The organism is Microcoleus sp. D3_18_C4, assembly GCF_036702355.1.
Lineage (GTDB): Bacteria > Cyanobacteriota > Cyanobacteriia > Cyanobacteriales > Microcoleaceae > Microcoleus.
In genome coordinates this window covers 160,824-216,010 of record NZ_JAUBTF010000002.1, presented here as the reverse complement: position 1 = coordinate 216,010, position 55,187 = coordinate 160,824, and the positions used below count along the sequence as shown (strand labels likewise).

At 45.7% G+C, this 55,187-nt stretch carries 44 protein-coding genes and 1 pseudogene; 24 read left to right on the top strand and 21 right to left on the bottom strand.

Features of this window, described 5'->3' with window-relative positions; genetic code table 11:
* Positions 1-440: pseudogene (locus QUA90_RS01855) on the bottom strand (photosystem II q(b) protein); the annotation flags it as partial.
* A 218-nt stretch (positions 441-658) separates the two neighbouring features.
* The gene (locus QUA90_RS01850; RefSeq protein ID WP_333443585.1) at positions 659-2,404 is read right to left on the bottom strand and encodes an alpha/beta hydrolase; all 1,746 of its coding nucleotides are present in this window, start codon (positions 2,402-2,404) and stop codon (positions 659-661) included.
* Between the two features lie 286 nt (positions 2,405-2,690).
* On the opposite strand from QUA90_RS01850, the gene QUA90_RS01845 reads away from it, so the two are divergent.
* The gene (locus tag QUA90_RS01845; RefSeq protein ID WP_333443593.1) at positions 2,691-3,671 is read left to right on the top strand and encodes an Npun_R2479 family HD domain-containing metalloprotein; all 981 of its coding nucleotides are present in this window, start codon (positions 2,691-2,693) and stop codon (positions 3,669-3,671) included.
* A 401-nt stretch (positions 3,672-4,072) separates the two neighbouring features.
* Entirely contained in the window at positions 4,073-6,097 is a 2,025-nt protein-coding gene (gene ligA, locus QUA90_RS01840; RefSeq protein WP_333443583.1) for an NAD-dependent DNA ligase LigA, read from the top strand.
* Between the two features lie 118 nt (positions 6,098-6,215).
* Here the strand turns inward: ligA and QUA90_RS01835 are convergent, their stop codons facing one another.
* Positions 6,216-6,377 (bottom strand): hypothetical protein, encoded by a 162-nt coding sequence (locus tag QUA90_RS01835; protein ID WP_333443581.1) that lies wholly within the window; start codon positions 6,375-6,377, stop codon positions 6,216-6,218.
* A 54-nt stretch (positions 6,378-6,431) separates the two neighbouring features.
* Between QUA90_RS01835 and QUA90_RS01830 the strand changes: the two genes are divergently transcribed.
* From QUA90_RS01830 to atpC, 4 genes are all read left to right on the top strand, one after another.
* Positions 6,432-6,845, top strand: coding sequence for a hypothetical protein (locus QUA90_RS01830; protein ID WP_333443579.1), 414 nt, complete (start codon positions 6,432-6,434; stop codon positions 6,843-6,845).
* A gap of 2,182 nt (positions 6,846-9,027) precedes the next feature.
* The gene (locus tag QUA90_RS01825; protein ID WP_333332041.1) at positions 9,028-9,837 is read left to right on the top strand and encodes a PEP-CTERM sorting domain-containing protein; all 810 of its coding nucleotides are present in this window, start codon (positions 9,028-9,030) and stop codon (positions 9,835-9,837) included.
* A 132-nt stretch (positions 9,838-9,969) separates the two neighbouring features.
* Positions 9,970-11,427, top strand: a complete 1,458-nt coding sequence (atpD, locus tag QUA90_RS01820) for a F0F1 ATP synthase subunit beta (protein ID WP_333082925.1) — start codon at positions 9,970-9,972, stop codon at positions 11,425-11,427.
* A 177-nt stretch (positions 11,428-11,604) separates the two neighbouring features.
* Positions 11,605-12,012, top strand: coding sequence for an ATP synthase F1 subunit epsilon (gene atpC, locus QUA90_RS01815; RefSeq protein WP_333058306.1), 408 nt, complete (start codon positions 11,605-11,607; stop codon positions 12,010-12,012).
* 91 nt (positions 12,013-12,103) lie between these two features.
* Here atpC and QUA90_RS01810 read toward each other — a convergent pair whose 3' ends face one another.
* Positions 12,104-12,403, bottom strand: a complete 300-nt coding sequence (locus QUA90_RS01810; protein WP_333443577.1) for a DUF7734 family protein — start codon at positions 12,401-12,403, stop codon at positions 12,104-12,106.
* Positions 12,404-12,809: 406 nt separating this feature from the next.
* Here QUA90_RS01810 and QUA90_RS01805 point away from each other — a divergent pair, with 406 nt between their 5' ends.
* Both QUA90_RS01805 and QUA90_RS01800 read left to right on the top strand, forming a co-directional pair.
* Entirely contained in the window at positions 12,810-13,106 is a 297-nt protein-coding gene (locus tag QUA90_RS01805) for a hypothetical protein (protein ID WP_333443575.1), read from the top strand.
* 286 nt (positions 13,107-13,392) lie between these two features.
* On the top strand, positions 13,393-16,788 hold the full coding sequence (locus QUA90_RS01800) for an ATP-binding protein (RefSeq protein WP_333443573.1): 3,396 nt from the start codon (positions 13,393-13,395) through the stop codon (positions 16,786-16,788).
* A 48-nt stretch (positions 16,789-16,836) separates the two neighbouring features.
* On the opposite strand, the gene QUA90_RS01795 is transcribed toward QUA90_RS01800, so the two are convergent.
* The 5 genes from QUA90_RS01795 to QUA90_RS01775 form a co-directional block, all read right to left on the bottom strand.
* Positions 16,837-17,109 carry a peptidoglycan-binding domain-containing protein gene (locus QUA90_RS01795; protein WP_333443571.1) on the bottom strand — a complete coding sequence of 91 codons (273 nt, stop codon included), beginning with the start codon at positions 17,107-17,109 and terminating at the stop codon, positions 16,837-16,839.
* A 221-nt stretch (positions 17,110-17,330) separates the two neighbouring features.
* On the bottom strand, positions 17,331-17,612 hold the full coding sequence (locus tag QUA90_RS01790; RefSeq protein ID WP_333443569.1) for a peptidoglycan-binding domain-containing protein: 282 nt from the start codon (positions 17,610-17,612) through the stop codon (positions 17,331-17,333).
* Between the two features lie 513 nt (positions 17,613-18,125).
* Complete coding sequence (locus QUA90_RS01785; RefSeq protein ID WP_333332689.1) at positions 18,126-19,580, bottom strand: hypothetical protein; 1,455 nt, start codon at positions 19,578-19,580, stop codon at positions 18,126-18,128.
* A gap of 269 nt (positions 19,581-19,849) precedes the next feature.
* Positions 19,850-20,470, bottom strand: a complete 621-nt coding sequence (locus QUA90_RS01780) for a DUF3177 family protein (protein WP_333045632.1) — start codon at positions 20,468-20,470, stop codon at positions 19,850-19,852.
* A gap of 400 nt (positions 20,471-20,870) precedes the next feature.
* Positions 20,871-21,107 carry a Calvin cycle protein CP12 gene (locus tag QUA90_RS01775; RefSeq protein ID WP_190662788.1) on the bottom strand — a complete coding sequence of 79 codons (237 nt, stop codon included), beginning with the start codon at positions 21,105-21,107 and terminating at the stop codon, positions 20,871-20,873.
* A 743-nt stretch (positions 21,108-21,850) separates the two neighbouring features.
* Here QUA90_RS01775 and QUA90_RS01770 point away from each other — a divergent pair.
* Complete coding sequence (locus QUA90_RS01770; RefSeq protein ID WP_333443567.1) at positions 21,851-23,104, top strand: FIST N-terminal domain-containing protein; 1,254 nt, start codon at positions 21,851-21,853, stop codon at positions 23,102-23,104.
* Positions 23,105-23,211: 107 nt separating this feature from the next.
* Here the strand turns inward: QUA90_RS01770 and QUA90_RS01765 are convergent, their stop codons facing one another.
* Positions 23,212-25,260 (bottom strand): iron uptake porin, encoded by a 2,049-nt coding sequence (locus QUA90_RS01765; protein ID WP_333443565.1) that lies wholly within the window; start codon positions 25,258-25,260, stop codon positions 23,212-23,214.
* 1,196 nt (positions 25,261-26,456) lie between these two features.
* On the opposite strand from QUA90_RS01765, the gene QUA90_RS01760 reads away from it, so the two are divergent.
* Together QUA90_RS01760 and QUA90_RS01755 are read left to right on the top strand one after the other, a co-directional pair.
* Positions 26,457-28,067, top strand: a complete 1,611-nt coding sequence (locus QUA90_RS01760) for a glycosyltransferase family 39 protein (protein WP_333443563.1) — start codon at positions 26,457-26,459, stop codon at positions 28,065-28,067.
* Between the two features lie 9 nt (positions 28,068-28,076).
* A complete protein-coding gene (locus tag QUA90_RS01755; protein WP_333325853.1) occupies positions 28,077-29,024 on the top strand; it encodes a hypothetical protein in 948 nt (315 codons plus the stop codon).
* Between the two features lie 54 nt (positions 29,025-29,078).
* On the opposite strand, the gene QUA90_RS01750 is transcribed toward QUA90_RS01755, so the two are convergent.
* Together QUA90_RS01750 and QUA90_RS01745 are read right to left on the bottom strand one after the other, a co-directional pair.
* The gene (locus QUA90_RS01750; protein WP_333386452.1) at positions 29,079-31,166 is read right to left on the bottom strand and encodes a hypothetical protein; all 2,088 of its coding nucleotides are present in this window, start codon (positions 31,164-31,166) and stop codon (positions 29,079-29,081) included.
* Positions 31,167-31,293: 127 nt separating this feature from the next.
* Entirely contained in the window at positions 31,294-32,817 is a 1,524-nt protein-coding gene (locus QUA90_RS01745) for a CHAT domain-containing protein (protein WP_333325859.1), read from the bottom strand.
* Between the two features lie 296 nt (positions 32,818-33,113).
* Here QUA90_RS01745 and QUA90_RS01740 point away from each other — a divergent pair, with 296 nt between their 5' ends.
* From QUA90_RS01740 to QUA90_RS01720, 5 genes are all read left to right on the top strand, one after another.
* A complete protein-coding gene (locus QUA90_RS01740; RefSeq protein ID WP_333325861.1) occupies positions 33,114-33,260 on the top strand; it encodes a hypothetical protein in 147 nt (48 codons plus the stop codon).
* Between the two features lie 421 nt (positions 33,261-33,681).
* Positions 33,682-35,207, top strand: a protein-coding gene (locus QUA90_RS01735; protein ID WP_445300084.1) for an IS5 family transposase whose coding sequence is annotated in 2 segments (ribosomal slippage) — positions 33,682-34,071 and positions 34,074-35,207 — 1,524 coding nt in all. Because the reading frame shifts where the segments join, the coding sequence is not laid out codon by codon here.
* 214 nt (positions 35,208-35,421) lie between these two features.
* A complete protein-coding gene (locus tag QUA90_RS01730; protein WP_333443591.1) occupies positions 35,422-37,374 on the top strand; it encodes an FAD-dependent oxidoreductase in 1,953 nt (650 codons plus the stop codon).
* Positions 37,375-37,681: 307 nt separating this feature from the next.
* Entirely contained in the window at positions 37,682-38,368 is a 687-nt protein-coding gene (locus QUA90_RS01725) for a methyltransferase domain-containing protein (protein WP_333443559.1), read from the top strand.
* Positions 38,368-39,438 carry an aromatic ring-hydroxylating dioxygenase subunit alpha gene (locus QUA90_RS01720; protein ID WP_333443557.1) on the top strand — a complete coding sequence of 357 codons (1,071 nt, stop codon included), beginning with the start codon at positions 38,368-38,370 and terminating at the stop codon, positions 39,436-39,438. Before QUA90_RS01725 ends, QUA90_RS01720 begins: the two co-directional genes overlap by 1 nt.
* Positions 39,439-39,678: 240 nt before the next feature.
* On the opposite strand, the gene QUA90_RS01715 is transcribed toward QUA90_RS01720, so the two are convergent.
* Positions 39,679-40,152: a hypothetical protein gene (locus tag QUA90_RS01715; protein WP_333325869.1), complete on the bottom strand. Its 474-nt coding sequence runs from the start codon at positions 40,150-40,152 to the stop codon at positions 39,679-39,681.
* Between the two features lie 127 nt (positions 40,153-40,279).
* Here QUA90_RS01715 and QUA90_RS01710 point away from each other — a divergent pair, with 127 nt between their 5' ends.
* Together QUA90_RS01710 and QUA90_RS01705 are read left to right on the top strand one after the other, a co-directional pair.
* Positions 40,280-40,648 carry a type II toxin-antitoxin system RelE/ParE family toxin gene (locus QUA90_RS01710; RefSeq protein WP_333443554.1) on the top strand — a complete coding sequence of 123 codons (369 nt, stop codon included), beginning with the start codon at positions 40,280-40,282 and terminating at the stop codon, positions 40,646-40,648.
* Positions 40,620-41,015, top strand: coding sequence for a transcriptional regulator (locus QUA90_RS01705; protein WP_333325871.1), 396 nt, complete (start codon positions 40,620-40,622; stop codon positions 41,013-41,015). The genes QUA90_RS01710 and QUA90_RS01705 overlap by 29 nt, the downstream gene beginning before the upstream one ends.
* A 15-nt stretch (positions 41,016-41,030) precedes the next feature.
* On the opposite strand, the gene coaBC is transcribed toward QUA90_RS01705, so the two are convergent.
* From coaBC to QUA90_RS01680, 5 genes are all read right to left on the bottom strand, one after another.
* Positions 41,031-42,230, bottom strand: a complete 1,200-nt coding sequence (gene coaBC / locus QUA90_RS01700) for a bifunctional phosphopantothenoylcysteine decarboxylase/phosphopantothenate--cysteine ligase CoaBC (RefSeq protein ID WP_333443552.1) — start codon at positions 42,228-42,230, stop codon at positions 41,031-41,033.
* 283 nt (positions 42,231-42,513) lie between these two features.
* The gene (isiD, locus tag QUA90_RS01695; RefSeq protein WP_006632739.1) at positions 42,514-42,726 is read right to left on the bottom strand and encodes a protein IsiD; all 213 of its coding nucleotides are present in this window, start codon (positions 42,724-42,726) and stop codon (positions 42,514-42,516) included.
* Positions 42,727-42,771: 45 nt separating this feature from the next.
* Positions 42,772-43,395, bottom strand: a complete 624-nt coding sequence (locus QUA90_RS01690) for an alpha/beta hydrolase (protein ID WP_333386439.1) — start codon at positions 43,393-43,395, stop codon at positions 42,772-42,774.
* A gap of 565 nt (positions 43,396-43,960) precedes the next feature.
* A complete protein-coding gene (locus QUA90_RS01685; RefSeq protein WP_333443550.1) occupies positions 43,961-46,048 on the bottom strand; it encodes a CHASE domain-containing protein in 2,088 nt (695 codons plus the stop codon).
* Between the two features lie 375 nt (positions 46,049-46,423).
* Positions 46,424-48,334, bottom strand: coding sequence for an ATP-binding protein (locus QUA90_RS01680; RefSeq protein ID WP_333325882.1), 1,911 nt, complete (start codon positions 48,332-48,334; stop codon positions 46,424-46,426).
* A gap of 381 nt (positions 48,335-48,715) precedes the next feature.
* On the opposite strand from QUA90_RS01680, the gene QUA90_RS01675 reads away from it, so the two are divergent.
* Both QUA90_RS01675 and QUA90_RS01670 read left to right on the top strand, forming a co-directional pair.
* Positions 48,716-48,913: a hypothetical protein gene (locus QUA90_RS01675; RefSeq protein ID WP_015175364.1), complete on the top strand. Its 198-nt coding sequence runs from the start codon at positions 48,716-48,718 to the stop codon at positions 48,911-48,913.
* A 346-nt stretch (positions 48,914-49,259) separates the two neighbouring features.
* On the top strand, positions 49,260-50,105 hold the full coding sequence (locus QUA90_RS01670; RefSeq protein WP_333443548.1) for a cyanophycinase: 846 nt from the start codon (positions 49,260-49,262) through the stop codon (positions 50,103-50,105).
* Positions 50,106-50,266: 161 nt separating this feature from the next.
* Here QUA90_RS01670 and QUA90_RS01665 read toward each other — a convergent pair whose 3' ends face one another.
* Positions 50,267-50,515 carry a hypothetical protein gene (locus QUA90_RS01665; protein WP_333082902.1) on the bottom strand — a complete coding sequence of 83 codons (249 nt, stop codon included), beginning with the start codon at positions 50,513-50,515 and terminating at the stop codon, positions 50,267-50,269.
* Positions 50,516-51,677: 1,162 nt separating this feature from the next.
* Here QUA90_RS01665 and QUA90_RS01660 point away from each other — a divergent pair.
* Positions 51,678-51,896 (top strand): alpha amylase C-terminal domain-containing protein, encoded by a 219-nt coding sequence (locus tag QUA90_RS01660; RefSeq protein WP_333082901.1) that lies wholly within the window; start codon positions 51,678-51,680, stop codon positions 51,894-51,896.
* Positions 51,897-52,020: 124 nt separating this feature from the next.
* Here the strand turns inward: QUA90_RS01660 and QUA90_RS01655 are convergent, their stop codons facing one another.
* Positions 52,021-52,158, bottom strand: coding sequence for a hypothetical protein (locus tag QUA90_RS01655; RefSeq protein ID WP_333325889.1), 138 nt, complete (start codon positions 52,156-52,158; stop codon positions 52,021-52,023).
* A gap of 24 nt (positions 52,159-52,182) precedes the next feature.
* On the opposite strand from QUA90_RS01655, the gene QUA90_RS01650 reads away from it, so the two are divergent.
* Complete coding sequence (locus tag QUA90_RS01650) at positions 52,183-52,560, top strand: BON domain-containing protein (protein ID WP_333082899.1); 378 nt, start codon at positions 52,183-52,185, stop codon at positions 52,558-52,560.
* Positions 52,561-52,664: 104 nt separating this feature from the next.
* Positions 52,665-53,096 carry a DUF2294 domain-containing protein gene (locus tag QUA90_RS01645; RefSeq protein WP_333443546.1) on the top strand — a complete coding sequence of 144 codons (432 nt, stop codon included), beginning with the start codon at positions 52,665-52,667 and terminating at the stop codon, positions 53,094-53,096.
* Here the strand turns inward: QUA90_RS01645 and QUA90_RS01640 are convergent.
* A complete protein-coding gene (locus QUA90_RS01640) occupies positions 53,050-53,508 on the bottom strand; it encodes a response regulator (protein ID WP_333325895.1) in 459 nt (152 codons plus the stop codon). The genes QUA90_RS01645 and QUA90_RS01640 overlap by 47 nt on opposite strands.
* A 544-nt stretch (positions 53,509-54,052) precedes the next feature.
* Between QUA90_RS01640 and QUA90_RS01635 the strand changes: the two genes are divergently transcribed.
* Positions 54,053-54,856, top strand: coding sequence for a DUF2267 domain-containing protein (locus QUA90_RS01635; protein WP_333325898.1), 804 nt, complete (start codon positions 54,053-54,055; stop codon positions 54,854-54,856).
* The last annotated feature ends 331 nt before the right edge of the window (positions 54,857-55,187 follow it).

Here is a 55,187-nt window from a genome sequence, read left to right as displayed (position 1 = left end):
TAAGCGACGCAGATCCAAGGACGCATACCTAAGCGGTAGGACAATTCCCATTCACGACCCATGTAGCAGAAAACGCCGATCAGGAAGTGGAAAATTACCAATTGGTAAGGGCCGCCGTTGTACAACCACTCATCTAAGGAAGCTGCTTCCCAGATTGGGTAGAAGTGCAAGCCAATGGCGTTGGATGAAGGAACAACAGCACCTGTGATGATGTTGTTACCGTACATTAAGGAACCAGCTACTGGTTCGCGGATGCCGTCGATGTCCACTGGAGGGGCAGCGATGAAGGCGATGATGTAGCAGATGGTGGCGCTGAGCAAGGTGGGAATCATCAAGACTCCGAACCAACCTACATAAATGCGGTTGTCGGTTGATGTTACCCACTCACAAAAGCGTTCCCAGACATTGGCGCTTTCGCGCTGCTGTAAGGTTGTTGTCATGGTTTTATGATTGCTGTATTTGGTTGTCAATGTTCGGATGATGTTTATATTATTAACGGTGTTGTTAAGGTTTGTAAAGGGGTTGAGCGACAGTTAAACTGATGAGTGTGATTAGGAAAGCTGATGAAAGAAGAGAGAGGGCCGTAGCTTGCCGGGCCCGACGCCATCGCCCCCGCACGAAAATAGATGCCAGCGTGCACACGCGGCGCACCTCAACCCTAACGAACGGGAGCTATGGGAGGTGGAGAAGGTAGAGGAACAGGAGCGAGGACAGGTGGAGAGACTGGCCTGCGAGCAGGTGGAGAAATCCTGAACTGCTGGAGTTGCTGCAGGGTGAGCGATCGCAAAATTCTCAGTCCGAGAGTGTCTCTGGAGATGCTTAAAGCGTAGGATGGCTCCAAATACGGGCGGAAATTGGATTTATTGTTCAAATAGCTTTCCATGAAAGCTAGGCTGAGTCCGCTGAGATAGCGACGGGCTAAAGCTGGTTCGGGCCCGATGACCTCTGGTGGTGGCAGAAAGAGGCTTTGAGGGGAATCCTCGATCGTTGAGAAGTGAGTCCCGTTGATCATCAATACTAGATATTTGTTGAGCGATGTCAGCCATGTGAACGGTTGAATTTGTTCGAGGAAAGCGGGGGCGACGGTATCGGCGCTGCCTGCGATTACCATGACAGGGATTTTGATGTTGCTGAGGTTAGTTTCTCCCAGAATGCTGCTGGCGATCGGGTTGACGGCGATCGCAGCTTTGATGCGCGGATCGCCAAAATTGTACTGGTTGCGCTCTAGGCCGCGGGCGCGGCACTGCAACAGCAGGGAGAGGTTCCAAGTATCGTTTTCTAGCCGGCAATCATTGTCTAGCTGTGCAAAATTAATCCCCGCCCCGGCTAATGCTAAAGCCGTATAGCCACCGAAAGACTGGCCGATGACGCCGACTCGCTGCAAGTCGAGCTGCCCTTGGTAGGTCGGATCGGTTGTAGAAAGTTTGGTTAAATAATCGAGCAGGTCTTTGATGTCGAGGGGGCGGTTGATAAATTCTGCTGGTTCTGCTACTTCAGTGGCTCTGCCTGTTACTAAGTTTTGGATTTGTTGGGCGTTGCTGCCGGGGTGTTCGGGGACGGCGACGGCAAAGCCGTAGGAGGCTAGGTGTTTGGCTAAATACTCGAAGGAAAGGCGATCGGAACCTAAACCGTGTGAAATTACTACTACTGGGGCCGGTTGCTGACTGCCCTGCGGCAGGTAAATATCCATATCAAACGTGCGAGGGCGATTTGGACTCGTCACAGTTACCGATGATTTTTTCCAAGTATAGGGGCCCGGTAGCTGGGGCTGCTGCATTTGGGCCGGTGGTATGGCGGGTTCCGAGGCTGCTTGTGCTTCGGACAATTGAGCGACTCCGGCGATCGTCTGATTGGAACGGTTGATCAGGGATGTCAGCTCGTTGGCGATACCCAAGGCGCGGGCGATGTCAATCCTGATGCCATAAGTGGGGAATTTCCGCAGCACGTTGAGAATTGTCAGGCCTTCTGGATCTGAGGCTGCTAAAATCAGGGCGGCTCGGATGGCATAAAATCCAGGTTGCCGAGCTTGGGTTTGAATTACTCGGCCTAAGCGTCTCAGCAGCACTTCTCCTTGAGGCGTGTAGAGAAATTGGGCGATCGTCACCTGGCTAATTTCAGCTTTCGCTTGCAGGGCGCTGCGAATCTCAGCTAGCTGAGATTCTTTGATGTACTGAGCGAAGCCGTCCAAGTTCGAGTCTATTTTGCCTTCTTTGGCGAACAGTGCCAGGGACTCGATGGGAACTGATTCTTCTAGCGGCCCGTAAGTTACGTAAATTCGCTCGGCACCCATTGCCGGTGCGGCGGTGCAAACAGCCGTGAAGGCAAACAATCCTAGGTATTTTTGGGCGATCGACCGCCGAGTGCCAAGGGCAGCAGTGGAGAGACTCCGAAACAGACAGTTCATAAGTTTCAAACCTAGGACTTCTAATAATTAGTCAGTGAAACGATGTAAATTGTTTCACTAACATTTAATACCAAAAAATCGATCTGTTGCTTCGGATGCTTCCGAAATTAGGTTATCTTGGGAAGCATAGCCAAAAGAGCAATTTTCTGACCTGACAAGACTAGCTGAAATTAAAAATTCAACGCCGAGGGGTCAAACCTACTGGAATGCCCATTAATTATTTTTTCAGCTATGCAAGATATTTTGGATCAAGTTTGTAACTAAAGCCTGAGTGAGAGAATTTATGATGTTCAATGCAACTGCTATCCTGATTGACGCTTTTGTGCAAGAGTTGCAGGCCGGCTACCGTCGCACCTACGGCAAGTACAAGCCTGACTACCCTGAAATTATCGCCTGGGCAGGGACTATGGCTCTGGAAAATATCGCTAACTGCGATGCTCTATACCACAATGTAGAACACACAATGCTCGTGGCTTTGGTGGGACAAGAGATTCTCCGCGGCAAGCATATTCGCGAAGGGGGAGTGTCGCCCGAAGATTGGCTGCACTACCTAATTTCGCTGCTGTGCCACGATATCGGCTACGTCAAAGGTGTTTGTCGTCAAGACCAAGAAGCTGTGGGACTATATGCTACGGGTATTGACGGGGGCATGGTTTCTGTGCCGATCGGGGCAACTTCTGCCAGTTTAACTCCTTATCATGTCGATCGAGGCAAACTCGTAATTGACGAACGCTTCGGCGGCCACACATTAATTGATGCCGAACAAATCAAGCGCAATATTGAATTGACGCGCTTCCCAGTTCCTGCTAGCGAAACTCATCAAGACCGAAATAATTATTCTGGACTCGCTAGGGCCGCCGATTTGATCGGTCAGTTGAGCGACCCAAATTACCTACGAAAAATAAGTGCTCTGTTCTACGAATTTGAGGAAGTCGGCACTAATAAAATCTTGGGCTACAAGTCTCCGGGAGATTTGCGGCAAAATTACGCCAAGTTTTATTGGAATGGAGTTTTTCCCTACATTCCTGCAGCTTTGAACTACTTGGAATTGACTCAGGGAGGCAAACAAATTATTGCTAACCTCTACGCCAATGTATTTCAGGTAGAACACGCTGAACCGCTCGCTTTCACCAAGCCCAACGCTCAAGAATTCACCAAATCCCGCGCCAATAGCAACTTGAACGGCGAAAAAGAGGGTGAGAATCTTCAACCTTCAATGTCCGGCGAAAACAAGCACTTTGGGGATTTTCCCGACTTGAACTTGTGATTATTTATACCCCGAATTTGGCATAAATAAGGGCGAGTCAGTGGATTTTAAAATTGAGAATTAGGCAGGCGGGACAGGTCTGGCAACGTTCGGCTTTTAATCAGTCGGAGGATTAAAAATTTACTCCATAGATGAATCTGGGAGGTTGAACAAGAGTCGAAAATTTTGGCCGACTGGCGACTCCTGTCGGAAATTAAGTCTCCGTTTTTTGGCAGCGTGATAATTAGGATAAGTTTGGATTTTCTAGTTGCTGAAGCTTTGTTTTAGCTCAAATTGAGATGAATCATCTCAAATCTAAAATTGCTCTGGCAGCAGATAGGTTGCTTGCTCCTTTTTTTTGAGCTAAAATGAAGAGTTATCATCAAAAATTTAACATCGAAAATCGAAAACCTTAAATTGATATGGCAGCAGAAATTCAGCAGCAAATTCAACAGTTGAGGCAGCAGCTACAGGAAGCCAGCTATGCTTACTATGTTCTCGATGCGCCGATCATGCCAGATGAAGTGTACGATCGACTTTATCGCCAGTTGCAAGAATTAGAATCAGGTTATCCTGAATTAATTACTGCGGAAAGTCCGACTCAGCGCGTGGGAGAACAGCCTGCTACTCAATTTTTTAGCGTCAAACACAATATTCCTCTCTACAGTTTGGAAAATGCTTTTAATTTTGAGGAATTTGCTAAATGGCAGGAACGCTGGCAAAGGGTAGCAGGGGATAATCAACAATTAAATGCTGAATATGTTTGCGAGTTAAAAATTGACGGTTCTGCTTTAGCATTAACCTATGAAAATGGGGTTTTAGTTCGCGGTGCGACGCGGGGAGACGGCATTGCGGGAGAGGAAATTACTCAAAATGTCAAAACTATTCGCTCGATTCCTTTAAAGCTCAATTTAGATAATCCGCCGCCTGTTGTGGAAGTGCGGGGAGAGGCTTTTTTGTCTTTAGCTGTGTTTGAGGAAATTAATCGGGAACGGGAAAAAGCTGGGGAACCATTGTTTGCTAATCCTCGCAATGCTGCGGCAGGTACGCTGCGGCAGTTGGATTCTAAAATTGTGGATAAGCGCAGGTTGGATTTCTTTGCTTATACTCTGCATTTAGATAAGGGTAACGAGGGTAACACGCAGTGGGATTCGTTGGAATTGTTGCGAAGGATGGGGTTTAAGGTGAATCCCTATCGCAAAATTTGCTATTCTTTGGATGAAGTTCGCGAATATTACGAATATTGGGATACTGAGCGACGGAATTTGCCTTACATGACGGATGGGGTTGTTGTTAAGATTAATTCTGTTTTGCTGCAAAAACAATTGGGTTTTACTCAGAGGTTTCCGCGTTGGGCGATCGCCCTGAAGTATCCTGCTGCCGAAGTGCCTACAATAGTAGAAGCGGTCACCGTGCAAGTAGGGAGAACCGGGGCTCTGACGCCTGTAGCGGAACTCAAACCGGTGCAATTGGCGGGGACGACGGTTTCCCGCGCTTCTCTCCATAATAGCGATCGACTTTCCGACCTAAATCTCCATATTGGCGATACTGTGATTGTCAGAAAAGCTGGAGAAATTATACCCGAAGTTGTGCGAGTTTTGCCGGAACTTCGCCCCCACAATGCTCAACTTTTCCAACTTCCTAGTTGCTGTCCTGAATGCGAACAGCCTGTAGTTCGGGAAAAGGGGGAGGCCGTTACTCGCTGCATCAATACATCTTGTCCAGCAATTTTGAGGGGTTCGCTGATTCATTTTTGCAGCCGGGATGCTCTGGATATTAACGGTGTTGGCGAAAAGTTGGTGCAGCAGATGGTTGATAGCAATCTGGTGCATTCTGCGGCGGATCTGTACGATTTGACAGCGGAAAGATTGATGAGTTTGGAACGCATGGGTAAGAAGTTAGCAGAAAAGTTGGTAAGTGCGATCGCCCAATCAAAAAATCAACCTTATTCGCGCGTACTTTACGGCTTGGGCATCCGCCACGTCGGCAGCGTGAATGCTCAATTGCTGACAGAAAGGTTTGCAAATGTGGAAGAGTTAGCAGGAGTATCGGCGGCATCGATTGAGGGCGTTTACGGCATCGGGCCGGAAATTGCTCAAGCTGTTTATCAGTGGTTTCGAGTGCCGGCGAATCAAAGTTTAATTGCACGGTTGAAAACTGCAGGCTTACAATTGCAGTCAGAAGTAAAAAATCCCAATTTAGCCAGCACAAATTTACAACTTGCAGGCAAAACTTTTGTGCTTACCGGAACTTTGCCCACTTTGAAACGAGATGAAGCTAAAGATTTGATTCAAAAAGCAGGAGGTAAAGTCACCAGTTCGGTGAGTGCTAAAACTGATTATGTGGTTGTGGGAGAAGATGCGGGTTCTAAGTTGGAAAAGGCTCAATCTTTGGGGGTAGAACTACTTTCGGAAGTTGAGTTATTAGAACTGTTATCGAAACCCTAAATTATTGGTGAAAGTCAATATATCTATCTTTTTTCTTTCTCTGCGCCCTCTGCGCTCTCTGCGGTTTGTAAAAAAGCTGATTCACTTGAGCCGTTTTCCGAGAACATCACCAACTATTTTATTGCGCCAGGTGCAAAATAGCCGATCGCGAATTGGGCAATACCTCAAAAGGCATAGAAATCGCGATCGCACTTGGTGAATATACATACTTCCCCGGCGGTGCTGCCCGAATCTGTTGTCGGTACAGGCTAGTTTTGCTAAAATTTGATAAAGTTTGCAATAGCGATCACAACTGCGAGCTTAGCCAAATCCCAGCAATCATAGGAGATACATTATGTCGGAAATTCCAGCAGAACAAACACAAACAAACTTGACAACTCCAGAAATAACTACCGAAACCTCACTTTCTGGAGTGGAAAACGTGAAAAACAGTGTGGGAAATGTCCTAAATAGTTGGAAGTTGAAAGCAGGATTAGCCGTTGCTGTACTTTTGGGAGTTTTGCTATTTGCTTTCTACTGGCAGCATATGATTGCAGTCGTAGGTATGAAGAGTTGGTCAGCGCGATCGGGAGCTAACCCGATCGAATGTATGGTAAGAGATACTAATAATGACGAGTATGTCAGTTGCAGCGCCCTCCTCGATCAGCAGATTGTCCCTCTTGAGTGCAGTTCGAGTTTGTTCAATATCGGCTGTCGAGTCAATTACGGAACTGCGGCACCAAATCCGAGACAAGTCAACCCTAGATAGAGCATCTGCGGGTTAGAGAGAATTGTTCAAGAAACTGATTTGCTACTTAAAATATGGGACTTACAAAAAAAATCTCATCGTGAAAATACTGCAGCAATAAGGATGAGAAAACTCTTGTTTTTCTCGTTGTAAATTAGCAGGTAATGAAAGTTACCTGCTATTGCCATGAGGTAATCTGTGATAGATGATGTGCGCCAGTATATTAATGTGAAGATTTCACATTTAGCATGGGTATCAAAGCATCCTCAGCTACTATAATAGATCAGTGCGCTCGCCCATCATGATTGCTGACTATCTTTAATAACATTTTCTTCTATCATTGAAACCTGAAAATGATCGAGATTAACGGCTACGAGATTCTCACTCAAATCTACGAAAGTATCAACTCCACCGTTTATCGAGGCATCCGCCAACAGGACAACTAAGCCGTCATCCTTAAATTCCTCAAAGAAGACTATCCTACCCCCCTCTGCAGGGTAAACGCATCTTAACTTTAACCCAACATATGTTACAATTAAATCCGAGTAAATTTTAATGTAGTTTATTGTAGTTTATTGATGCTATCAATAGCCAGAGGTTTTAGTAAAGCTGTAAAATCCCAACAAAAACAAATAGATTCATTGGCTTACCTGAATATTTTAAATGCCAGTTTTTTAGAACATTTTGCCAAGTTGAAGAGCCCAAGAATAGAAAGAAGTAAATAACATTTGCTCAAAGATATTAGATCGATTGCGATTTTAGCTGTCATCAGCGGTGTCGACGGATGGGCAGGAACATAAGTCTATGGTAATGCCAAATATGAATGGTTGAAAAGCTTTCTAGAATTACCCAATGGTATAATCTCATGACAAGTTTAGTCTCCTTATTTGCCCGAATTGAACCGCCGCAGTTTCAAAAATGTTTTTTGAGTTGGGTAAATGCGATAGTCGGGGAAGTCTAACTAGAAGTGATTGCCATTGATGGCAAAACAATAAAACAATCTTATGACCGTAATGACCAGCAAAAAGTGCTAGATATAGTTACTGCCTAGTCTTCATCTCATCAATTATTTTTAGGCAAAAAAGGGGATAAAATTTTTCATGAGCTAACAGCCAATCTTAAGGTTCTGATTTAATCTGCTCAATTCGGGTGAAAATTAAGAATTTTAAGAAGGTTTTTTTAGTGATTTAGTAATGCACAAATTCACGCTTTTGTCAAATTAATTGAGATGTGTTGACCCTGATTATATGATGACTTTTCTCAACTGCTTTTGTAAAGCTTGATTGAGATTCTCTTACCATGAAGATTGTGTTTAAAGTGCGATCGTATTTATTTCTACTATTTTTACTCCTCAAAATTTCTCATGTCAATAGGAGCAGCCTATTTTTGGCGATCGAATAATTAGGACTAAAAAAATGCAATGTATGTTTTTAATTACTATGCTTTACGTAAAAACAGTTTTTTTACTAGGAATCAGGCGCGGGAAATGAAACTTGGTGTCTTTTTTTGACTTTCACTGCTTCCCTGACCCAATTACCTTAAAAAACCGGGTTAAAGCGTCCGGGACTGTGGGTGAAAATATAGCAGCTAACGCGAGGTTTATGGGTTTAAAAAGCTCGGAATATTAGTCAAAAGTACGTAAGTATCGATGTCTGTTCTCCCGCTTGCTTAGAGTGGCAAAAAACTCGCTCAAATCCCTACTCGCGGTCTCCCCCCGCTTCTTTCTGCATCGGCCGAGCATCTTGCAGCGCGCTTTCAGGAGCAACGAACCGAACAGCCGACTTTCTCTCAAAAACTTTATATTTTATAGATGAACTTTACCAAAACTTCATAAAGCTCGATTAAAATTTTTATGTATTTTTGATGAAAGCCAATATTTGCAAGTCCTGCACTCAACTTTAGACCGTTACCGAAACGAAGTAAATGTAGTAGTTTGGAAGTCTAGGCAGGATGAAAATCTTGCTCTGACAGATTAAACTGTGGCAATGTGGTGTCAGTGAAAACTCTTAGAAGAAGCACTCATTTACTCTAAAACACCCTTAAGTGATATCTGTATGTAGATTCACTGGTGTGGAGCCTCTTCTTTAGGTTTGACGATCGCCCTCAATATAGCAGGCTCGCGATCGTCTATTCGCGTCACGGCAACATGGCATTTAGGGCATTTTCCGCCTTACTACCTAACAATACTGGAGGAATCAGGGTTATGACTACCTTAACGCTAGTCAAAAAAACATCTTTTACAGTCGCCAGCTTGGCAACCACAATGTTGCTCGGCATCTGCCCGCCCGTCCGAGCTTTCATGTTGGGCACTGGCGGCATCCAGTTCGAGCAAGATACAAAGATCAACTTTAGATTCAACAAGTCTGTCAGCCCTTACCAGTCAAGCTTGTGGGTTGCCCAAGCTGAGCCAGAAAACAATGGCTACACCAACATCGCTAGACTGTTTTACGAGACTAAAGCTTCAGATAACGGCTCGGCCAACAACTGGGAAGGAACCTTCGGCAACGCAGTCACCTCCGAAAACGGCTCCATCACCCAAACCTTCACATTTTTGCAGGATAAAATTTATGCCCTGCTGCTGTGGAGTGACACGGGGAGCGGCAAGCCTTTCGAGCAATACGTCTCGTCGAGTACCTTCATGAACAGCCCCCAATGGTTTGCCCCCGGCACTCAGTTCCGAAGAGATGAATGTCTGGTGGCGGGATGTCAGCTTGCTGTGTTTGGTGACTTTAAGCTCGACTACAACTCCAGCGACTCATTTGCAAACATCAACGGCGGTAAAGGCCCAGAGCAATTTTCATCGCTCACAAAGGAGCAACTGGCTAAGGGCACAACAAGAATCTCCTTCGACGATGCCAAAAAAGGAACCCAGCTTGACTTCAAAGACTTCACCGTGTCGGCTGAGTTAGCCCCCGAACCAGTCCCCGAACCTGTCACAGTATTCGGGACTATGCTGGGTATCGGGGCTTTGGCTGCGACTCGCAGAAAAAAAAAGCGAGGGCAGGAACCATAAAAATGACTCTTAACGAGCCCCATACAAATCTAAATAGTGCGTCTGTTCAGTGGTAATCTGAGGAATAGCATTTCTAAATGTTAAGACTTTTTCCATAACGGGAAAAATAGCATCCTAACAAAGGCACTATTCATGGTATCCACCGCAACAAAAACGAACGTAGGCTACATCACCCAAATCATTGGGCCGGTTGTAGACGTAAAATTCCCAGGCGGCAAACTGCCCCAAATCTATAACGCTCTCACGATTTCCGGCAAAAACGAAGCAGGTCAAGACATTGCCGTTACCTGCGAAGTTCAGCAACTGCTCGGAGACAGCCAAGTGCGTGCAGTTTCCATGAGTACCACCGACGGCTTGGTGCGTGGCATGGAAGTAGTAGATACCGGGGCATCGATCCAAGTTCCCGTCGGAATCCCAACTCTCGGCCGGATTTTTAACGTCATCGGCCAACCCGTAGACAACCTCGGCCCGGTCAATACTTCCGAAAGTATGCCCATCCACCGCAACCCGCCGGCTTTCACCGAACTGGAAACCAAGCCTTCGGTGTTTGAAACTGGGATCAAGGTGATTGACCTGCTGGCCCCCTACCGTCGCGGCGGCAAAATCGGTTTGTTCGGCGGCGCAGGCGTCGGCAAAACGGTGATTATGATGGAACTCGTGAACAACATCGCCAAGGCTCACGGCGGCGTGTCCGTGTTCGGTGGTGTAGGCGAGCGCACCCGCGAAGGTAATGACCTCTACAAAGAAATGATCGAGTCGGGGGTTATTAACGAAGAAGACCGCAGCAAATCAAAAATTGCTCTGGTTTACGGTCAAATGAACGAGCCGCCTGGTGCTCGGATGCGCGTGGGCCTGTCGGCTCTGGCGATGGCCGAATACTTCCGTGATGTCAGCAAGCAAGACGTGCTGCTGTTCATTGACAATATCTTCCGGTTCGTGCAAGCGGGATCTGAGGTATCGGCTCTGTTGGGTCGGATGCCTTCGGCTGTGGGATATCAGCCGACTCTCGGTACAGACATGGGCGACTTGCAAGAACGGATTACTTCGACTACCGAAGGTTCTATTACTTCGGTTCAAGCTGTGTACGTACCTGCGGATGACTTGACTGACCCCGCACCGGCTACGACTTTTGCTCACTTGGACGCTACAACTGTGTTGTCTCGCGGTTTGGCTGCGAAGGGGATTTATCCTGCGGTTGACCCATTGGATTCTACGTCTACGATGTTGCAAGTTAGCGTTGTCGGCGAAGAACACTATGGTGTTGCTCGTCAGGTGCAGTCTACTCTGCAACGCTATAAGGAATTGCAAGACATTATTGCAATTTTGGGCTTGGACGAGCTGTCGGAAGATGACCGCTTGACAGTTTCTCGCGCTCGCAAAATTGAACGGTTCTTGTCTCAACCGTTCTTTGTGGCTGAAGTGTTCACAGGTTCCCCCGGCAAGTACGTCAAGCTGGCAGACACCATTAAGGGCTTCCAGATGATTTTGGCTGGCGAACTTGATGAATTACCTGAACAAGCTTTCTATTTGGTGGGCGATATCAACGAAGCGATCGCCAAAGCTGAAAAAATGAAAGCTGACGCCAAGTAATTTTAGTCATTAGTCAGTAGTCAGCAGTCATTAGTCATTGGTCATTAGTTGTTAACTATTAACAGTTAACAGTTAACAACTAAGTGACTGATGATGGCCGACGGCTGACTACTGACTAATTACTAATGACTGCTGACTGCTGACTAATGACTAATGACTAATGACTAAGGACAATTTATGACATTAACTGTGCGCGTAGTGGCCCCAGACAAAACTGTTTGGGATTCTAATGCTGAAGAAGTAATTCTGCCGAGCACCACAGGCCAACTGGGTATTTTAAGCGGTCACGCTCCAATGTTGACAGCTTTGGATACCGGAGTGATGCGCGTCCGTCCCGGCAAGGAATGGGTGTCTATTGCTCTGATGGGTGGCTTTGCAGAAATCCAAGAAAACAAAGTTACTATTCTTGTCAACGGCGCTGAAAAAGGCGAAACCATTGATAAAGAAGCTGCTCGTACTGCTTACACCGAAGCAGAAGCTCGTTTGCAAAAGGCTACTACCGGCACTTTGCAAGAGCAAATTCAAGCTAAGCAAGCAATCAAACGCGCGAGAGCTCGTTTCCAAGCTGCCGGCGGCACGCTCTAGCTCTAAGGTTAAGGACATAGTGCTTTTGTAGTAGGGACACAACATTGTTGTGTCCCTACTGTTTTTCTCGCGTTGTGTCCCTAATGTTTCGCTAAACTCCCGCCTCGGACAATAGAGATTGCATTGTTTCCCAAGATAACCCCTGCTGAAGATAGCGGGGGTTATTTGGATTGTAGGGACTCTCCACGCGATCGACACTGACAATTTTTGCTTCCTCGGGCAAAACAGCAACCTCTGGATCGAAAGCGGTCGATCGCGTCAGGGAGCTAGAAAAGCCTTTAAAAATAGCAATTTCATCGAATTCGCCGTCAATTTCGGCCTTAACGATTAAAACTTCGTGCGATCGTTTTACTGTGTATTGTTCCAAGCGACGAGCAATAGAGTCAGCCATAGCAAATCTCACTTTCCTGAAATCTGCTATAATATAGCTTAGTTTTGTGGCTAACTTCAGGGACATCCAGCTAAATTTTTATTCTTAAGTATACCTTTTTTTACAGCAGGAAGTAAGCAGACATCATATAAATTTTGTAAAAAACCTCGGAAAAACTTTCCTGCTGCCAAACCTACTTGTCCGATATTTTATGAACCACAGGAAGACTAGGTTGCAATTATCATTTATTAGTCAAAATTTTATTAAACGGCGTTTAGCTTGGGAGATACGCTGCTATTTATTCTAGTTTTTTGCTTGAGGTCAGCTCTGGTAAATTGCCACTCAAAGCTAATAAATAAATGTTTACAGGGCGGGAATTCTAGTTAGTGACTCTATTCTAGAGCGTTTGGGCGATCGAGAAAAATATATGTGCCGATTTGTCGATAGAGTCACAGTAAAATGCCAAAAATCAGGCGTGTCGGTGTTTGAAATTTATGATGCAGAAACAGAACAAAGCATTGAACTAAAACAGGAAACTGCTGCTGAGTTTCAAAAAGGTCTGGAGCTTTATTTCGAGCAAAATTTTACTGAAGCGCAAAAATTATTCAATAAGATTTGCGGAAGAAATCCTCAAGATAAGTTACCAGCAATTTACTGCCAGCGCTCTCTAAAGAATGGAGTGCCTGAAGGATGGTCGGGGATAGAAGCTTTGGATGAAAAGTAGTACAAGTAACCTCTATCATGAAAAGTAGTGATACAGATATATTGTATGTGAGCATCGGTAGGGACATGGCAATGCCTTGTCCGGCGCGGGGAGTAGGACACGAAAATGCCGTGTCCCTAGGGTTCGCTTTGACTTTTAATAATTTGATATAAGATTAAGGATGGTAGAAACGAGATCAGGTCTTCCTTGCGTAAGTTGTGCTTAAGTGCTAAATGGTTTATAATACTTACCAACCGTAAGCTTTCTCTCCAAGTCTTAACTGGGTTTTTCAACCTAAACTAATGTTATGTCCACTCTTTCTCTCAAGCACTTAGTGGCAAAACTTTCAAGAAAAGCAACGCTGCAAACCGTACTCATAGTTCCGTTTGTCTTGCAAGTATTTGCAGCGGTGGGTATTGTAGGATATTTATCATTTAGGAACTCTCAAAGAGCAGTGAATGACCTGGCGGGTCAATTGATGGGGGAGGTGAGCAATCGCATTGAGCAAAATTTGAGAACTTATCTGCAAACTCCGCACCAAATCAATCAAAGCAAGCTGGATGCGGTGAAACTGGGTTTTGTAAACATGAAAGACTTGTCCGCTTGGGAAAAGTATCTGTGGCGACAAGTGCAATTATATCCTTATATCAATTTTACGTCGATAGCTAATCAAGATGGAGAATATCGCACTGGCGAAAAGATGTCTAACGGCACTTTATTGATTAACGCATCGGGCCCATCGACAAATTTTGATTTTTATTCTTACAATACTAATGATACGGGCGATCGCACTACAGTAGCCGCCTCCGTTAAAAACTTTGACATCCGGCAGCACCCTTCCTACGCCTATGCGGCTCTAGAAGCCAAACCAACTTGGAGTTCAGTCTATATATCATTCCTAGAACCCACCTTGATTCTCAGCGCCCTGCAACCAGTTTACAACAGCCAGAAACAGCTAGAAGGAGTATTAATTGCTGCGTTACGTCTCGACAGTATCGGTCAATTTTTAAACAGCCTCAAAATAGGTAAATCTGGTCAAACATTTATTATCGAAAGAAACGGCACGCTGCTGGCAACTTCCACACCCGAAAAACCTTTCCGCAGCCAAAACGGTCAAAAAGAACTGTTTAAAGTTACAGAAAGCAGCGATGCAGTAACGCAAACTACAGCTAAATATTTAGAAACTCACTTTCAAAACTTCCACCAAATTACAAAAGCGCAGCAAATAAATGTTGAGATAAACGACCAGAATAAATTTTTAAAAGTCCTGCCCTTCCAAGACGACAAGGGTTTAGATTTGCTGATTGTAGTCGTCGTTCCAGAAGCCGACTTTATGGAACAAATTCATGCCGGCAACCGAACTACAGTTTTGCTATGCTTGGCAGCTTTGGGCATGGCAACTGTGTTAGGACTTCTCACTTCTCGCTGGATTATCAAACCTCTTATAAAATTAAAAAATGCAGCAATAGCTTTATCTGAAGGACAATTTGACCAAACTGTAAAGCTTGATCGCTCCGATGAGTTGGGCGTACTTGCCGCTGCTTTTAACAGCATGGCAGCACAACTGCAAGCATCTTTTACTGCCTTAGAAACTAAAAATATCGAATTGCAGCGACTCGACAAACTGAAAGACGAATTTTTAGCCAATACTTCCCACGAACTCCGCACTCCCCTCAACGGCATTATTGGGATTGCAGAATCTTTAATAGACGGTGCTACCGGACAACTGCCAGACTTAACAAATTTTAACTTAGCTTTGATTACATCTTCGGGGAAAAGATTGTCTTCTTTAATTAACGATCTTCTGGATTTTTCTCAGCTCAAACACAAAAAGCTCGAACTGCAAATTAAGTCTATCGGCCTTCGAGAAATCGTCTCTGTAATTCTCACTTTGTCTCAGCCATTAGTAGGCAAAAAAAACTTGCAGTTGATTAACTCAGTCGCTCCTGAATTGCCGCCAATAGCAGCAGACGAGAATCGGTTGCAGCAAATACTTTACAACTTAATCGGCAATGCGATTAAATTTACCGAAAGTGGCAGAGTAGAAATTTCAGCAGAATTGGTAACGGGCAAGGCACAATCACCCCTTAATTCCCAATTAGCAATTACTGTATCCGACACCGGTATTGGCATCCCCGAAGATAAATTAGAGCGAATTTTTGAATCCTTTGAACAAGCTGACGGTTCCACTGCTAGAGAATATGGTGGCACTGGTTTAGGGTTAACGGTTGCCCAACAATTAGTGGAATTGCACGGAGGTAAAATTTGGGTATGTTCAACTGTAGGCGTCGGTTCCCAATTCATATTTACTTTGCCCGTATCTGAGAGTCAACCGGATGTTAGCAGCCTGCAGCCGCTTTTAAGCGAGAATTCTCCCATTTTTATCACTCCTGAATTGGGCCGCAAATCATCTCTAATAAATTCTCCGATATCAGACAATAGCGACTTGCTAGAAACTGAAAAAATAAAAGTTTTGGTAGTCGATGATGAACCCATTAATATTCAGGTAATCATTAACAGTCTTTCTATAGAAAACTACGAAATAACTCAAGCGAGCAACGGCTTAGAAGCTGTAAATCTGATTGAATCAGGATTTAAGCCGGACTTAATTTTACTCGATGTAATGATGCCGCAGATGACTGGTTATGAAGTGTGTCGAGAAGTCCGCAAAAAATACTCGCCGTTAGAAATGCCAATTCTGATGCTGACGGCCAAAAATCTAACTACCGACTTGGTAGAAGCTTTTAACTTAGAAGCAAATGATTATGTAACTAAACCTTTTATCAAAAAGGAATTGTTGGCGAGGATTAATACGCAAATTCGCCTAGCAAAACTGAATGCAGCCTACGGCAGGTTTGTGCCACACGATTTTCTCAACTTGCTGGAAAAGCCGAGTATTATTGAAGTAAAACTAGGCGAAAATCAGGAAAGAGATATGACAGTGCTGTTTGCTGATATTCGCTCGTTTACGGCGCTTTCAGAACAGATGACACCACCTGAAAATTTTGCATTTATTAATACTTATTTGGGAAAGGTTAGCCCTGCAATCAGGAAAAACAACGGGTTTATTGACAAATACATTGGTGATGCAGTCATGGCACTGTTTCCTACATCTCCTGATGATGGTGTACGAGCAGCAATTGATATGCAGAAAGAAGTGAATATCTACAACCAGCAGCGAGAAAAAAATGGCTTGTTTCCGATCGCGATCGGCGTCGGTTTGCACGCGGGCAATTTGATGTTGGGTACAATTGGCGAACGAGAACGGATGGAAAGTACGGTGATTGCTGATGCCGTCAATCTCGCGTCTCGTTTGGAAGGATTGACTAAGGTTTACGGATCGGGCATTCTAGTTAGCGGTGCAATTATCGATCGCCTAGACGATCCAGAAAAATATAAGTACAGATTTGTCGATCGAGTAACTGTGAAAGGAAAGACAAATGCTGTGTCGGTATTTGAAATTTACGATACAGAAACAGAGCAAAGCATTGTACTCAAGCAGCAAACTGCAGAAGTTTTTCAAGAAGCTCTCAATTTTTACTACGAGCAAAAATTTGTTGCCGCCCAAAAAGTATTTCAGAATATTTTACAAATCAATCCGGACGATCGGGTAGCAATGCTGTATTTCAAACGCTCTCGCAAGTATCGAATGTACGGAGCGCCGGAGGGGTGGTCTGGGGTGGAAACTTCGACGGAAAAATAGGGCGCACACTGCACGCCCTACTCTCTTTAAAAGATGCTTGCACCAACTTTAAAATATAGTTGTACAAACTCCTAATTTATTCCAAGTTTTGGGGCCGACAATGCCATCAGCAACGATTTGTTGTTGCTTTTGAAAATTGATAACGGCTTGTTGGGTTTTTGGGCCGAATCCTCCATCAGTATTTACAGAAAATCCGCTGGCGTTCAAGAGTCGCTGAAGGTAGCGAACGTCCTCATTTTGGGTGACGCCATCGTTGCGTTTGAGTAGGGGAAAATAACGGCAGGAAGGTAATTCAGTGCGAATTGCGTTTGTGGTTTGCATGGTTTGATTCTCCATTGGTTGTTTGCAAGTTGTTTAAAAGCAGAGAAGTGCAGAAAAGATGTTAATTAATAGTCCTGGATGCACTTTTGACGGGCATAAACGAGGTTTCGGCTTCGCTCAACCACCAGGCTTTTTAGCGTTTATGAGGGCGTAAAAGAAGTATTGCTGTGAAAAAACCCAGTTTCTTGCTACCCGTGGGCCTAGGATTAGTTAACTTGGATTTAACATCCGGGTTCACCTGTATAACAAGCGCCTAAGAGACTCCAAGTTTGAGGGCCGACAATGCCATCAACAGCAATCTTATTGTCCTTTTGAAATTTGATGACTGCTTGTTCGGTTTTTGGGCCGAAGAATCCATCAGTTGCGACGGGATATCCGTTTTTAACTAAGGATTGTTGGAGATAGCGCACGTTTTGATTGGCAGTGGTGCTATTATTTCGTTGCAGTGTGGGCAGTGAAGAGCAAAGAGGCAATTGAGCGTAAATTGAATTTGTGGTTTGCATTGTTTGATTGGGGATTAGTGGTTTGCAAGTCGTTTGAACTTGCTATTCCCCAGTTGTAGCTGTGGGGGGAAGTGCTTTAACAGTCGCTTTTTATAGTGACGCTTATCTGGGGTAGCTCAGATGAGTGACAGGCAGCTATCAAATCCGTTTTGTATAAAATAATTGTCAAAGGCAAACAGCAGCGAATTTCCATTGTTTATCAACTTGTAAAATCTTTGCCACCAGCCCCACACCATAAGTAAGTCGCCACCAAAAAACGCCCCTATGAAACAAGGGAAAAGTCTCCAAAGGCTCTCTACTGGCTGACTTAAACCTGTTTACATAGTGTTACATTATTCGGTTTAATCCCGCCTACCTACTTACCGGTACGGCTGTTAGTGCCGGGATGGATAGGCTGATTGACGTAGAGAAAGCGAGGCAATCAATCCTGTCACAGTGTAATCGCTCCACTGTTGATAAGCTGAGTAAGGGTCTTTTCTATAGAGGAGGCAAAAATACTGTATTTAAAGCTAGTTAACCATTTGAGCGAAAAGGCCGATCGGGAAAATAGCTCTGGGGTTGGGACTTTAACTTAGAAGTGATATCGTAGAATCGGTAGATAGTAGATTTCCGGCTGTCAAACAACTTGAGAATTGAATCAATGACAATTTCTGTAACTATCGGGTTAAAGTGGGAAATAAAGTCGTCGGCGTTGAGATTTTCTCGAAAAAATTCCTTAGCTCGATCGCACTGATAGCGCATTTCGTCAAAGCCAACAATTTTTACCACAAACGTTGTCAGGGGCGAACTCTCCAAATCGTTATTAGAAGTGCTTTTAGCCCGCCCATTTTCTAATAAATTCAATACTTCCGCTTCTAAACTAATTTTAGGTTTATAAGGTTTCTCTATTTCGGGAAAAAAGCTTTCCAAGCGCACGCAGTTAGGAGATTGAGCCGGGATTCCTCCCATCATCATCGCCAGAGAAACCTCAATCCCCAAATCCGAAGAAAGAGCTTCTAGTAGGGCTAGGGCAGACAGTTTGCACCCCAAATAAAGCTTCGCAATTTCGATATTGTACTTAGCAGTAGCTTCCCAGCCCTGATAGGTGCGATCGTCTGGATATCCCTCAAACTGTCGGAAAATTATTTCAGGCTTAAGATAATTCAGAAAACCTTCCATCTTGAGCAAAGCAACTCGGTAGTCGCGAACCGTGTAAAAACCGCAGCAGATGAGATTGTGATTGGTTTCCGGCAGTAAATTCCAGGTATTTGCCAAAAAATGGGCTGAACTATGGTGAGCAAAACTCATCACATCCCGGTTAGAGATTCGCACAGCTTTTTTCACCGTTTCCCGCATTTCCCCGTCAGTCAAACTGAGGTTAAACAGGCTATTTATTGCTTGCAAGCGGTCATAAAGGCGCTGGCTTACCGTTACTCCTGCATCGGCGGCGCGAAACGGAATTGTTGCTTCAATGCAGCCTGCAATTTGAAGCAATTGCTCGCGTGTGAGAAATGGTTCTAGAGCTTTTGCTGCTACGACAGCGCTGAGAAATTCGTTTTGTCCAGCGAAAGGATTGAGGACTTCGCCCGGTTCAAAATTGAATACCAGCATTACCATCTCGAAGGTAGCATCCGCAGACAGTTCAGATTTATCCCGAATTTGTAGTTGTTTGTTAACCTCTTTTGCAACAGGAGTGATGTAGTAGCTGACGTTAAAGTTAATGCTGCGATCGACTTGCACGTAGACGGTATCGTGAAATAAAGCTGCCAAAACCTCGATCGCGTCTTCCTTTCCCCCCACATCAAAAATATGTTCGGGAGTGTGAAAAAACCGCCAGGGCCCCATCATCGGCTGAACAATCAGTTCGGCAATCCGAGCGACTTCACTTGGTTCGACTTTTGCTTCCAGGCGATCGAGCGCCCAAATTAGCCTTTCTAAGCACTGTAAGTAGGCTTGTTTGCTATCCATCACAGTCTTTACCAATAACATTGCTGTCAGTCGATTTTAGATTTTAGATTTTAGATTTTAGATTTTATCCACAGATGAATCTGGGAGTTTGTACCTGAGTCTAAAATTTTTATATCTCCACGACAGGAGTCGTTCGCAAGTATCCGTTTGTGGGCGAGTTACGTCAGCCACCATGCTGTTATTTTGATTCTTTCATAGATGCGCCCCGGCTTTTGTGAGTTGGGATTTTTGAGCTTTTTGTTGAAGACTTTAGCGGCAATTTAGGAGGCAAATACTTACTTAAAATCAACTTAATTTCCGGTTGCTGACCTCCCCTGTTTTCCTAGTCTAATTAGCACAAAATATGACAAGTAAATTACATAAATTGCTAAACCTATCAGACCCAACAATCCCAAAAATTGAGGGTTTGCCGCAGGGTGAAACATTTGTTTGTAGAGCCAAGGTGGGTCTAACCAAACTCGGCAAAAAGGTTCGTCAATTACTTGAATTTGAGATTTAAAAGCACAGCTTAAGAAGGGAAGTTGAGCTAGAGCGCCCAAACCGCTGTAAACAGTAATCGCCCACCGCCAAGCTGTAAAAGCCAGTTTCAGGGGCGACTGCGGTCGATCTGCAATTTCTTCGTTTAAATCCTCCCAAAACCAGAGACTAGCAGGAATTAAAGCCCTCCCAATCACCGACGATACAAAGCTCACAGGCAGCGCAGCCATCATCAGGTAAAGTGTAATTGCCAGCAAACTCGCCACCCGCCAATAAATAATCGACAAACGGACGATCGCCTCAGCTTTTGCCACAACAGCCCAAATCAGCACTACCAGCGGGATCGAAATTGTTAATAACACAGACAACCGGTAATCCATCCAGACTAGCGGTTGAAACCAAGGCCCGGTGGCTGCCAATAAAAGACTCAACATCTTTGGGAAAATATACTCACTTATTTGTCACAAATTTTACTACAAAAATGCTAAAAAATCAGCAACCAGAACACGGTCTTAATGTTTTAGTTACTGCTACCTTTTCTAAGGTACTTGGCGCGCTTTGAAAGGTACTTGAGACACGATAGACGGCAATACGCTTGAGTTAAAACTGTTTATTCTTGAGATATCTCCTTCCCATCCTCGCCTCCCTTGGGGGACGCAAGAGCAAATGCTTGTCACCGTTGGGGTGCGACGGGGAAGCTGGCGGATTGGAACCGTATTGGGATAGAGGGCAAATCTCGCCATTATTTCAAGGCTCAACCCCTAAAATAAAATTCTCCCGCGCCAAAAGTTAGATTTCGGCGCGGGAGGGAAGGCATAGAGCTAAATGGCTCGTTTATTCCTCGTAGATGCGGCACTCAGCAGCGTCAGGATTGTCGTCGCAAAATTTTTCAAAGGAATTCTTAGGTTTGACTTGCTTTTGGTGGGAAGCTTCTGCTTGCAGTTCTTCAACTGCGTCCCACGCCGCCGCGCATTCCCCGGAAGTTGCGCCCTTGAGGTCACAGACGGTACGAGCGCTTTCTAGTTCTTCTTCAATTTTCTCTTGGATGTTGCCTGCGGGTGTTGTTGTCATAAAAATTGTTGGTAGGAAAGTGTAGGAGAATATGGTTGTCCCCGACCTATTTCTAGGTAATGTTAGCACGCGCCTTTGTTTAGTGAGCTTGTTCGGCTAACGGCACGTCCTTAACCCAAATAAAGATGTTTAACCGTTAACGACTGAGCAAGGGACTAGCTAAGCAGCCACTTGGTGTCATAACTCAAAAAACCTAGACTTCTAAAGTCTTAGGCGGGTCAACAGTGGTTTAAGTCTTAGGCTCGAAGCGAGCGTGTCTTTAGACCTGGGTAGTTGACCTTATTAAGTAAGAAAGGTTTTCTTTTTGGATGTTAGTTTGGGTGGGATTTGCTGTTTCGGTCTGGCGACCCCAGCTAATAATAGCTTGAGATGCGCTGCTGTTGCAGCAGCCCAGAGACAAACCATCCATAACTGCGATCGCAGCAGCCGTCTCTACTTCCTGCTTTTCTCTACCCCGTGGGCGGGGGAAGAGTCCCCAGGCATCAATGTAGGTCGAGCTGACCTTACTTTTGATGAAAACATTACACGAGGTTGGTGTGTCAAACTGTATTGAGCTTTATCTTTTAAGATTTAGCTGAATACGGCATTTTACACCAAACAGATTAATGGGACACTCATGTTAACTTATGTTAACACAAGAACGGCAATCGATGGGGAATCGATCGCCCAAGAATAGCGTCCCCCCAGTGGCCAGTTCCAGTTAGCCTAATGTATAGAGATAGTTTTATAGAGAAGTTTGCCTTATGTACACTCAAAACCAAATGCAATGGGTCAGCGCTTTATCAACCCGTCCCTCTTTGGAATCCGCCCTCAAAGAAGTTATAGAACAAGCCGATCGCGACCTAGAAGGCCCGGCTGATTTAGCGCTGATATTTATTTCGTCTGCCTTTGCCAGCGAGTATTCTCGATTGATGCCTTTACTCCGAGAAATGCTGCCAGTGCCCGCGATCCTGGGATGTGGCGGGGGAGGAGTCATCGGCACGAACCGGGGCGGCCTCACCGAAGAAGTCGAAGGATCTCCCGCAGTCAGCCTGAGTCTGGCGCGCTTGCCGGGAGTGAATGTCAGAACTTTTCACGTCGGTGCAGAAGAACTGCCGGACTTAGATAGTCCCCCGGATACTTGGGTGGATCTCTTGGGCGTGCCGGCCCAGGAAGAACCGCAGTTCATCATCTTGGCAGACCCCTTTTCCGCAAAAATTAACGATTTGCTCCAAGGGCTAGATTATGCCTATCCGGGCGCGGCGAAGGTAGGGGGACTAGCCGGGGGGGACGGTGCGGGCAGGGGCGCGGCGCTGTTTTGCGACTATCAGCTTCACCGAGAAGGGACGGTTGGGGTAGCTTTGAGCGGCAATATAGTTTTGGAAACGATCGTCGCTCAAGGCTGCAGGCCGATCGGGCATCCTTATCGGGTGACGGAAGGAGATCGCAATATTTTGCTGAAACTCGAAGAACAAACCGACGATACCGGCAGCGGGGGCATCGAGCGATCGCCCTTAGAGGCCTTGCGAGAGTTAGTTCAAACTTTGAGCGAAGAAGACCGAGAATTAGCTCAGCACTCCTTATTTGTAGGCTTAGTCAGCGATGAATTCAAGCTGAAATTAGAGCCGGGAGATTTTTTAATCCGCAATCTATTGGGAGTCGATCCGAAAGTGGGAGCAATTGCGATCGGCGATCGAGTCCGTCCCGGACAGCGCATCCAATTTCACCTGCGGGACGCGCGCACCTCTGCAGAAGACCTAGAAATGCTGCTCGATCGCTATCAGCGGGCCGCCGAGTATAGTGGTACATCTAGCGCTGGCGCCTTGATGTTCTCTTGTTTGGGGCGCGGTGAAGGGCTTTACGGCGAATCGAACTTTGACTCCCGACTGTTCGGCCGATACCTCAAAAACATTCCCTTGAGCGGCTTTTTCTGCAACGGCGAAATCGGCCCCGTCGGCGGTAGCACATTTCTGCACGGCTACACATCCGTATTCGGGATTTGCCGCCAAAATTCATAATTTGTGAACAGTTGACTGTTAACAATCTAAAATTGATCGACTGATGACCAATAAATAAAAGCGGCAGTCGCCTGCCGCTTTTAGCTGTAACTAGATGTCTGGGAACCTTAGAAACTAAAGGTAGTACGGAGGAGTCCGACCCAGATATCCTCGTTGTTGTTGTTGTGTTCGGGATTCAGAATCACGTAAACGCCCGGTGTGACCGAAATAAAGTCATTGACTTGGAAGCGATAGAAACCCTCTAAGTGATAAGAGGTGTTGCGGTTTCTGGCGACATCGCTCTCGGTAACTTTTGGCGGTACACCAAAGACGAAGCCGAGGACGTTGCCTTGTCTGGCAAAATCTCCCAGGGCCACAGTGATAGCACCATTCTGGATGGTAGCGTCATTGTTGCCACCCCGCAGTTGTTCAGCCTTCGTATAACCGTACCAACCGCCAATCTGAAAGCGACTGCTGGGTTTGAAGTTAACTTGCACCCCATAGTTATCTGATGCGGTGGGTGATTGATCGAAGGGCCGGTTAGCCAAGGCACTGCCGACGCCGCCCATGAGGCTAACATCGCCTGCCCGATTGTATTTCCGGGTGTAAGTCAAGCCCAAGTCAAACGGTCTGCTAAAAAAGCCGATCTGACCCAGAGCGCTGAAAGAACCGTCGAAAACGCCCCTGCCGTCTGCTGGGTTGGGAGCATCGCCGTCGCCCGCCAGATAGCCTGCGGTAGCTCGGAGGCTGCCCAAGTTGAAACTCACACTTGCGCCTGCTCCCTGCGGGCCGCGGAATACTGCCGGGTTGCGTACTCCAAATCTAGAAAGTGAACCATTACTCGTAGAGTTACCAAAGGTAGAAGCCTGGTCTGCAATTTCATCTAGGTCAAGTCCTTTAGGACCGACAAAGACTGTAGCGCGACCGACCGGGAACCGATAGTACAGTTCGTCTAGTGTGAATTGGCTGCCATCATCGCCGTCAAAGGCCAAGCGAGCCATGTTGGTACCGGTAGCCGTGGCTCTATCGTAGCGGGCGGTGTTGACTGCTTGCAAGCGGGTTCTGAGCAAGTCTCGACCGGTGAAGCTGGTGTTGAAGTTCAACCGCACCCGGTAGCCGAAGTTGGTGACAGTTTCGTCGTCCTCAAGGTTGGTACCATCTCCGACGAAGGTGTCGCTGACGGCAAAAATGGCTTCTCCAGCCAATTTGGTGGTGGTGGAGAACTGGTTGGCTTCGAGTTCTGCGGTGCGAGCTTCTAAGCCGTCTACTCGTCCGCGCAGGGTAGCGAGTTCGGCTGCAAATTCTTCTTGCAGGCGTTGCAGGATGGCTAAGTCGTCTCGGGTAACCAAGTTACCTGTTGACCCAATTAGTTGGGTTATGCTGTCTAAGCAAGCGTTGACGCCGGCTGCAAATTCGTAGCGCGTCAGGGCGCGGTTGCCGCGGTAGGTGCCGTCGGGATAACCTACGATACAACTGTAGCGTTCGACTAGGGATTGCAGGGCTTGGAATGCCCAATCTGTCGGGCGCACGTCGGAGAGCTGAGTGACTGATGTCACCTGGGACATGGTTCCCGACGGTTGAGCCGGCAGCGCTTGGGGAGCGACAGGGACGATGGGGCCGCCCATTCCGGCGGCTGGTGTCTGAGCAATTTCTACCTTAGTAGCTGGGGTGCTGGCGACTGCTGGCACTTCAATTTTCCCAGCTACTTCTGTCTGGCTGCTTTGCACTGCCAAGTCTGATGCTTGGGGCGAGGGTTCGGCTGTGCCTGCTGCTGCTAGGGGTTCAGTCGCTGCTGCGCTGGCCGGAGCGATTGGGGCTGCTAACCCGATGTCGCTCCCTGTTGTTTGCAGTGTTGTTTGCAGTGCTGCTGCGCTGGTTTCTGGTTCGATTGAGGCGATTTTTTCAGCGTCTGCTTCGTTAACGACCGGGGTTTGGGCCGCTTCGACGCTGCTGTTTAAAGCCAGGTTTTCTGGGGCAGCAGGGGCTGCTGCAACTGGTTCTGCAACTATTTCTCCAACTATTTCTGCAATTTTTGACTCAGATGACTGAGCTTTAGCTAGTTGGTTGGCTTCAGGGGTTGCGGTCGCTTCTGCGGCGATCGCAGTGGCACTCATGACTGATGATAGCCCCAGAATTGCCGGGGATACTAGCAGTAAATTCCAAAAAGTTCTGTTCATTTTCCTCACACCTTCACACTCTATTCAACTCGACGAGCAGCAATTCCCAACTGCTGATTTTTGTGGTTGCTTGCCTGTTGACAATAACTGCCAAAATAGAACCTATCCATAACTGTTGATTCACAGTAGGCGTGTCTACTTCTGCTTGAACGTAGGGGGCCCACCCCTTATACCGCCCCGGCATCAATTCAGGTCAAGCCCACATTACATTACAGTTGATTATACCATCACGTGCTAATTTCATCTCTCGATCGCCCGACTTGCTTTAGTTGCTCTACGGGCGATCGACAACTGGTTCTACGGGTTCGACCACAATCTGCCTCTAACTGACAACTGCCCAGAGTCCTCGGTTACGCCCGACTTAACAGACAGTTATAGGTAGGATTGTGGCTGCTTGTCGCATCCCTTATACAGCTTTATATCCTATAATGTCAAGCTTTTTAACCTAACTTTAAACCTCGCGACCCGGCAGGGGCTATTTTCCCGCCATGAGTGGGGAACTGAGACCTAAAGGCTGGTAGATTTACCCGATTCAAACCAAAGTTCAGGCTTGACCAATGTTGGTTTTTTGATGCCCGCTGCCACCGGGACTTGCCAGGACGATCGCCATTTTTGAGACTAACCGTCGGCGGGTTTAATTTCCCGCTACTTTAACACAATTTTTTTGCGGTCTGGCAGCAGCAGCCGACTGAATCCCTGTTAGCTGAAATTATAGTTTTGTGGCCTCGCTGTCTTGGGTTTGACAACCAGTTATTTTTTTGGCACAGCCTCGGGCTCTCAAAGCACATTTTCTCTGTGATTTATGCCACTGCCAAAGATATCCCCTCAATAATCCGGGATAAATCGCTCAACGATGCACCTCAAATGACGCAAAATCCTTCCTGAGTGGGTAGTCCGCCCCGAATTATGGAGCGGATACTGGCAAAGTATCCATTGATTCTCCGGGCGTCCAGGAGGCATCAACCGAGTTTGAGGAATGCAAATACTTCCTTTTAGGTGATCGAAGTTAAAAAACCGGGTTTATGAGAGTAAGGAGTGCATCCAAAACGGTTTTAATTTGCTAAGAACACAAGTAAATGCCGTAAGTTATGGGAGGGCGATCGAACAACCTGTAGATTGGGCAATGCACTCGCTCTTTCTATGGTATGTTAAATTGACGCGTACAATCTATATTTTTTACACCATCTCTGACTGGGATGAAAATAGAACTGCGGCTGTTAGTAGTGGTATTATTGCTATTAGGATTTTTCTTTCGCTTCGTCAACATCGACAAAAAGTTTTATTGGTACGATGAAGTATTTACTTCCCTGCGGATTTCTGGATACACGCAAACAGAAGTCCTTCGTGAAATAAGCAGCGGTCAGTTAGTAGCACCAAAAGATTTAATGAAATATCAGCGCCTCAATGCGATCAAAAATTTTGGCGATACTGTTAAAAGTTTGGCAATAGAAGAACCTCAACTGCCACCACTGTATTTTCTGGCAGTCAAGTGTTGGGCAAAACTATTCGGTGATTCTCCTGCAGCGACAAGAAGTTTCTCAGTTTGGATGAGTTTGTTAACGTTTCCTTGCCTGTACTGGCTGTGCCGGGAATTGTTTGCATCGCCGGAAGTGGCGTGGATAGCCGTGGGATTGCTAGCAGTTTCTCCCTTGCACGTGCTTTACGCTCAAGAATCACGTCCCTACAGTTTGTGGTCGGCGCTGATTTTGCTTTCTTGTGCGTCTCTGCTGCGAGCACTGCGGCTGCAAAATAAGCTGAGTTGGAGCATTTACTCAGTAGCAAATATTATGGGATTTTACACTCATTTATTTAGTCTGTTAGTGGGGTTAGGACATGGATTTTATATCTTAGGAACTCAAGGTTTTACGTCGAATAAAAAACTACTGAGTTACTTGATCGCAATTGCCGTGTCCTTGCTAGCATTTCTGCCTTGGATGGTAATTTTAATGGTAAATAAAAGTGCAGCTTCCGGGGCAACAAGTTGGGCTAATCTAGAAATTCAGAGGCTATCTTTAGTTAAGAATTGGGTCGGAAATATCGGTCGCGTTTTTTGGGATTTCGGACTAACTTCTAATGCGATATCCGTAGATCTTATTGGTTTAGTGGCAGCGACTTTAATTTTATTGACAATGGTAGGGTATGCAGTTTATTTTCTGTGTTCGGAGACGAAGAAACAGGTTTGGCTGTTTGTGGTGACGGTGATGGCGGTGACAGCACTGGCACTCGTGCTGCCGGATGTTATATTGGGAGGAATCCGATCGACTAAAGCTCGCTACCTATTTCCGACTTATTTGGGGATGCAAATCGCTGTGGCTTACCTGTTAGCGACTAAAATTACCGCGCTGGGCGTGCCAAGCTGGAAACGGCAAATGTGGAAAGTTTTGACAGTTGTACTGTTAACGGGCGGGGTGCTGTCGAATGCCGTTAGTTCTCAAGCCGAGACTTGGTGGACTAAGGAATGGGGCCGGGAAAATCCCGAAATTGCTCGCAGGATCGATCGTGCCCCAAAGCCGCTGCTTGTCAGTGATATCTCGGAAGTCAGTCTGGGAAATATACTGTCAATGAGTCATATGTTACAACCGACAGTGCGGCTGCAATTGGTGTTGCTTGACCCGAAAGCGCGCCGTCGAGCTCAGTTGTTTGACAGACCAACTATACCCAATATTCCTAGCGGTTTTAGTGATGTTTTTGTCTACGGGCGATCGCAGAAGTTTAGTGCTAAGCTGGCTAAAATGCAAAACTTGAAAATCGAGCTGCTTTCAGAACAAAAAACCGAAACGCTGTGGCTAGGCAAGTTAGTAAAATAGTGAGGGTTTATGGAAGATTTTGGTGTTATTATTGCTTGCTGCGACCAAGATTATTTGTTGGCAAAGGGTTGCTGTGCTAGCATCCGATATTTCCTGGGAGATGTTCCCATCTGCCTGTTGATTGACGGTACGTTTTCCGTGAGTCCCCTAGAAAAAGTTTACGGAGTGCGCGTCATTAATCACGATACCGTCTCTGAGCCACTTCTGAGAAAAAGAAGCTTTGGTTGGGGAAAAAGTCATATGATTCCCTTTTGGGAAAGTCCTTGGCAAAATTTTCTCCTGATGGATGCAGATACAATTGTTTGGGGAGATGTCCTCAAATTGGCTAATTTTGAAGACTTCGACTTTATTATTGACCAGCCTTGTTACGATTACTCGGATGCGGATATCACGGAATTTTTCTTTGACATTCCAGGAGTCGAAAAGTATTTTCCAGATTTTCGTTGGCAAGACTATCGCTCTCGCTATGTCTGTCCAGGCACATTCTTTGGGAAACGAGGTGTTTTCAGCTTAGAGGAGTATAGAAAGATTCTGGATTTTAATGATGAACATCCAGACATATTTAAGTATGGAGACATGGGCTTTTTTAACCTGATGGTCTTCCGCGCCGCTCAAGAAGGCAAACTGCGGGTGCAGAATGTGGATATGCAGTTGTTGGTGCCGGATTTTGACCAGGATTTGCTAAGAAAGCAGTTTCCGGTGGAAGAAAGCGGGCCTGCGGGCGATCGTACTCAGGGGACGGTGATTCACTGGTGCGGCCCGAAGCCTACTTTATCTAGTCGGAAAGTTTACTCGGAACCGATGAATTTTTGTCGCCGCAAGTGCCAGGAAGATGTTTGGAACCGCACGGGTTTGGCTGCCGAGATGTCGCTGCAAGTTGAGGATTTACAGCGATTGATCTACGTGTATAAGAATAAGTTTAAGAAGAAGTTTCGGCAGTTGGCGGGAACTAAGTAAGATTTTTTAACCGCAGATGTTAGCGGATGAACGGGGATGCACGGGGATTTGAGCTTACCCTTCGAGGGGCAAACTTGGCCCGGCTGGGGGTAAAACTTGGCGGTGAACGCTTATTTTGTGGCTTTCCCGCTGAGTTTGCATTTCGACGGCGATCGCCTCAAATTCGACTTCCATGCAGCCGTAGGGAATCTCTAACTCGACACTTGCTCGCACATTTCCCAACCCGTTAGATTTAAATTCGGTAATCCAGCGGGGCCCGTCGAGAATCAGGTAGGTTTGTCGATCGTACACCCAAACTTTTACATAAATCCGGGGCATTAATTCCGGCAGTTGCACTTGCACTTTTACAGCCTGGCCCGCGATGATTTCGGCGCGCGGCAATTCCAAAACCGGCATCGGTACTAACTCGTCTTCTGGCAAAACGTAGGGAGTTGGGGGATTTACTTCTGCTACGACAGTTGCGGTTTTTTGAGCAACTTGTTTTGGTTGCGGGGGCTCGTCAAAAACCACAAATTCTCTGGCTTCCGGGCTAGTGGATTGGGGATCGGAAATTGTTTCGCTGGTTTCGGGTTGCTGCTGGGTTGGGCTACTTTCTTCCACAACGGCAATTTCGTCGCTGCTATTTGCGGCGGCTGCTGGAGTTGGTGACAGGGTGGTTGCTTTCAGCCAGTCGGACGATTCGCCGTTGCTGGCTAGGGAACTCAGTCGCGACCAAAATCGACTTTCGACATTTAAGGTTTGAAATGCCTGTTTTGTGGGTGCTGGCGGGGTTTCTGGGGCTGTTGTTTCTGGTTGGGGGATGTTTTCGGGTTTTTGGTCAATCGCTCCGATTTCGGCTGTTTGAGTGGGATTTGGGATGTCTGAGGGTTTGGTTTGCGGGTCGATCGACTCTGGGGCAGTTTGAGGCGAATTGGAGATTTCTGAGAGCAATTGCGATCGGCTGCTATCGGGCAGTTTGTTACCGAAGGCGGGCAATTCTAAACCGCCTGCACTTGGGGTGTGACGCGAAGCCAGTAGAGGGGGTAGGGCTTCAGTGGTTGGGACTTCGGCGGGGGAGGGAGGGTCTAAGGATTTTTCTACTAGCTTGAGGAAGGATATATTTTTGGCGCTTCCAGACGGTTTTGAGGCTGTTGGGGAGGGTTCAGCTTGATGCTTTTCTTCGATGAAATTGTCTTTAATTTCCTGTAGAAGGTGCTCTAAACGAGCTGTAATTGTGAATAGTTTGGTGGCTAGGGTGACGCCGCCGCTGCTGAGAATTGCTTCTCCTAAAATTAGGCGGCTTTTGCACTCGGTTGGGATGTAGGTGACGCAGGCAAAGATGCAGGGGGGAACTTGTTCTGGCATCGGCTGCTGGATTTCTGCGAGAATTTTTGAGGTTTGGGGGTCGCGCAGGTAAATTTGCAGTTGTGCTGAACCGATGAGTTGTTTGAGTTCTAGCGCTTCGGATTCGGGGATGAGAGTTGCTGTTTTTCTGCTTGGTTGCGGGTGTTGGGGAATGTCGATTTTGCCGGAAATGATTAAGGGGCGACCGAGTTGGGTGACGAAGGTTTCTTGATCGAGGACGAGTTCGAGTTTGACGTGCGGTTTAGGTTGGGCGGTTTGGGGAATTGGGAATTGGTAGATTTTGGTCTGCTGCGGTGCTGAATCGGCTGCTGGGATTTCGGTGGGTGCGGGACGATCAACCTGTGCTGCAATTTGTGGTGCGGGGCGATCGACCGGTACTGCGATTTGTGGGGCTGCGGTGGAAGCAGCAGGTTCGATTTGGTCGATCGGCGGTAGGGGTTCGGAGGTTTCCGATTCTGCGGGCAATACTTCCAACTGAACGCCGTACTGCCAAGGTTTTAGTGGTGTTGCTTTGGGATCTGGCAAGCAGGAGAGTTCCCACAGTCCGGGTTTGAGCCTGGTGTAGGGAATGATCACGACTAATCCTTCGGGGTTGGTGCGGGCCGATCGGCTTTGGACTTTCCGCTGCGCCCCTTGGTCGAAGGAAGTATGGGTAACGCGAATTTCGATGTCGGTGTTGGGGTGCTGAATGCGAGCAACCACGCGGTATTTACCTTCTAGAATTTCCACGTCGGAGGTTTCTAGGGGCAACCAGGCGCGATCGCCTTCTTTCTGTAGCAAAAATTCTAATTTTTTCATCTTTCTTTCCCCTTGAAGGCTCCCGCTTGATTCGTCACAGGTTGGTGGTGGTTGGTTGAGCGACAGCTACAGATATTAAATTACTTATGTTTTATAGCCTATCACCAGTTTCGGTCAAGAGGCCCACTTACCAAGGACTGCCGATAATGCTGAAAGCTGCCCAATAATACGGATGGGATAAATCTTTGCTGTCGAGTTTGGGGATGGACGGGGGCAAGGGAATGTCGCCTCGCGCACTTCGCAGTTGACCGCCTTCGATCGTCACTTTGCCTTCGATCGCGGCAATTTGTGCTTGCCGCATTGCTTCAGCTTTAATGATTGGAGGGTCGTTTGGCCTGCGGATTTTTAACTGCTGGTAAAATTCTGTCATCAGGGCGAGAGTGCCCGCATCGCTGACGTACCACAGGCTGGCGAGGGCTGATTTTGCTCCCGATTGCAGTGCTAAACCTGCAAATCCGAGTTCTGCTTCTTTGTCTCCCAAGGCGGTTCTACAGGCGCTTAATACTAATAGTTCGAGGGGCGGATTGTTCCATTTTAAATCTCTCATTTGATCGAGACCGAGTTGGGTGTCCCAAAATTGAATGTAGGAGTTATTTGGGGTTCCGGGGCGGAATTCGGCGTGGGTGGCAAGGTGGATGATTCCGTATCTTTGTTGCAGTCGCTGGGATTGCAAGTTTACTATGGTGAAATCTTCGTTGAGAAAGGATTGACCGGGCCACTGTCGGGCGATCGCGCCTAGTTCTAATGGAACTGCTGGCAGCGGTTCTTTGTTCGCCGTTTCTGCGAAATCTGATGCTCCCATTGCTAGGACTTTCACGTTTCTGAGGTCGGTGTAATTGCTGTCTGTGAGTTTGAAGGCGGGGATGCGGGAGAGGCTGTATTTTTGGATCAAAAATTGCTTTCCGTCGTGCATTGCTGCTAGGGGTACGGTTCGCAAACCTGCGCCGACGCAGAACAGCAAGGTTTCAATTTTTGCTGTTTGCAAATCTGTTTCTAGGGGTGCAACTATCCATTTGTAGAGTTGTTGGGCTGGTTCTAGATAGGTGGTGGTGTTGATTTTTACGGGGTTGGTGATTTCGCTGCTGAATTCTTGGACTACTGAGAGCAGTTTCTCTTGTTTGGCTTCCGGGACGCTGCGGAGAATGGGCGGGCGATCGGGCAATATTAAGATTAATTCTAGTTGGTCGGTGCGTGGGATAGCGTAAATTAAAGCAGGTTTTTTCTTGGTTTGAACTGCTAGCCGGGAGAGAGTTTTTGATATTGCTTCGGCGGTTTTAGCACGGCCCTCAAAGTCTTGTTCAAAGTATTTTTGATAGTCTTCTTCCCAGTTTTCTTCGATTCGGGTTACGGCTTCGGTGAGGTTTCCCCGATCGAGCAAATTTCTCATTTCTTGCCCGTTAAGCCCGCCCTGGCCTGTGTTTTGAGCAATTGTAGCGAGGTTCGCGGTACTCCAGCAGAAAAATATTGCTGTCAAACAGTAAAAAATAGCTTTTTTAATTTTTTTCTGAGTCGTGTGTTTTTGGCGTTGCTGCTGGGATTGGTAGTGCATGATTTTGGGGCGGTTAATAGCGCCGTTGGCGGCAGCAGTTGGCAAAAGTTTGGATGTGGGTGAATTTTGACTGTGCTGGCGATCGCGGCACAACTCTAGCATTCAAGACCAACCCCAAATATCTACCGTAGGGTGTGGATACCAGCACCAACCGACTCCCCGCACCAAGAAATGCACGATTTATGTAAAAGTTTGTAAATTATGCAGGGGTTTTGCATAAACAGGACTTACGCAAAAACCCGGTTTCTTCAAGTCAGTCCTATTTTTTACATAGCAGCCAGGTACATTTAACTGAGATGTTGCACCATTCTCAATAATCCTTTTATGAACAGGCTTTTCGGCCTGTTCCACAAAAAAATAATCTTTTGTGGAACGGGCCGGAGAGCCCGTTCTTAAGAATGGTGCAAGATGTGAGTTTAAGCGGCATTAGCTATACGGGCGTCTTTGAATTTTTGTGGCACATCCGCACTTCTCAGGTTGCATCGAGTTTTGTCTTGGTATTAAGTGAGGAATACCCTGCATCGATCGCCGATATATTGAGTTAGCTCAGTAGATATATTCTCTGTATTTACTTATTTTAAAATAGTTAAGTTTTTTCGCGCCAACTTACTTAAAGCTCGACTGATTAATTGTTTTGCCTTGGATATCTGCTCGGTTATTTCGTACAATTCGCCGAGACTGCCTTTGGCCTAAGATTTGACCTGACAATCTCCTAGTTTTTTAGCATCATTGGCGGCGGTTGCCAAGAGTTGATCAACATAAATACAAACACTTAATTATTTAGAGGATTTTACGCGATGCGGTCGATCGCTTTTTCCTTGTTGATTCTTGCTTCTCTGCTAGATAGGGCTTGCTGAATAAGTGGTTCAAGTAAACAGTGTATAGATTTTCGGACGAAGAAAGGTAGTAATGGTGCAAGAAAAACAGGTATAATGACTCAAAACCCGTGCATCACCATTTGCGCTCGTGTACCGAAAAGCTGAGCTTGCCCCAAGCCCCCCATCCGATTTTGAACTACCCTTTGAAGGAAGGTTGTCAGCAGATAACCGTTGGGTAAAGATGGCAGAACTTATCCCGTGGGATGAATTTGAAGCAGAATATGCTAAAAATTTCCCGACCGAAATGGGCGCACCCGCCAAATCATTTCGGATGGCATTGGGGGCATTAATCATCAAAGAAAAACTGGGAAGTAGCGATAGAGAAACAGTAGAACAAATCCGTGAAAACCCGTATCTACAATACTTTATCGGTCAATCAATCTACACCAATGAACTCCCATTTGACCCGTCGCTATTAGTTCATTTTCGGCAACGAATTAGTGCGAATCTAATTAATAAAGTGAACGAACGCCTGGTGGAAAAAATACGCGAAACCATCCCAGTCAAACCAGAAAAAAAAAGGATTCGGACGCAAAAAATGAGTTACCCAATCAAGGAAAATTAATAATAGATGCGACCTGTGCCCCCGCAGATATTAGCTATCCGACCGACTTAGGACTATTAAACCGAGCCCGAGTTCATACCGAAAAAATCCTCGACATTCTCTATAAATCTCTCACAGTAAAAATCAAGAAAAAACCCAGAACCTACCGAAAAATTGCCAGAAAAGACTACTTAGCAGTAGCCAAACAACGACGACCGACCAGAAACAAAAAAATCCAAGCAATTAAAAAACAACTGCAATATATCAAAAGAAACTTGGCTCATATTGAGCAGCTTATCGAATCAGGTGCGACTCTGGAAAGTCTGACCAAAAAGCAATATAAAACTTTGCTAGTCCTCACAGAAGTCTATCGCCAACAACTCTGGTTATTTGAAAATAAAAAACAGAGTATTGAGGACAGAATAGTAAGTTTAAGCCAACCCCACATCCGTCCCATTATTAGAGGTAAAGCAGGAAAACGAGTAGAGTTTGGAGCTAAACTGTCAGCGAGTTGCTTTGAGGGGTATGTGTTTTTAGAGCGAATAAGCTGGGATAATTTTAACGAATCAGGAGACTTAAAAGCCCAAGTAGAAGCATTTAAAAGTTACACAGGATACTATCCAGAATCAGTCCATGCCGATCGCATTTATCGAACAAGGGAAAACCGAGCTTGGTGTAAAGAAAGAGGAATTAGAATTAGTGGGCCTCCGTTAGGAAGACCACCAGCAATTGTGAGTAAGGAAACAAAGAAACAAGCCTGGGAAGATGAGAGAATTCGTAACTCTATTGAGGGCAAGTTCGGACAAGGTAAACGAAGATTCAGCTTGAATCGCGTGATGGCAAAACTTGATAATACTTCTGGTACAGCTATTGCTATTACTTTTTTAGTAATGAACCTTTCTACCTGGTTAAGACGGGTTTTTTGTGTGTTTTTCTGCCGATTTCCCAAAATAAGGTCTGGTTACGCTTCAATGATTGTCAAAAATTATATTTTGGTCAATTACCAAAACCAAAACTTATGCTTCGCCGAACTTGAATCACCCATCAATTGCGATCGTGATTTTCCCTAACTTATTCAGCAAGCCCTAGATAACTAAAGCCTTATTTTTTCCACTATACATTGTGTGCGATCGAACTTGGCACGGTGCGTTAGCGAAGCCCTCGAAGAGGATCGCGATCCGATTGGGGGATGTGTCTTAGTATTTCTTCACATATCCTGATTTCGGTCTATGATATATGCCTTATGGCGTATTTGTGTTTAAAGCCCGTTACCGCGTACCGCTGATGAGTCAATCAACCAATTCACCGCTATCCCAACCAGTTTCTCGAAGAACCGCCCTCAAATTCCTCGGAGTCGGTGCCGCAGGCGGGCTGCTGGGCTACTCTCGGTTTTCCAAGCCAGAGCCCGCCGTTTTTGTGCAAGATTCTCTTGACTTGCCGCGAATGCTGAATAACCGCAAAACCGTTGCAGTTGTAGGCGCAGGCTTGGCCGGGCTCGCCTGTGCTTACGAACTCTCCCAGCGGGGTTTCGCCGTAACATTGCTCGACAAATCGCCCCAACTCGGCGGCAAAATTGCGAGTTGGCCGATACAAGTCGGGAACGAAACTTTTATGATGGAACACGGTTTCCACGGTTTTTTTCCGCAATACTACAACCTCAAAAGTGTTGTTGAAGAACTAGAAATTACCGATAATTTTGTATCTTTAGAATCCTACGCCGTTGTGTTTCGAGACGGCAAATACAAACCCGAAGTTTTCCGTCCCAACCATTCAGCTTTTCCCTGGAATATAGTTGATTTGGGGATATCTTCTCCTAATCGGCTCAAGTGGGGAATCAATCTGACAAAACCTGCTCACTGGGAAGTCTTTCGAGAAATAGGCGGTTTTCAAACTCAAAAAACTTTCGCTCGCCTCGACAATATATCCGTTGCCGACTGGGTAAAAGGTGAATTCCCGCGCGGACTTTATGACTTGTATTTTCTGCCTTTTGCCAAATCCAGCCTCAACGCTCCCGACGAATTGAGCGCGGGAGAATTAATGCAATTTTTCCACTTTTACTTTTTCGGAAATCCAGAGGGTTTGGCCTTCAACGGCACGCGGCAAGATATGGGCACGAGTTTGGTGCAGCCTATTGCCAGATCCATTGAAAGCAAAGGCGGCAAAGTATTGACAGATGTCGCAGTCAGTGAGATTCGCTGGGAAAACGGCAAGATTGATTCTCTGAGTTACCAGTCTGGAGACGTGCAAAGTAAAATACCTTTTTGGGTGAAGCGAAACGCGCTATTAACTGACAGCAACTCTACCGAATATTTCGGCGCTGGGGACAGGGTATTTGCCGCCGCACCGTCGGGAAAAGAGGCAATTTCTCTGAGCTGCACTCACCAAGGCTGCACAGTTCAGAAACAAAACGACGGTCAATTTCACTGTCCTTGTCACGGGGCCGTTTTTGATGCCGAAGGACGAGTTGTCAGTGGGCCTGCTCAGCGGGATTTGCCTCGATTTAAGGTAGTAGATGAAAAAGCAGATGAAATACAGTTAGTAGCAGCGGTTAAGCAATCGCAGCCGCAAAATTTGGCGGAAACATTGAAGGCTGATTACTATGTTTTTGCGGCGGATGTTCCGGGGATGCAGCATTTGTTTAGTTTGGCCAGCGGTGAGGTAAATCCGCAGGTGCAGAGCCGGATAGAGAGCTTAAAAATAGCAGATCCGTTTGCGGTGGGCCGTTTTTGGTTCGATCGCGAATTTCCCTGGGAACACAGCAATTTCAGTTCGCTTTCCGGCTACAAACTGACTGACAGCATTACGCTTTACCACCGAATTCAGGATCAGTTCATCGAATGGAATCAGAAAACTGGCGGTAGTGTAGTGGAACTGCACGCTTATTGTTACAAGGAGAAAGAATTTCCGAACCAGGAAGTTTTACTGGCTACTTTTGAGCAAGAATTGTACGAAATTGTACCGGAATTAAAAGAGGCAAATATGCTGCACCGGGAATTGGTAAATCAAAAGAATTTTTCTGGATATCCGCCCGGTAGTTATGCGGAACGCCCGGAGACTTGCTGCGCTGTACCTAATCTTTTGTTTGCGGGAGATTGGGTGAAAATGCCGTTTCCTTGCGGTTTAATGGAAAGGGCAGTGAGCAGCGGTTTGTTGGCAGCTAATGCTATTTTATATCAAGAGGGTTTGCAGAGGCGATCGCTCTTGACGGTGAATCCCGAAGGCGTGTTAAAAATCTAAGCTTGGCAGCGGGGGCGGGTTTTATCAATCGTCAATTATCGGCTGCTATTCTCGGTAAAACCCGCCCCCAGCCATACCATTTTAGATTGTAGATTTGAGATTTGAGATTTTAAGGAATGAGAATGACTGATTCAATAAGGGTTTAGAGGTTTCCTACAGTTACATTCTTTTGTTAAGATGAGTTACGGTTTGTGGGTGTGGTTTCGCTGAGGAGAAAAGGCAGAGCTTGCGAACAAAAAAAATATCTGCGTTGAGGGGGGTGGATATGCGGTTAAAATATTATTGAATGAGTATAAAGCAATAATAGATGCTGAATAGTAACTGCAAAATTGGTAATAAATCTGTAATGTTTGATGCTTTTGCAACAGAATACGATTTCGCCGCCACCTTGCAAAACCAGAACGATTTCTTTACTAACAACCTATCGACCAGCAAAGGTGCAGCATTAGATATTGGCTGCGGTTCTGGAATTCTTGCTTTTGAATTAGCCCAGTATTACGATAATGTTGTCGCCGTCGATTTGTCAGCAAAGATGCTGGCGATCGCCAGTCAAAAACGTTCCGCTCCCAATATCGAATACATCCAAATGGATGCCAGTCAATTAGCGCTCGATCGCCAATTTGATTTAATAGTTAGTGCTGCTACTTTTCACCACCTGCCCAACCTCCCCGCAGCCCTCGATGCAATAAAAAAAATGTTAAAGCCCCACGGAAAAATCGTTTTTTTAGATAAAATTTCGGAAGTCGAAACACCTGCTACAATAGGCTACATATTAGGTGCTGCGAGAGATTTTAGACCCGACTGTTCCACCTACGGATTTCGCAATGCTTTAAGATTATTAAAATTTCGATTGTCCCCTGGGTGGTTGAAGCATTTAGCTAGCGATAGGTATTTGTCAGAACGGAGATTTAGAAAAATTTACGGTCGTTGCTTTCCAGGCTGTTATTTTGTAAAATTGGGTTGTTTTATGGGCGTAATTTGGGAACATTTGTAATGCAAAACAACGCGATAAAATCGGAATCTGCAAGGGAACAAAAAACTCACATCCGCCAGTTGGGCATTAATCTCGATCGGTGGTATGCGATCGCCCGCAGCACAGAGGTGCAAACTCAGCCACTAGCTGCGAAAATCTGGAATCGGGCGATCGTACTTTTCCGCGACAGTGCAGGTAAAATCAACGCTTTAGAAGATAGATGTCCCCATCGGCAAGTTAAACTCAGCCACGGCAAAGTTAAAGGCGATTTAATCGAATGTGCTTACCACGGATGGCGGTTAAATGCAAGGGGAGAATGCGCCGAAGTCGATTATTTAGCAGACAATCAAAAGCTACCTAACTGCAAAATTCGCTCCTATCCAGTCCAGGAAAAAAACGGTTTTATCTGGCTGTTTCCTGGCGACGAAATGCAAGCAGAAAAAATAGATTTACTGGATTTGCCCGAGTGGGAACATCTCAATTATATTGCCACAGTTTCAGTCATCGACTGTCAGGCACACTATTCATTTTTAATTGAAAACTTGATGGATATGTACCACGGACACTTGCACGATGATTGGCAAGCTTGGGCAAATCCGGTGTTAGATACTTTAGAAGAAAACGAGCATCAAGTAACTGCTCGCTATCAGGCACAAAGTTATTACAAAATAGATAAAATTTGGTCAATTTCTCAGTTATTTTTTAAATCTCTGCGCCGACTGCACCCGGAACCGCTGGAGGTGAGTTATGTTTACCCGCACTGGGTTTCAACTTTGGGGAGCGACTTTAAGATTTACTGCTTGGTTTGTCCGGTTAGCGAGACAGCAACTCGCGCTTATTTAATTCATTTTACCTCATTAAATGCGTTTTGGCGGCTGCACAAATTGCCTGTATGGTTTCGCCGGTTTATCAAAGATAGTTGTTTCGGTGCTGCTCAAAAATTATTAGATGGTTTGGTGCGGCAGGATGTGTTAATGATTGAGGAAGAACAGCAGGCTTTTTTGCAGAATTCAGAAAGAAAGAGTTACGAATTAAATCGAGCTTTAGCCAGCGTGCAAAGGTTGATGAGAAGTCAGACAGAAAATGAATAATTCAGTCGCAGAGTCCAAGCTGCACAGGTTAATATGTATATTTCACAAAAATCAGGGAAGTATAAGCGAGGAAAATTCGGCTAGTCCTGAACGCAGAAATTGTATTTGGATGCGCTAGGATTTAGACTAAAAGTTACTTTAAAAGAAGATGAATTGGCGGGGAATAAAACCCAGCGCAATTCATCTGCGTTAATCCGCGTGCATCAGCGGTAAAAAAATCTAAATCCCGCAGCAAAAACCTTACTTTTTAGGCCGCTGCTGCTGGTAAACGCTGACAACCTTATCCGCATAAGTAGCAGTTGCGCCACTTTTGCAAGCTGCGGAGTCCCCAGTCATCCACCAGCAAGCGGCGCGGCGTACAGCGGTTAATTCATTGCTGCTGCTAGCTTTGTATTCGTCGCGCAGCAAATCGCCCACGATACAGGTAACAATTGATTTGGCTTTTGTCGCGTCGGCCTCAAATTGTTGGGGTGTTAAATCTTGTTTGGTACAGAATTTTGCCCAGCGGGAAATATTCCCTGGCAAAACTTGCCACTGACTGTACATTCCGTCATTTGCTGCTTGTGGCGGGGCGGCTTGTCGCATTGCTTCTACGAGGGCGGAAACTTGTGCGTCGGTGACTGCTTGCGCTGTGGCTGGAAGTGATTGCAATCCGAGGCTAATTATCAGGCTGCCGAATAGTAGATTGGTTTTTGCGATCGATTTAAAATTCATTCACAATCCCCTGTTTGATGTAAAGTTTATTCCCTCAAACAAGGTTTACTATTTTGTCGATCGAATACCTCTGTCTTAAGTATGATTTGCTTGTTGAATGGACTGTCGATCGCCCTTACGATAGAAATTGTTAATCAAGTACGATAAAATCAGGGAAGTACAACCCAGGGAAATTAGACGTTACACTACAGCAGAGGGTACGGCACCATTCGCCGAGTGGCTTGATGCCCTCCGCGATCGGAATGTTAGAGTTAGAATCAAATCTAGGCTTGACCGAGTTGAGCAAGGTAATCTCGGAGATTTCAAGTCAGTGGGACAAGGAGTTTTTGAACTCAGAATTAATTATGGCCCGGGCTACCGCCTCTACTTCGGACAAGTCGGCTTGACAATTGTGGTAATCCTCATAGCTGGGGATAAAAGCACCCAAGAACAGGACATTCGACAAGCTATAGAATACTGGACAGATTATGAAAAACGTGAAAGCACCGACAAGTGATAGCTACCGCGAGTACCTAATTGAATCTCTCAAAGAGCCGGAAGAAGCTGCTGGTTTTATCGGCGCTATCTTGGAAGAAAAAGACCCTGAACCCGCACTTTTGAGAAATGCCATCCGAAAGGTGATTGAGGCTCGAATCAGGATGAATGCTCTTTCGGAGTCAGCAAAAGAACATCACGAAAAACTCGACAAGATGCTGACTGAAAGCGGCGGTTTGGAAATTTACAGCTTTGTAGAATTGCTCGAAGCATTAGGATTTAAACTAGAAATTACTGTCGCAGATACTGAGTTGTCGGCTGACTCGAAATCAACGGATTTTGGGGAATCAGAATTATCGCCCGAACCAGTAGTAATTAATCCCAGTTAATGAGTAATCGCGCCCTCACCCTTCCCTCACAAAATCTAACAAACGATGAGCCATTTCAAGCTTGCTGCAAGGTGCTATTTCTACTTGCTTGCCGGCGGCATTAATTAATATTGCTTGATTGGTATTGCTGCCGAAACCTGCACCTATTTGATCGATCGGGTTTGCGGCAATTACATCCAGTTTCTTTGCCCGCAATTTCTCCAAAGCTGGCTTGACAATATCCCCAGTTTGTGCTGCAAACCCGATTAATTTTTGGTGCGGCTGTTTCAATTTTCCCAACTCTGCCACAATATCCGCTACCGGTGCCAACGGTAAACAATTCGGGAGCGATCGCTTGGGCAGTTTCTCACTACTGTACTCAGCCGGCTTCACATCCGCTACCGCCGCCGCCATCACCGTCAAATCCGCCTCGTGAAAGCATTGCAGCATCGCCTGCCACATTTCTTGTGCACTCGTAACTGCGATCGCCCGCACACCTGAGAGCGGCAATTCGCCAGTTATACTGTGTACCAGCGTCACTGTCGCGCCGCGGTGCTGTGCAGCTTGCGCCAAAGCTATACCCATTTTGCCAGTGGAAGGATTGCCGATAAACCGCACCGGATCGAGGTGTTCCCGCGTTCCTCCCGCACTAATCAACACCCGAATGCCCGCTAAATCTCGATCGCCCTTCGCATACAACAGCGATTCAATATGAGGCAAAATCTCACCAGGTTCTGCCATGCGGCCGACACCCGCGCGATCGCACGCCAGCATTCCCGCCCCCGGATTCGCAGCATGATAGCGCCCATAAGTCAAAACTTCCCGCCAATTCCGCTGCACCGTCGGCTGTTCCCACATATCCGTATTCATCGCCGGTGCCAGCAAAATTGGGCAATTAGAAGCTAAGACAGTATTAGTCAACAAATTATCAGCAAAACCCCCCGCCAACTTAGCCAAAGTATTAGCTGTCAGGGGAGCAATTACAAAAACTTCTGCCCATTCTCCCAGTTGAATATGCAGGGGACGCCCGTGACTTGCTTGCCAAAAATCTTTGTCAGTAAAAGCAGGATGGCGGCACAGAGTAGCAAAAGTCAAAGGCGTTACAAACTCCCCGGCGGCATCAGTAAGAATAACTTTAACTTCCGCTCCAGCTTTCGCTAAAGTTGAAACTACTTCGCAAACTTTATAAGTCGCAATCCCGCCACTAACGCCGATTAAAATTCGTCTGCCTTTCATGATTTTTGGTAATACAGCAACCTTCGAGGTTATGAGAACTTGATGAATGCCTGAAACCAGTGCGAAGAATTGCCCGATCGCATCTCCTCATTCTTTCTTCCTCATTCTTTCTTCCTTCTTCCTTCTTCCTTCTTCCTTCTTCCTTCAGCCATAAAAAAGAATCAAGAAAGAAATTAAGATAAAAACAGGCTAAAATCCCTAATTCATCTGTTTAATCCGCAACAAAATATGCTGCTAACTTCTTCCTCAATTCCGTCGAATTTTTTGAGCTAGATTTTTCAGTCTATGCTTCGTCGTAGGCTTCCATATCCAGAAGGTGGAGATAAGGTTCAACCAGTTCCGGCCGCTGAAAGGCAAGCGATCGCAACAAATGCCAATCATTCAATCCCTCAAAAGGATCTGTATAATCGTCAACTTCCAAACGGACAGCCAATTCTGCCACGTCCTGAGAAGTAAGTACAGCTATATCGCGCGATGCTTTGGTTAAAGTTTTCATTTTTTTCCCCTGCCCGAGACTTCCGCCATACTATATACTAAACCTTTAATCAGATTTCGACACAGTTTCTACAACAAAACTTCGCATTACCTCTATAACTTCCGGCAGAATCTCGTGTCCCATGTTAAATTCTTGATACTGCACCGCAGCTCCCCAAGCCGTCAAACTGTCGCGCGATCGCACAGCAGCACTAACAGGCACAATAGTATCTTGAGTACCGTGTACGATTAAAACAGGTGGCAAAACACTCCCCGCAACTGGCGAAATCTGGTGTAAATAACCGCTCAGACAAATTAAACCAGCTAGGGGCAAAGTCAATCCCACATCTAGAGTCATCGCTCCGCCTTGAGAAAAGCCACCTAAAATAGTGCGAGACAAAGGCACGCCCGTGGTGCTTTCCAAAGACAGCAAAAATTCCCTCAGCAATTGCCGGCTTTCTACCAATCCCTGAGCGTCTTTGCTTTGAAGGTTATACCACGCTTTGCCGCTCGTTACTTGGGGATGGGGGAACGGGGCATCGGGAAACAGAAACTGATAATCCGGCAAATTGAAAAAGGGTGCTAAGGAAGTCAAATCGCGAGCATTAGCACCCCATCCGTGCAAAGCGACAATCAAAGCGACAGGTTTGCGATCGGTTTTTGGCGGAATGCTAATAAATTGTAAAGACATCGTAGTTAGTAATTGGTAATCTGGCATCGCTACAATTATAAATTGTCACGACGGGTAAAACCCCAAATATTTGTTTTGGGCGATATTTAACTATAAATTAAGACGCGCTTGGCAATAACTCTAACTCAGGACAGTTGACTGTTAATTGTAGGGTGCAACCTAAGCACCGCGAGCATCTTTCACAGGAATGCAAGCCAAATTCTTGCTAGGTATATATAGCCCAGTCTCATTAAGAGTGAGGTATGTCTGGTAATGGGTAATGGGTAATGAATAATGGCACTACCCTGCTTTTGAACAGCAAGCTTTTTCATGATGACCTTTTTCCCGATTCCCGATTACCGAACACCGAAAACCCAAGCGTCCGCGAATCTTTTTGAGAACTACTATATATCAATCGAGTTCTCCGGTTCGCGCTCCTAAAAAGTCTTTTGACAAAATTGAAATGTTCCCAATTTATGCAGCTAATTGCAATTGATATTAGTTCTCAGAAAAGCTGCAACTGTAGCAGACATCTAAACCATTAGACAGTAAGTTATTCTCAATCCTAAAATCTAAAATCTAAAATTTAAAATGGTATGACACTTACCGCAGGTGAAACCTTAGAAACAGATTGCTCGAACTGTTGCCGCACCGGCACCTCAATCAAGAATTCAGTTCCCTCTCCCGGAGCCGATACGCACCTGAGCGAACCGTGATGTTTGTCTACTATTTGATAGCAGATCGACAATCCCAAGCCAGTACCTTTGCCTACAGGCTTGGTAGTAAAAAACGGATCAAACAAACGCTTTTTGACATTTTCCGTCATGCCCGTTCCATTGTCAGCGATTCGCACGCATACACAATTAGAACTTAAAAGTTCAGTGCGAATCCGAATAGTAGGTAAAAATGCCGAATTCGAGGCGTTGTTTTCGAGCTTGTATTGATTTGCTGCATCATATAAAACATCAATGGCATTGCTCAAAACATTCATAAATACCTGATTCAATTGTCCCGCCCAGCACTCCACTAATGGCAAACTTCCGTATTCTTTGATGAGTTTAATGCCAGAAAAATCAGCTTTTGGTTTCAGCCGACTCTCCAAAATCATCAAGGTGCTGTCAATGCCTTGGTGAATGTCAACTGACTTCATTTCAGCTTCATCCAAGCGCGAAAAATTCCGCAGAGAAAGCACGATCTGGCTGATCCGTTGAGCTCCCATATTCATAGATTGTAGGATTTTAGGCAAGTCTTCACTGATAAACTCCAAATCAATATCTTTTAGTTTTGCTTGCACTTCGGGCGTTGGGTTCGGATATTGCTGCTGGTATATTTCCACAAGTTCCAGCAAGTCTCGAGTATATGCGCCTGTATGGATCAGGTTGCCAGAGATGAAGTTCACAGGATTGTTAATTTCGTGGGCAACTCCAGCCACCAACTGCCCCAGGCTGGACATTTTTTCAGTTTGGATTAGTTTAAATTGAGCTTCCTGCAAATTTTTTAGTGCTGTTTCTAGTTCAGCGGTGCGCTGTTTTAGTTGAATTGTACGATCGTACACTTGCTGTTCTACTTTTGCAGTACGTTCTAGAGACATCAACAGGTAAATCGTCAAGCTGCCAGTCATCAATAGCCCGATCGCGCCAATTGCCAGCGAACCCTGATGCGTCCTCATGCTCTGGTACCCCTTCCCAGGCAAAACTAGCAGCCTCCACTGGCGGTCTGCTACGTTAAATAGGCGAGTGCAAGCACTAGGATTTTGACAGATTTTTCCCCGGATATTAGCTAACTCTGGCTTTTCGTGTTTTGGGTTATCTATTAACTGCTTAGCTTGTGAGTCGTAGCGCACTAGAAAGCGTTCTTTCTCTATAGCAGAGTTGTCATAGAGGTAAAAATTAATCTTGTCTAAATTTAGCGATTCTAAAGAGGAATCGACCATACTGGTGATCTGAAACAGGCCCGCAATAACTCCCATGAGGTTTTGGCGGCCGTTGACGGAGTTATCAGCAGAAGTTGTGCGGCGGTGTACTGGTAGAAATACTTGCAATCCCGGTTGATTGTTGCTGACTAATCTAATCCGCCCGGAAGCCCCTATTTTCCCGGTATTCACCGATTTCTCTAAAGCTGCTTTGCGATCGGGGCTGGAGGCAACATCAAAACCGATCACTTTATTATCTTCTTCTAGTGCTTCTCTGTAAATAATTGGAAAGTATTCCGATCGCACTTTTGCTTTGACCTGCTTTTTGTCAGGAGTTCGCTCGTAAATTTGAAATGCGGGAAAATCTTCGGCTCGAATTCTCCGTTCATAAGCTGCTTTTTGGGCAGCAGGTACGCGCTGAATCCAGTTAACAGAATGTATAGCAGTATTGCGGGCAAGTGCAGGTTGAGCGAAGTGCTTAAAATCTTCTCGGGTAACTTCAGTAGACGCCCTGTAGAATCCTTCAAGTGAGTACAAAACTTCTAAATTTTTATTGATGCTTTGCTGCAATGCCACATTCAGGCGATCGGCTTGCTGATGAAATTGAGCTTGCATTCGTTGGTTTTCCGAATGCCACACAACGGCTGCGGCTGCCAATGACAAACTCGTACCAGTGCAAAGAGTCAGGGCTGCTGGAATGTAGCGACGGTGCGACAGTAAACTTTCGGTCAGCGAATTAAACCAATTGCTCGCAAAATTCATATTTCCAGACCTTCTGCCACCGGAGTGCAATTTTTTAAAGACTTGTAAAATTCCTTGATAGCACGAAGGGCAGCGCAGAAACCAGATTGTCTAAAAACTTATGATCGCAGGAATAAGACTTACCCTGAGCAACTCAGTTTCTACGAAACTATTGGTCTGGTAACGAGAAAGTTGGGAAGAAACCGGCTTTTTACGAATAGTGTATCCACGACTGAGGAATTGAAAGCGATTGTAACTAAGTGTAACGAAGCCAGTTCCCATCTGATCCCTCCCAAATTCCTTCCCCGGAAGAACCTGGGAACGAGAAAAAACCTTGATGTGGTGGGGCGGGTAATCAATACCCACCCTACAAAACCAACTTAACTGTGGAAGCGCCTACAAAACAGTCCCTATTTCCTTCAAATAAACCCGTGTAAACGGTTCATCATCCCCCAGAGTATACTGTTCGATCAACCCCTGGCGGCGAAGAGAAATACTACTTCCTTCCCTCACCACAACAGTATCGTCATCAGTGCTTTCTCTAACCAACATCATCTCAGTTTCTCCCGGATTATCTAGCACCACCATATTGCTGCCCCGATAAAACATTCCCTCAGCTTCCAAAATATCTTCGGGATATTCAGCAATTAACAAATCGAGCTTGGGATTCCGTAGCAAACTTTGCACGTTAAGATGGTAATTCTTATTCAAAACTTTTTCAGAGCGGTTAACAAAAAGTCCACCGCGACAAACAGCACCGATTGTCCAATCGGGATGCTGCAACAGAATATGGTCGATAGTTTCTTGTAGGTCATGTACCGAAATTCTGTTGAAAGTAATAATTGGGATTCGAGCTGATTTTCCCGATTCAAAGAAAGTTTCGATAATATGCGAAGGCACATCAACTCCTTCGCCGACAGCGGGGTTAAGGTGCATAAAAATTCCCGGCGCGGCATTGATCTCGATAATCCCAAAATTGCCTGTTTTCCAAGATTTGGCGAGAGTTTCTGTTACCACATCAATCCCCAAACAAGTTAACCGAAAATGTAGGGCGATATCTTGAGCCAAAACAATGTTATCCGGGTGAATAGTGCGGGTAGCGTCGATGCTGACACCGCCTGCGGAAAGATTAGCGACTTTGCGTAGATACACAGTGCGATCGCGAGTTGGCACACTATCCAATGACAGTCCTTGTTCTTCCAGATACATTTCCATCGCTTCGTCGGACTGAATTTTGCTCATCGCCGAAGTTGGCGTATCCAAACGTTCTGGTTTGCGGTTTTCACGGCGGATCAATTCGCGAATTGTTGAGTCGCCATCACCTGTTACGCAAGCGGGTCGGCGTTCAGTGGCAGAAACAAATTTGCCGTCAACGCACAGCAGCCTAAAATCCGATCCTTTGATGCTGTTTTCCACAATTACTCGTACCGGATCTGTTTCGGGAATGGCCTTAACTGCTCTTTTAAAAGCTGCCTGCAATTCCTCGGCCTCCCGGACATCTGCTGTGACGCCAATTCCTTTATGACCCACTACTGGTTTGATAGCAACTGGGTAGCCAATTTCTCTAGCAACTGCCAGAGCTCCGTTTTCTGTGGAGACGATATCGCCTTTGGGAACAGGAAAGCCTAATGTAGCGAGAAAAGCTTTACAATCGTCTTTGCGCGTGGTAAAATCTGAGTCTAAGTGGCTGTCAGAATCAAAGGTAGTTGCAGAGCCACGAACCAGTTTTTTGCCGTACCCATATTGCATTAGTCCTTCATCCCACAAATAAAATGCGGGAATGCCTTTTTGGGATGCCGATCGCATTAACGAATAAACTGTCGGGCCTCCGTAAACTGACTGCCGGAACATATTTTGCAGCGCGCCCATTTGTGCTTCCAAGGGAAAGTCTTGATTTTGATTAATGGCTTCAAACCAATCCCAAACTGCGTACACTACTGCTCGGGCAGTGCGGGCGTGAAGTGCTTCTATGCTGATTCTGTTAAACTGAGAAAACGGCTTGATGTTCCAGTGTTGAAAATGCAAACCCATGTCGAGTTTTGCTACTTCTGAGGCGGTACGGCCGAACAGTTGGGCATGGTTCGAGAAAGTTTCGTGCAGCAGTTGCGGGTAGCGATCGCCAATAATTTTCTGGTAATGTGCGATCGGCAAAGGTTCGCTCGCGCCCGTCACCGCGAAATCAAAAACTAAAGCCGCGGTGTCTAAATAAGGGTTGGGCCCGATATAGTGTTTGAAGTTGAACACATCAAAAATATCGGTTTTTCGAGCATTGACGCGAGCTGTTTCCGTGCTTTTTTCTTGCAGCATTTTCTAACCTCCTTTGAGCTAATTTTTTACGGTAACTTTATAGTCGGTGCAGGGGATACTACCTGCGGGCATAGATATTCCAGCAGTGAGATAAATACTCCCAGCAATTCTGCCCTCAGTATTGCCCGATAGGGGGAGTGGGAGAGTAGGGGAGATGGGGAGAGGGGGAGAGGGTGAGAGTGGGAAAATATTCCTTCTTCCTTCAACATCTAACTAAGCATAGATGACTAAGCATAGATAACTAAGCATAGATAACTAAGCACTTATGACTAACGACTACTTCTTTCCCCCCTTGCAAAAAAAAGCTATAACTTTTGAGAGGTACACTGTGTACTTATAATTGTTTATGACAGTGAAAGAAAATTTAAGAGGCAGCAAATTATGAAGATCGCACAAACTGCTCTCAGGGAAAAAGTTCACCACTTAGCTGAGGAAGCATTTCACCGGAAGCTAATTTCTGGCTACGGTGATGGTCAAAACAGCAACGAATATCAGATTGTCTGGAACGGCAAACCCAGACACCTACCTTTAGAACGGGCGAGTACCATATTGAGCAATTTGATCGAGCGATCGCACTAACGGGCGATCGGACTAATTGAGGACTGACGCTCATCAATCTGATTTCTACGAGCAATCAGAGGAGGATTAGCGAAGAATCGGATCAGAAACCGGATTGATCACCGCGCGCGCGTGGGCCCTGTAATTTAAGCTCATTTCTTGACCCCTCCTATCTCCTGTTAGGGGGGGTAAGTTTGTTTTGTCGATCGTCGAGGATGAGTCAACACCCACATCACCCTTGAGCTGTGTGCGTGCTGGAGGGGTAGAAGTATGAGATTTTTTTGTATCTATATATACCTTTGGGCCGTTTTCGGAAAAAAGAAGTTTGTGTTTTAGTGAAATTAAATAAATTAACAGTGGAGATATTATGGCGAGCAACCAAATTCAGGGGAAGTTGCTAATTATTGGTGGCGCGGAAGACAAAGAGGGGGACTGCAAAATTCTGCGGGAATTCTTGCGGTGCGCCGGAGGAACTAAAGCGCGCATTGTTGTCATGACTGCTGCAACAAGCTTGCCGGGAGAAGTAGGAGATAATTACATCCGAGTGTTTGAGCGACTTGGCGCTGAAGACGTGCGAGTTGTTGACACCCAGAAACCCGAAGATGCCAGCAATCCAGATTATTTAGAAGCGATCGAACAAGCCACTGGCATATTCTTTACAGGCGGAGATCAAGCGCGGATTATTAGCTGCTTGAAAGACACCAAACTCGACGCAGCTATGCACAAACGCTACTCGGAAGGGGCGATTGTTGGTGGCACCAGTGCCGGCGCGGCAATGATGCCAGACATGATGATTATTGAAGGAGACTCAGAGACAAATCCCCGCGTTGATGTGGTAGCAATGGGCCCAGGAATGGGTTTCCTTCCCGATGTTGTCATAGACCAGCATTTCGCCCAACGAGGTCGTCTGGGACGCTTAGTTTCGGCACTCTTGCTGCAACCTGCCGTGTTGGGATTTGGTATTGACGAAAATACAGCTATTTTAGTCCACGGTGACGAGTTGGAAGTCATTGGCGAAAGCGCTGTAACTGTCATCGACGAGTCGGAAAAACTCCACGACAATGTAGAGGGACTTTTGAAGGATGAGGCTTTGGCGATTTGCGGCGCTAAGTTGCACATACTCCCCCACGGATACCGGTTTAACTTGAAAACTCGCCAGCCGGTGCTCCATAACGTAGCAACTACAGCAGAGAAAGAAAGGGCGATCGCCTAATTTACTTGCAACTGGCAAACATCTTAAAATTATCTAAGGTGAGCACTGCAAACCTTACCCATTCTAGCAAGTAGGACGGTTAAAAACCCAGTTTCTCTCTCCACAAGCAATAAAAAGAAGAGGATTTTACCTCTTCTTTTATTGCTGCGGCTTCGGATTTTTTAAGCACTTTTCTGTTCGCCAAAAATCGACTGCTGCCCTTCTGCAGTCGATATTAAATTCCACCCTTGAGTTCTCAGCTTCTGATAAGTTGCCCATCCCTTAGAACCGCCCGGTTCCCGGTAGTCGGGTACAGCGAACTGCGGAAAAGCTGTATAAGGCCGCCACCCCTGACGGGCATCGGTGCGTAAGTGCAATATCTTTTCTCCCTTGCCTCCGAGTCTGGGCAACCAACACATTTGTTTTAGCATTTTTAACACTCCAGAGTTTTACAGTAACGGTAATTCGCCAACATCCCCAATTAAACTTTTAGAGCTTTAGAGCCACTGCTCGGAATATCTAACGGGTAACAGGGACGAATGAGATTTTCACCAATTACCAATTACTGAGGTAGCAGCAGTCGTTAAAGCTGATTTCGGTTCTGCCAAGTTTGCCAGTCAAAAAATATAAAACAACTGCTGCCAAGACATAAGCAAAAATAATCATTGCTATTCTCGGCTCAAACTTGGCTTAAAGTCGATGGCGCGAAAATCCAGTGGAATAAAGCATTCATTCTTGTGGTTTTCCTTGCCTTATAATTACAATCACATCCTCGCTATTTCCGCCTAAAATGACATCTTTCTACAGTATTAGCTCTGTTAGCGAAAAAATGTTCCTTTAGTTACAAATATTAAACTCTGACCACGATTTATATAGTTATCAAAAGTTAAATTACTTTTCATAAACAGCCCTTAATATTTTTTAGTTACTTTAACTACATTTTTGATTGATTTAAATCTGGCCTCCGGGTGCTTAGTGGCGCACCTTACTCAATCGCTAGGGTGTCTACTACTAAACCCTCCGGGTGCGCCTATAACTACCTAACAACATAAGAGTTACACCTGTAACTCTTAAGAACGAGGGCGACAGATTTACCAAATTGTAAAAATCAATACTAATCACACTTATAATTTCTGCAAACCAGATATTCATGGCCGCTGCAATTGAATTCAAACTCTTCGCTCCCAACCACAAAGCAGCTACACTGCTCGGCGCTTTTTCCCAATGGCAAAAAAATTATTAGAAAAAGATGACAGAGGTTATTTCCGCACTAAAATTCAGCGCGTTGCTTAATTAGGGTATAAAAAAATAAGTTGAAAATCCCGAAGCTTTGTAGATACTGGTTTCTATGACTTGCATATTTAGCCTTTCATACCATAAATCAGCAACGCCCGGTTTTGTTAGTCACAGCAGTAGGAATACCGATGCTGTGGATGGGCGAAGAGTTTGGACAATCCACTCGGCTAACTCGCAACCACTCGAATAAACTGCAATGGTTTTTGTTGAAAAATTAGCCAAATCATGAGTTCTTGGAATACTACAAACACGTGATTCGGCTGCGGGAAAAAGTTCCGGCACTTTATACCGAAAATATTGATATTTATCCACGAAAATCTCGAAGCCAAAGTGCTGGCTTACTACCGCTGGAGCGATGAGGAAACGCGAGCAGTAGTTGTCGCTAATTTTTCTGATACTTATCTATCTGGTAACAGCATTCCTAAGTTTCCGGCGGCAGGAAGTTGGCACGAGTGGATGTATAACAAAATAGTAGAAGTTGGGCAAGAAGGGTTTAAGTTGGATTTGCCGGAATGATCAGCGCAAGTATTTGTTTGAGAGCCGGAGAATTATGTCTCCAGGCAGATGATCGGCTCAGTTGTACAACAGTAGATTGTATTTAGGATGGGCGCACCAAACTCAACAAACTGGGTTTTTCTACCTAGGTGGATGGCTGTAACGATACTTTTTTGTAAAAAAACTCGGTTTCTGCATCCAAGAGTGCGATCGTAATTCCTGGTATTGAGAAGAAAAATTGCACGGCGACGTGCCAACTGTCAATTAACAAGTCAATTAACACAAACTTTGTCGGAGGACAAACTCTATGGGCTGGCTAAAAAGATTGTTTGGTTTAGAAAAACTTGAAAATCAAGAAACTGTTGATGCTCCTGCTTACCAAGCACCTGTAGCTCAATCTCAAGCTCAAGCTCAACCTGCTGCGAGCGCTCAGACAATCCCGCCGGAACGCATGGGCTTGAACGGAGAATACGATCAAAGCGGTTTAGCTAAACGGGTTGCTCAGGCTTTCGATGCAAATCCAGATGTTGCGGATATTGAGACTGTTTATGTGGCTCAACTTGGCACTACGGTGGTTCTCAAAGGTACAGTTCCCAGTCAGGAAATTGTCAAGAAGTTGGTGACAATTGCTAAAGGCGTTAAGGGTGCAACTGGGGTGGAAACTAATGAAGTTACTGTCGGATAACGCGACGGTTATTTCTAACAGTTAACAGTTAGCAGTTAACTGTTAACCAGTTAGTAGTTAACAGTTAACTGTTTTTTTGATTTATCTTTATCTCAATAAAAAATATGACAGGCGAAACATTAGAACCTACTCGCGGGAAATTAGAACGCACTCTTTCGCAGGGAATTCAAGCTTTGTACCGCTCTCAGCTCGGACACCAAACGAGTCAAGCGCTCTGCAATCTTTTGGATAACAAATTGATAATTGTTATCGAAAATGGGCTTACTGAACCAGAAAAACTGCTGGCTCAGAACGGTCAGCACGATTTGGCTTTGCAGGTGCGAGCACAATTAGAATCAGTTCTGGAATTGCCACTGAAAGAATTAATTCAAAAGGTTTTGGGCGTGGGAGTCACTGATTTGCTCCGCGATGCGACCTTAGAGACTGGCCGCACGGGAACGATCACAATTTTGGACTCTGCACCTCAATTTCGTGATTCTAATTATAAATCTAAAACTCCACCAAAAGCATTTCAGAGTTCAGGTACTGGCGGATAATTCTTTCTAAATCTTTGATGTTAAAAGGTTTGGAAAGGTATTCCACGCAGCCTGCTTGGAGAATCCGATCGCGATCTTCTGCTTTTGCTAGTGCTGTGACAGCAACAATCGGAATATGTCTGAGCTCGGGGTTTTGTTGGACCCGCTTTACTACTTCCATACCGTCTATATCCGGCAGGCAAATGTCGAGCACGATTAGGTCGGGTTGTCGATCGACTGCTGCTGAAAGAGCTGCGTACCCGTCAACTGCTCCCACACACTCGCAGCCGAATAAATCGAGTATTTGTGTCAGCAGCTCTAAGTTGTCCGGATTGTCGTCTACAGCCAACACTAAAGGACGCTTGTCAACCTGGGGTTGACCGCTAATCAAAGACGAGGATTCCAATTTATTGTCCCAATGAAGGTAGTTCATAAATGCCGCTCGAAACGATCAAAAAATTTGTTACCGAGGCATTCTTCAAGTGGCACTGCGGCACTTGAAACAGATTGGCTCGTATTGGTAGCTCTTCCATGACCAGTTTTTGGTCTAATCCGATACAATATCGCTACAAGCTGCGGGCAAAATGACCGCTGTTGATTAACCCCATAGCACCTGCTTAATTCTACCTCTCCCAGCGCCAATTACCAACTTAGGGGCTCTTGGTGCGTCAGCCCTGGTAAAAACACGCAATAAATACGGATAATCTTACCAATAAAGCATCCTCGCTTAATAGCATTGAAGAGTGGCGACAGCTTTTAAGGATAATAACAACATTAGACGTGGGTTCCCATACATGGATCTACCTAAAGGAATATTCTAGCCCCAACTTGAATTTAATAACTTACACCTGCTGAGAGATACTTGATTACTCTACTTTATACTTCAATGTTTTTAAGTAGTAATCATCACAATTTAAGCCAGTAAAAAAATTAAGTTTTTACATGAGCTTTACCGGATATTAACCTAGGAGGTTTTAATGACAATTCCAATCAGAGACGACCTGACTTACATTTTGCTCAAAAAGATTGGCAGCGGAAACGGCAGGGGAGAGTCGGAAATTAGGAACGCAGCCGAAGAATATGTGGGTCACCAGGTGGCGGAAGCGGAATTGCTCGGTCATCTGGACTACCTCAACCAAAGAGAATTTATCAAAGCTGACTTTAGTGGAGAACCTTACGGAGGAACTGAGGTATTGCCGCCTTTAGTCGCATTTCAAGAAGCTGATTTAACAGAAAAAGGTCGCAAACTGTTACACAAAATGGAGACGAATCCTCCGAAGTCGCTCCATCAAGAAGGGTCGGCAGTTCCTATCGCTTCAAAGGATATGCCGTTTTTGGAAAAAGTGATGGTAAACGGTCACTTGGAGGATATTTTTGATGCCCGTGACATTACCGAAGTAGTGTACCGGGTCATGCGCGATGTGATGACAAAAGAAGCCATCGAGCACGTGGAATCTGAATTGCACAAAGAAGTTTTGCCTACGGATGACAAAACCCTGCAACAAGAAATAGCCGACCTCTGGAAAGATACCAATCCGCTGGTGGGATTGCTCAGCCGGGTGCGTCAACCTTTGACCGGCGCGCCTGCACCCTTGGGGATCGATGGCAATTTGTTTGCACGGAGGGTGGAACTAGAAGGCGCACTTCCTTCGGGAGTAAAACCGGAAACTGCGATCGCGGCTGTATTTTCGGCAACGAAGGATGAGCTGTCCGAGGAGCGAATTCAGGAAATAGCTGGCTTTTTGCCGGACAGAATTCGGGGAATTTGGGAGTCTGCTTAACGAGACGTTTTAAGGTATAAATACTTACCAGCCGGGTTGAGCAACCAGTATTCTCCCTCAAGAGGGCAGAATACTGGTTGCTCAACCCGGTTTCTTTATACTTTTTGTCTGGTAGCTCTGCAATTGCTTTGTAGTGAGGACGAAAGTCCGATCGAACTCGATCGAACTTTCGTCCTCACTAATTGTCAGATCGCTCTTGCCTTGCCTTGTAAGTGCTGTGAAAAACCCGGTTTATCACTCAAATTTGTCTAAAAATCAGAAATATCCCCAGAAACCGAGTTTCGCGCTCTTGGGTTGGGTCAAGCCCCTAGACAGAGCGAAAGTATTGTAA

Bases quoted from the DNA above. Each gene is read 5' to 3' on its own strand.
- QUA90_RS01850 (WP_333443585.1), bottom strand. From the start codon at position 2,404: ATGAACTGTCTGTTTCGGAGTCTCTCCACTGCTGCCCTTGGCACTCGG.
- QUA90_RS01845 (WP_333443593.1), top strand. From the start codon at position 2,691: ATGTTCAATGCAACTGCTATCCTGATTGACGCTTTTGTGCAAGAGTTG.
- ligA (WP_333443583.1), top strand. From the start codon at position 4,073: ATGGCAGCAGAAATTCAGCAGCAAATTCAACAGTTGAGGCAGCAGCTA.
- QUA90_RS01830 (WP_333443579.1), top strand. From the start codon at position 6,432: ATGTCGGAAATTCCAGCAGAACAAACACAAACAAACTTGACAACTCCA.
- QUA90_RS01825 (WP_333332041.1), top strand. From the start codon at position 9,028: ATGACTACCTTAACGCTAGTCAAAAAAACATCTTTTACAGTCGCCAGC.
- atpD (WP_333082925.1), top strand. From the start codon at position 9,970: ATGGTATCCACCGCAACAAAAACGAACGTAGGCTACATCACCCAAATC.
- atpC (WP_333058306.1), top strand. From the start codon at position 11,605: ATGACATTAACTGTGCGCGTAGTGGCCCCAGACAAAACTGTTTGGGAT.
- QUA90_RS01810 (WP_333443577.1), bottom strand. From the start codon at position 12,403: ATGGCTGACTCTATTGCTCGTCGCTTGGAACAATACACAGTAAAACGA.
- QUA90_RS01805 (WP_333443575.1), top strand. From the start codon at position 12,810: ATGTGCCGATTTGTCGATAGAGTCACAGTAAAATGCCAAAAATCAGGC.
- QUA90_RS01800 (WP_333443573.1), top strand. From the start codon at position 13,393: ATGTCCACTCTTTCTCTCAAGCACTTAGTGGCAAAACTTTCAAGAAAA.
- QUA90_RS01795 (WP_333443571.1), bottom strand. From the start codon at position 17,109: ATGCAAACCACAAACGCAATTCGCACTGAATTACCTTCCTGCCGTTAT.
- QUA90_RS01790 (WP_333443569.1), bottom strand. From the start codon at position 17,612: ATGCAAACCACAAATTCAATTTACGCTCAATTGCCTCTTTGCTCTTCA.
- QUA90_RS01785 (WP_333332689.1), bottom strand. From the start codon at position 19,580: ATGTTATTGGTAAAGACTGTGATGGATAGCAAACAAGCCTACTTACAG.
- QUA90_RS01780 (WP_333045632.1), bottom strand. From the start codon at position 20,470: ATGTTGAGTCTTTTATTGGCAGCCACCGGGCCTTGGTTTCAACCGCTA.
- QUA90_RS01775 (WP_190662788.1), bottom strand. From the start codon at position 21,107: ATGACAACAACACCCGCAGGCAACATCCAAGAGAAAATTGAAGAAGAA.
- QUA90_RS01770 (WP_333443567.1), top strand. From the start codon at position 21,851: ATGTACACTCAAAACCAAATGCAATGGGTCAGCGCTTTATCAACCCGT.
- QUA90_RS01765 (WP_333443565.1), bottom strand. From the start codon at position 25,260: ATGAACAGAACTTTTTGGAATTTACTGCTAGTATCCCCGGCAATTCTG.
- QUA90_RS01760 (WP_333443563.1), top strand. From the start codon at position 26,457: ATGAAAATAGAACTGCGGCTGTTAGTAGTGGTATTATTGCTATTAGGA.
- QUA90_RS01755 (WP_333325853.1), top strand. From the start codon at position 28,077: ATGGAAGATTTTGGTGTTATTATTGCTTGCTGCGACCAAGATTATTTG.
- QUA90_RS01750 (WP_333386452.1), bottom strand. From the start codon at position 31,166: ATGAAAAAATTAGAATTTTTGCTACAGAAAGAAGGCGATCGCGCCTGG.
- QUA90_RS01745 (WP_333325859.1), bottom strand. From the start codon at position 32,817: ATGCTAGAGTTGTGCCGCGATCGCCAGCACAGTCAAAATTCACCCACA.
- QUA90_RS01740 (WP_333325861.1), top strand. From the start codon at position 33,114: ATGGTGCAAGATGTGAGTTTAAGCGGCATTAGCTATACGGGCGTCTTT.
- QUA90_RS01730 (WP_333443591.1), top strand. From the start codon at position 35,422: ATGAGTCAATCAACCAATTCACCGCTATCCCAACCAGTTTCTCGAAGA.
- QUA90_RS01725 (WP_333443559.1), top strand. From the start codon at position 37,682: ATGCTGAATAGTAACTGCAAAATTGGTAATAAATCTGTAATGTTTGAT.
- QUA90_RS01720 (WP_333443557.1), top strand. From the start codon at position 38,368: ATGCAAAACAACGCGATAAAATCGGAATCTGCAAGGGAACAAAAAACT.
- QUA90_RS01715 (WP_333325869.1), bottom strand. From the start codon at position 40,152: ATGAATTTTAAATCGATCGCAAAAACCAATCTACTATTCGGCAGCCTG.
- QUA90_RS01705 (WP_333325871.1), top strand. From the start codon at position 40,620: ATGAAAAACGTGAAAGCACCGACAAGTGATAGCTACCGCGAGTACCTA.
- coaBC (WP_333443552.1), bottom strand. From the start codon at position 42,230: ATGAAAGGCAGACGAATTTTAATCGGCGTTAGTGGCGGGATTGCGACT.
- isiD (WP_006632739.1), bottom strand. From the start codon at position 42,726: ATGAAAACTTTAACCAAAGCATCGCGCGATATAGCTGTACTTACTTCT.
- QUA90_RS01690 (WP_333386439.1), bottom strand. From the start codon at position 43,395: ATGTCTTTACAATTTATTAGCATTCCGCCAAAAACCGATCGCAAACCT.
- QUA90_RS01685 (WP_333443550.1), bottom strand. From the start codon at position 46,048: ATGAATTTTGCGAGCAATTGGTTTAATTCGCTGACCGAAAGTTTACTG.
- QUA90_RS01680 (WP_333325882.1), bottom strand. From the start codon at position 48,334: ATGCTGCAAGAAAAAAGCACGGAAACAGCTCGCGTCAATGCTCGAAAA.
- QUA90_RS01675 (WP_015175364.1), top strand. From the start codon at position 48,716: ATGAAGATCGCACAAACTGCTCTCAGGGAAAAAGTTCACCACTTAGCT.
- QUA90_RS01670 (WP_333443548.1), top strand. From the start codon at position 49,260: ATGGCGAGCAACCAAATTCAGGGGAAGTTGCTAATTATTGGTGGCGCG.
- QUA90_RS01665 (WP_333082902.1), bottom strand. From the start codon at position 50,515: ATGCTAAAACAAATGTGTTGGTTGCCCAGACTCGGAGGCAAGGGAGAA.
- QUA90_RS01650 (WP_333082899.1), top strand. From the start codon at position 52,183: ATGGGCTGGCTAAAAAGATTGTTTGGTTTAGAAAAACTTGAAAATCAA.
- QUA90_RS01645 (WP_333443546.1), top strand. From the start codon at position 52,665: ATGACAGGCGAAACATTAGAACCTACTCGCGGGAAATTAGAACGCACT.
- QUA90_RS01640 (WP_333325895.1), bottom strand. From the start codon at position 53,508: ATGAACTACCTTCATTGGGACAATAAATTGGAATCCTCGTCTTTGATT.
- QUA90_RS01635 (WP_333325898.1), top strand. From the start codon at position 54,053: ATGACAATTCCAATCAGAGACGACCTGACTTACATTTTGCTCAAAAAG.